The following is a 57,671-nucleotide window of genomic DNA, read 5'->3' as shown; positions in this document are numbered from 1 at the left end:
TAAAGCTATCGGTGCAACGCAACAGGACATCCTTTTGCAATTTATGATTGAAGCTGTGATATTATCAGTAACTGGTGGTTTAATCGGCATTATTTTAGGTGGTGGTAGCATCATTTTAGTGGGAATATTTAGCCCTTTTCAATCTACAATTTCCCCAGCAGCAGTTCTTTTAACTGCGAGTGTTTCTGGTGCTATTGGTTTATTCTTCGGTGTCGTTCCGGCACGTCGTGCGGCTCAACTTGATCCCATGGTAGCACTAAGAACGGCGTAAAAATAATTAAAATTACAGATTTAGTATCGGTTTAACCATGAATTATCGGGGCAACCACGGGGGGTTTGCCCCTACATAAAATCGCCATTTTGTGGATTACAGAATCGGTGTTCTAGTCATCGCATTTTTAATTAAAATTCACACAAACAGCAATCTCTATGCTACAATGACAGTCTACATGAGGATAAATCTTTATGGCTAATACTCTGACTTTTAATAATACGAATGTTCCCCAAGCTGCACCAGAATCAGCAATTATTTGTTTAGAGGATATTTTTAAAGTTTATGGAATTGGAGATATAGAAGTTAAAGCACTTAATCAAGTGAATTTGGTGATAGAAAAAGGTGAATATTGTTCGATAATGGGTCCTTCTGGTTCGGGGAAATCCACAGCCATGAATATTATCGGTTGTTTAGATCGTCCTAGTCAGGGAAGTTATTATTTAGATAATTTGAATGTCGCGCAAATGAGTGATACAGAATTGGCGCATATTCGTAATAAAAAATTAGGGTTTGTCTTTCAACAATTCCATTTATTAAACCAATTAACAGCCTTAGAAAATGTCATGTTACCAATGGTATATGCTGGTGTTAAACCTGGGGAAAGAAAAGAACGAGCCACAGAAGCATTAATCAAGGTCGGTTTAGAAAAACGCCTCAATAATAAACCTACCCAATTATCAGGAGGACAACAACAAAGAGTAGCGATCGCTCGCGCCATTGTCAACCGTCCCGTTGTTCTCCTGGCTGACGAACCCACCGGCGCACTTGATTCTCATACAACTCAAGAAGTATTAGATTTATTTAGTGAACTTAATAGCAGTGGGATTACTGTTGTTATCGTCACCCATGAATCAGAAGTTGCGCGTCAAACTAAGCGCATTGTTTGGTTTCGTGATGGTGAAGTTGTTCATTCTCATCTTACTCCCAATGAATTACATCAGGTTGTTATATCTTAAATTTTGGTATTGTTGAATTGAGATATGAAATTCTAGAATTGAACCTTTTTTTAAAACTCTGACCTTTGCGTAAGACTAAAATTCATCTGCTTAATCAACAATACTGTTTTACCTTCTACCATTTTTTTGTCCCTGGATTATATTTTGGATAGGTCTAATATGATGAGGAAGGTTCTAATTGCGGTTAAATATTGCAAGATGGAAAGTTATCCCCTGGATTATGGGAACGACTTGGTTATGTTTCCTATCCAGTTCCCTAGCGATCAGGCCCTACCAAAGTCGCGCCTTCACTAAGGAGGGAACATTTACCCCCCAAATTGAGGGAGCTGCTGTTGATAAAAATGGAAATTTATATGCTGTGAGCTTTGGACAAAAGGAAACGATTGGTCGGGTTACTCCAGATGGGGTTAGCAGCTTATTTGTTAATATGCCCAAGGGTAGTACCGCTAATGGTATTCGGTTTAACCGTCGAGATGAGATGTTTGTCGCTGACTATACAGGACACAAGGTGCTGAAAATCACTCCAGAGGGAAAGATCAGTGTGTTTGCTGATGAACCCAAAATGAATCAACCAAATGATTTGGCTATTATGGACAATGATATTCTCTTTGCCAGTGATCCCAATTGGAAAGAGGGTACGGGTCAGTTGTGGCGTATCAATAAAGATGGTAAAACTGAACTCTTGGAAAAAAATATGGGAACGACCAACGGCATTGAAGTGTCACCAGATCAAACCAGACTTTACGTTAATGAAACTAAGCAACTTAGAGTTTGGGTATATGACTTAAATTCAAAAGGTGAAGTAAGTCACAAAAGACTACTACATCAATTTTCAGATGGTGGTTTAGATGGAATGCGTAGCGACATCATGGGAAACCTGTATATCACCCGCTGGGGCAAAGGAGAAGTTGTCAAAATGTCTCCCGAAGGAAAAATCCTCAAAACCATCCGACTCATTGGTCAACAACCAACCAATATTGACTTTGGAGGCCAGGATGGACGCACTGGCTTTGTGACTATAGCCGATAAAGGCAATATAGAGACCTTTCAAGTGGAACATCCGGGCAGGTCTTGGAAAATGCGGCATCGTGCTAAAAATGCTAATTGAAAAAATCCTTGATTCGTAGGTTGGGTTGAAGCACGTTCACAAAGTGTGGCGAAGCCATGACCCGACAAATGCGTATTTGTTGCGCTGTCGCTTAAACCAACCTACAAAAAATGGCGAAGGTATTGAGAAAAAGGAATAGCTTTCTCAGAATTTTAAGGAAGTGGGTTCAAGCCAGTCTAATCTTTACGTGGTTAATCTTTTCAATATCTGCAACCCCTAAACCCAGTGCCGCAGCAATCATTATATGCTGCGGCTGGCGCATATCAAATCCTTCTTCCTCCGAGGTTGTTCCTCCCGTAATACCTGTTTGCTTGGCTGGAGATTGGACTCCCATTCTCCCGGTTTTGGCCACAGGAGGTAGATTCATTGCAGCACGCTTGGCATCAATGATTTGCCACTCAATGCGATCCATGGCTACTGGATCTGTAGCAAAGAGCAGGGAGCGATAAGGCCAAGTATAGGGCGAATCCTTTTTACCAAAAGGACCCTTTTGATACACTCCTACCAATCCATCCATAATGTTAAGCACAGTCTTTTCTCGAATGGGCTGGAGGGAACAGATAGTAGGAATGAAAATATTACAGGCGTTAGTTTCCGGTTTTGCATGACTGCGGGCGACATTATTAACTAGTCCATGAGAGAGGTTCTTCAAAGCACCAGTGATACCAGCGGAACCATGATCTTTGAGTACGGGAATATTAATTAATTTGTTAATTTGCTTGGAGACTATATTACAAAGATGCGATCGCCGGGTACGATCATCTTTGGGGTCGTGAAGTTTGGGATCAATAAGTTCCATATAGGCGTAAACTTCTGGATCGTATCCCTTAATATCAAGTTGAACATCGTCATACTTTTCTACTGCACCTCCACCCCGCACACCATCCGGGAGATGTTTTTGGTAGCCAGCTTTAGCCCACATATCGCCATAGCGATCAAAAATAATTATATCTTGTGGTTTAACACCAGCAGACTTCAATCCATTAACGACTTCATAAATTAAGACATGATTAGAGATAGCCAGCGGTGCGCCCACTGGGTTAACCTTAATTCCTACTACATCCCCACGCTCAAACATGGAACGCCAGGAACTGACATTATCTGCTGCACCTGTTAACTCCATCATGCCACGGGCAACCATCTGGCGAACTGGTTCACGACGAAATTCACCATTAACTACAGATTCAATATGCCCGACTTCCACAACCCGTCCGGGGAAGGAACCTGGGATACCTAATCGTGAAATTACTGGTGTAGCTGTTGCCAGAGAAAATTTGTGGAATATTCCCATCACACTACCCGCCCCTACTGAGAGTGTTCCTAATAAAAGCTGACGGCGGTTAATGTTTAAGAAGTTATCAGAAAAGTTACTCATACCTTAAAAACCAGATATCTGATTGGGGTGAAACTAGCGAAGATTAGCAATAAAGGGTTTCTACCTTGAAAAACGTAGTTTTTTGAAATTACAACATTTCCCTGACTGAGATACACCATTAGCGGGCAAGATGCCCGCACCACAAGAGTTTTATCATTAATATCTGTACCTCATAACACCGGAAATTGATCTTCTTGTTAAAGCTCAGAACTCAGGCCAAAACCTAACTATTGACGCACTCATTCACAAAAATCACGAAAAATTGGGTTTGAGATTGTCAAATAATCAGGCTTGATTCTTACACAATTAGCAAGAGATTACTATCTATCCAAAGGTAGTTGCCAACAGTTTGAAATGACGGGATTTTATTTGTTAGTACAGACTATGGTTAATTTCTACGGTGTTTAAGTCCTAAGCCCTAATTACTATGAAACAATTGAAAAATTTTCAATACAAAAAAATACTCAATGCTGCTCTTTTATCCCTATTAGTTATATTATTTATACTTTTTTCATCCCTGACAGCATTTGCACGTAGCCAACTATTTTATACTATTTTTTACATAAGTACACCAATAATCATTGATGGCAAATTAGATGAGCCAGGATGGACGGCTGCGCCGGATGTAGGGAAATTCAAATTTCCCTGGTGGAATTCGGGGAAGCAAGAACAAACAGTCAGTAAATTGCTGTGGGATAATGATAATTTATATGTATCTTTTATTGTTGAAGATGCACATATTTGGGCAGAACAAACTCAGCGTGATAGTGCAGTTTATGAGGACGATTGTGTAGAAGTGTTTACAGCACCGAATGTAGATAAACCCCAGGTCTATTTTAATATTGAAATGAACGTGCGGGGGGCATTTCTAGATCAATTTCATCCTCAAGGTCCAGTACGGCCATTCACCTCCGCATGGAATGGTGAAGGCATAAAAATTGCTACCTCAATTGTCGGGACGCTAAATGACGACAGTGATACAGATAAATATTGGATTTTAGAAGCGGCGATTCCCTTCAGCAATTTTGCTAAGGTAGCCAAGAATACACCACCCAAATCAGGAGAAATTTGGCATCTCAACCTGAACCGCTTAGGTGGTAAAACAAATCCACAGCATAGCCAATGGTCTTCGGGCCAAACTCCAGACCCCCAATTTCATGTTCCCGAAGATTTTGGCCGTGTGGTATTTTTAAGAATGGAGAGTCCATTTTGGCAAAGATAAAATAAATTTTGGCAAAATAGGTAAAGATTGTAGAGCCGAGAATCCCTACCCATTGAACGTCTATGACCAATATTTTGTGTTCCTCAAAATGAATACTAGACCCGAATCTATCCCCAACTGGGAAGAAGAACTAGACAGTGCCATTTTTACCTTTGACGATATTCAAGCGGAACTTAATTACAAACAAGCCAAAACCGCATTACGAAACTTAGTGAATAATCTGGATCTTTCTCCTGGGGAAAAATTAGGTTTAGAAGCTGAAATTCACGATTTGGAAACTATGCTAGATAAATTAGAAAGCATGGTAGTCCAAATTGCTGCTTTTGGGATGGTAGGACGTGGTAAATCTTCTCTTCTTAATGCTTTAGTTGGTGAAGAGGTCTTTGTTACTGGTCCTTTACATGGTGTGACTCGTGATGCTCAAATGGTAAATTGGAGTATTAGTGAAGAAGTTTTGGGAACTTTGAAAGCTACATTACCTAGCAACGGCCAATCTCAAGTGGAATTAATTGATACTCCCGGATTAGATGAAGTAGACGGTGAAACTCGCGCCGCTTTGGCTGAACAAATCGCTAAACAAGCTGATTTAATTCTGTTTGTGATTGCAGGAGATATGACTAAAATTGAACAACTAGCTTTATCTCAATTACGAGAAGTAGGTAAACCGATAATCTTGGTCTTTAATAAAGTTGATCAATATCCTGAAACTGACAGAATTACAATTTACGAAAAAATTCGAGATGATAGGGTACGAGAATTACTTTCACCAGCAGAAATTGTCATGGCTTCCGCTGCTCCATTGGTAAGAATTGCAGTACAAAATTCCGATGGTACTAGGAGTGTAAAATTACAAAAAGGTAAGTCGCAAGTTGAAGAACTAAAATTAAAAATTTTGGAAGTTCTCCACCGTGAAGGTAAGGCTTTAGTGGCTTTAAATACTATGCTGTATGCTGATCATGTCAATGAGCAATTGGTACAGCGTAAACTGATCATTAGGGAAGAAAATGCTAATCAGTTAATTTGGAAAGCAGTAATTACTAAAGCATTGGCGATCGCCCTCAATCCTGTTACAGTAGTTGATATATTAAGTGCTGTCATTATAGATATTTCCTTAATTTTAGGTCTATCTAAACTTTATGGTATCCCTATGACAGAAACTGGTGCTGTCAAATTACTCCAAAAAATCGCTGTGAGTATGGGTGGTATTGGTGCTAGTGAACTATTCGCAAATCTTGGTTTAAGTGGTTTAAAAACTTTGTTAGGAATCTCAACAACAGCAACCGCAGGAATGACAATTGGACCCTATTTATCCATAGCTATTACTCAAGCAGGAGTAGCTGGTGTCTCTTCTTATGGTATCGGACAAGTTACTAAAGCCTATTTAGCAAATGGTGCAAATTGGGGACCAGATGGACCAAAGGCAGTAGTTAATCAAATTCTCTCAACTTTAAATGAAACTTCGATTTTAAACCGTATTAAAGATGAATTATTGATCAAAGTTAAACTGAGAAAAAAAATCTCAAATTAATCTCAAATTAATCTCAAATTAATCTCAAATTTATGAATATATCTTATGAGTAAAAAATATCCTGATTTTCGTTTAAGATGGTCAAATTACATGACATTAAATCATTATGTTCAGGGAAGAAGCTAAGTGGTTAGCAAATATAATCTATTCTCTCAATCCTAACAGTGTATTCCCTATGCTGAATATTGGTAGTTCTAACAAAAAATTTAGAGAAGAAGAACAACCCTGGATTGATGAGTTATTATTCAAACCTGCCAGAACAAAAGGCTACTCAGTAATTCATACGGACATAAAAAATGATATAGGTGTTGATCTCGTCGGAGACTTATGCAGCCTTGATTTTTTAAAGAAACTTTCAGAAATGAATATTCAATCTGTTATCTGCTCCAACCTATTGGAACACATCAATAACAGAGAAGAAATAAGTAAAATTATTAGCTCTATTGTCCCTAAAAATGGCTATCTTTTCGTGACAGTTCCCTATAAATATCCTTATCACTGCGATCCTATTGATACAATGTTTCGACCCAGTATCCAGGAATTAAGTAGCCTGTTTCCCGATTTCAAAATTGTCAATGGGGAAATTCTCCCAGGGGGTTATTTAGTAAAATCAACTACTACTACTCCCATATTGTATACACTAGCGATGTTGATTCGACTTATGTTACCCATTTACCAACCATTGCGTTGGTTTGATTCTCTAAAATATGCTTTATGGCTATTCAAAGATATTTCTGTTAGCTGTGTTGTCTTAAAAAAAGTTAATTAGGGCTTGCTGATAGCTTGTGTGGTGTCTCTCGTTCCCAGTCTCCAGACTGGGAATGCAGTCCTAAAGGTTCTACCTCCGAATAATGAACCATGAAGAAACTTTCAGTGGTCAGTAGCATCAGTATAAACAAGTCGGTTCTAAATGTGTAATTTATTTCGTAGGATGACTGAAAATCCCAAACATTGCGCCTTTGCGTCTGGGCGCGAAAAATAATTCATAACTTTTGATACCAGAGATACTCAACTTGTGCAAGAAATGGGAAATCTGTTCTTAATAATGAATTTAAGGCAAAGGTGGAGTCGTTAGGTGCTAACCTAAGAGATGATATCGCTTGATCTGGGGTCTTAAAGAACCCACTTGTGAAAAACAGCTTCAATCATTTAGGCGCAGCATGGTCACCACCGCAGAAAAAACAAACATTGGGTACATTACCCAAATCATTGGTCCGGTTGTAGACGTTAAGTTCCCCGGCGGTAAATTACCCCAAATCTACAACGCTTTAACTATCACTGGCACAAACGAAGCTGGACAACAACTGAAATTAACCGTTGAAGTACAGCAACTCCTGGGCGATAACCAAGTCCGGGCTGTAGCTATGAGTACCACAGATGGTTTAGTTCGTGGTTTAGAAGTTATTGATACTGGCGCTCCTATCACTGTACCCGTTGGTAAAGCCACCTTGGGACGGATTTTCAACGTTTTGGGCGAACCTGTAGACAATCAAGGTCCGGTAAACGCTGAAGCATCTCTAGCTATTCACCGGGACGCTCCTAAATTCACAGAGTTGGAAACCACTCCTTCTGTGTTTGAAACCGGTATTAAGGTTGTGGATTTGCTAACACCCTACAGACGCGGCGGTAAAATCGGTCTGTTCGGCGGTGCTGGTGTGGGTAAAACCGTGATCATGATGGAATTGATCAACAATATCGCTACCCAACATGGTGGTGTATCGGTATTTGCTGGTGTGGGTGAACGCACTCGTGAAGGTAATGACCTTTACAACGAAATGATGGAATCTGGAGTTATCAATAAGGATAATCTCAATGAATCCAAAATCGCTCTAGTTTATGGTCAAATGAATGAGCCACCCGGAGCAAGAATGCGGGTTGGTTTATCTGGCTTGACAATGGCTGAGTATTTCCGTGATGTGAACAAGCAAGACGTATTGTTGTTTGTTGATAATATCTTCCGCTTTGTCCAAGCTGGTTCTGAAGTATCGGCGCTCTTGGGTCGGATGCCCTCCGCTGTAGGATATCAGCCTACTTTGGGTACAGATGTGGGTGCTTTGCAAGAACGGATTACCTCTACTACAGAAGGTTCTATTACTTCTATTCAAGCTGTATATGTACCTGCCGATGACTTGACCGATCCTGCTCCGGCAACTACCTTTGCTCACTTAGACGGAACAACTGTATTATCTCGCAGTTTGGCTTCTAAAGGTATCTATCCTGCGGTTGATCCTCTGGGTTCTACTTCTACTATGTTGCAACCTGGCATCGTTGGTAGCGATCATTATGATACTGCACGGGCTGTACAATCTACTCTGCAACGTTACAAAGAATTACAAGACATTATCGCCATTCTTGGTTTAGATGAATTGTCTGAAGAAGACCGTCTCATTGTCGCACGGGCGCGGAAAGTTGAACGGTTCTTGTCTCAGCCTTTCTTTGTCGCTGAGGTATTTACTGGTTCTCCTGGTAAGTATGTGAAGTTGGAAGACACCATTAAAGGATTTAAACAAATTCTTTCTGGTGAGTTGGATGCTTTACCTGAGCAAGCTTTCTACTTGGTAGGTGATATCAACGAAGCTAAAGCTAAAGCAGAAAAGCTCAAAGGCTAATGGCTAATGGGTAATGGGTAATGGGTAAGAAGTTCCTCCCAATTACCAATTACCAATTACCAATTACCAACCATAAGTAGAAACTAAAGAATATGACTCTGACCGTTCGTGTAATTTCCCCAGATAAAATCGTTTGGGATGCTGAAGCTGATGAAGTAGTTTTACCTAGCACTACTGGTCAGTTAGGTGTCCTGAGTGGACACGCCCCCATGTTAACAGCTTTAGATATTGGTGTTATGCGTGTTCGGGCTAATAAAAATGCCAATTGGCAAGCGATCGCTCTTTTAGGTGGGTTTGCTGAAGTTGATGAAGATGAAGTGACAATTCTAGTCAACGGTGCGGAACGTGGTGACTCAATTAAACTTGAAGAAGCCCGCACTGCTTTTAATGATGCACAAACACGCCTAAATCAAGTTACACAAGAAGATCTTCAAGGAAAAATCCAGGCTACAAAAGAACTTAAACGCGCTCGCGCTCGTTTTCAAGCTGCTGGTGGTTTGGTGTAAATTTAATTACAACTGCTGGATTTTCAGGGTGGGCTGTTTGTCCACCCTATTTTATTGGTATTTTATTTTAATTTCATTAGCTTTACAGCAGTTCCCGATCTTATGAAGTACAGATATTAATAATAAAACTCTTGTGGTGCGGGCATCTTGCCCGCACAAAGTGTACCTCACTCAAAGCTACTTGCTTTATCTTTTAGATACAGCAGTTATCCGTTTATGAAGTACAGATATTAACAATAAAACTCTTGTGGTGCGGGCATCTTGCCCGCACAAAGTGTACCTCACTCAAAGCTACTTGCTTTATCTTTTAGATACAGCAGTTATCCGTTTATGAAGTACAGATATTAATAATAAAACTCTTGTGGTGCGGGCATCTTGCCCGCACAAAGTGTACCTCACTCAAGCCGAACTTGCTTTATCTTTTAGATACAGCAGTTATCCGTTTATGAAGTACAGATATTAATAATAAAACTCTTGTGGTGCGGGCATCTTGCCCGCACAAGGTGTACCTCACTCAAAGCTACTTGCTGTAAGATTTGTGGTGTTTATCCTGCTATAATTTTTATCTCTTCTGCTGTTAGTTCGTAAAGTTGATAAACTAACTGATCTATTTCTGCTTCTAATGCAGTTGTATCTGCTTTTGCATCTGATTTTTTAGCGGAGAGGATTTGATTAACTATTTTTTCTAATAACAATTCTTCAGTTTCCGTAGGTTCTTTAATGGGTAACATTTCAATTTTATACTTTTTCCATCTATTTGTACCCATTCCTGTAGTAGTTGAAATCTGGTTAAAATACCATTCTGATAGTTTTGAATTTAAAATTGCTAACAAATATTTAAGTTTCTCACCAGTCATTAAAAATGTAGTAGCTTCAGCATAATAGTTAGAGTCATCAAAAGCAAATTTGGGTTGATCAGAAATTTCACCCCAAACAATTTTAGGTTTATGAAAATCTTCTAAATAAGCGCAATTTCTAAGATTTGTCCAATGCTTACCCTGATCTTGTCGTTGTTTTATTTCAGGAAGAAAAGAAAGCAGATAATTATAGATAAATGGATAATTTTCTTTAACTTTAATTCTCTCAATATTATTTTTTGCAACTCCATTATGTGTATTAATTAGATAAAATCCAGAAAATTCATAACTATATTTTTTTAAGTCTCTACCTCTTAAAATTGGCTGAATTATTTCAGCAGAATTAGAGCTTTCAGCAATTAATTGATTTTTAGTTTCTTCATTGATAATAAAAGCTGCATTTAGTCCAGTAAGCAAACCTCTATTAATATTAATATCAAATTCTTTTAAAAGTTTAGAGGATTGCTCTATTTTTTGTTTCAAACTTACGGTTTCTTCATTACCGATAATCCATTCTGATGTATTAGGTATTATAAATTGAAAACAATTTTTATCGAAATACTCATCTAATGAAGAACCGACAAGATAATTATTATTGAGACTAGCAACATCAAAAAATTCATTAACTTGATCTTTTTTCAAGATGATAATATTTGATTCTACAGTAGCTTCCTCAAAAATTTGCATATCTTCGATATTTAATAAAGTCTGAGGTTGCAGATTTTCAATTAAATATTTTTTCAGTAAATCACCATAAATAGTTTTTAACCAAGAATTAGAAGTAATGTAAGTTAAAAATCCTTCTTTTCTTAATAAACAACTTCCTTTCTCGTAAAACAAGCAATAAATATCTGCACCCTTTGTATAAGTTTGATAATTATTTTCAAAATAAGCCGTTTGATTTTTTTCTTTAATTTTAGATAGTGAAATATAAGGAGGATTTCCAATTACGACATCAAAACCGATAAAATCACCTTCATCATTCAAAACTTCAGGAAATTCAAACCGCCATTCAAAAGCATTTTGATAAAATTTACCGCTTTTTTTATCTTCAATTTCAGCATTGAGTTGATTAATTTCTTGTTCTAACTTTTCTTGCTTTTTTTGACGACTTTTTGCTTCTGCTTTACTTTCTACAAATAATGACTTTTGATCTCGTAAATGACGAAGTTCTGCAATTTTTTGATTTCGTTTCTCTATGTTCGGATCATTGCTACTAATTTCTGTGCTTATATTACCCTTAATATCATTAATTAATCGTTCCATTTCCTGTTTTTGATCTTTATTATCAGGGTGGAGATAGGTTTTTATAGCATTTCTATAACTTTCAATATTCCAATCACTTTTTTTCAAAATCGTCCGTAAATCCCAATTTAAAGGAAAACGACTAATTAAAGAATTACCAGTTTTAATATTAATATCAATATTTGGTAAAGTTTGTAGTTCTCCTAAATTCCCCTCTCCTTGTAGGAGAGGGGTTAGGGGTGAGGTCTTATAATAAGCATTCTTTAAAAGTTCAATCCACAAACGTAACCGACAAATTTTTACTGAGTTAGGATTTATATCTACACCAAATAAACAATTTTCAATAATTGTCTGTTTTTCATAAAAAAGTGTTTCTTGTATGCGTCTACTTTCTGGATTTTTAGGATTATATGTGAAAAATTTTCCGTCATCATCTGTAATAATTAACTCATCATTTTCGATTTCTAGATGATAATCTCTTAAAGTTCTACCTTGTTTATCAAGTAAAATTTTTAACTCACTTTTAATAGTAATAATTTCATTTAAAGCTGAAACTAAAAAATGTCCAGAACCGACTGCTGGATCACAAATTTTTAAACTATTAATAATCTGATTAGCTTCTTTTTTATCTGTAATTCTATCATATAATTCATCCATATTTTTACAGTTCCAACCTTTAATTTCCCTGAACTTCTGTAAAACTGCTCTGCGGATAGTTTCCCGACACATATACATAGTAATAAAGCCAGGAGTGAAGAAAGAACCATCTTTATAACCGTTAATTTTTTCAAAAATCAACCCTAAAACAGACGCATTAATCAACGTTTTACTTTCTTCTTGGATTTCTTCTGTACCTTCACTACTAAAATCGTAAGCATCAAGAAATTCAAAAATATATTCTAGTGCTTTTAATTTTCCTGTACGTTTATGATCATGATTATCTTTAAGAACTGTATGATTAAAAATAGAAAGTTTCTCATCATTGACTAAATTACTAATAACTATTGTTTGATGTTCAATTTCTGATACTTCAAATAAAGAACTATTCAAATAAGGAATATTAGCAACAAGATTTTTTATATGTTCTTCTCTTTCCTCTGGTTTATGAGATAAAACACCAAAAAATAAACGGTTGAGATTACTAAAATCTTGAATTTTTGCTAAATTGAGAAATGCAAAAGACTTATTACCTTGATGATAGTTGATTAATTGAGATTCTAATAATTTTAAAAAGAGAATGCGATTAATCCAAGTAATAGCTAATTCTAAACTAATATTAAAAAGTCTGTCTTCGCTGTTTTCTCCAAATTGTTCTGAATTTTCTAATCTATCAATCTTGCGTAATTCTTGCAATCGAGTCATAGTATTTTCAATTAATGAACCCTGTTCCCTTTCATGAATTGATTTACGCTGAATTAATTTTTTACTACCTTCTTTAATTTCCGTTAAACCAAGAATGTGTAGTAATTCACTATAAAAGTTTTTATTTAAACTATTACTATCATTAGTAGTAGGTAGCTTCAATAAATGCTGTGGTGAAAACAGCTTAAATAAAGGAATCAGTTTCTGATCATTTTCCGGATTTTGATTAATTAAATACTGTTGATAATCCCTAATATCAAAATGTGTAAAAACTAATTGATTTTGAATTTCATCTATTGCGGGTTGAGCAATTTCTTGATAAAAAAAATCAGTACGAGAATTAGATAGACGTTTTTCTTCAAAATCATTAAATTGCTTGACTAATTGTGTATTCTGAGCAAACAAATTTTCAAAAATTGTCGCATCAAAAACAAACCATTCATAAACATTAGTAGCAATTAAATATTTAATTTCTGGATTTTTATTTGTAATCCGTTCTCGTAAAAAGTATAAAACTAATTGTTGTAATGCTTTAGTATTTAAATTATCAACCTTGAGCATTTCATTGTTATTTACCTTTTTAGCTTCTAAAATCACACCAACACTGCTTTTAGTATCTTTGCCATTATAAATTACTAGGTCATTATTTGCTTTAATATTGATTAAGTAATCAGCACCATAATAGGTATTTTTCAAAAAATCAGTAAGAATATTTTTATGAAATTCCTCTCTTTCATTTTCATCAATTTGATTAATTAGTGTAATCAGATTCCTTTTAAATATCTCAAACTCATTTCTAATTGGTTTAATTCTCAGAAATCCTTTGTTTAATGCTTGTCTAGGTTGAATTTTATTGTTAATCATATTGAATTACCAAAAATTATCAAATAAATAATAATTTTATCATTAATAAATATTTCTTTTCCTATTGTAGCGATGATAGAGTTCCATTATCCCAAAGAGTGCCATTTAAGGTAGTTACGTTAACCCAGACGAAGTTATTAGCCATAATAGATACACCTTTTAGAATTTGTGATTTTGAAAAGAGTTAAAGTAATGTTAGAGTCTGGCGTTAACCCCGTTTTTATTCTACCACTAACTTCCCAAAATACTTACATAAATAAAATAAGTTTTGTAAAAAGCAGCTTATAAGCGCTTCTTAAACGGATGAATCAATCTGGTAAAAAATTTAGATAGGATTTAAGGAAACAGGCTGATTCATAGTGAAGTCACAAATTAGATAATTATTTCCCCAATGAGGTACACATATATGAAAAGCTTTGCATTTTCCGTGGGTAAGAGTAAGTACAATAAAATCGTGACATTGGCTACATCTGCGATCGCTGCCCTATCTTTAATAGGTGGTGTTAATGCTGCCCATGCCACTTCCAGAGAAACACCAGCAGCAAAAGAAATAACCTCTGTATCAATATCAACCAAAACTAGTCAAACTCAGCCCGTAATTACCCAGTCTGTAACTCGCCAAATTCCTTATCAAGCCATGGGAATTGAACCTTTAATCATTGTTCCTGTGATCATTATTGGTGGTTGTATTTTCTTCGGTGGACTGGTAGTTATCGGTGAGCGCGAGGTGGGCATTGTTGTGAGAAAATTTACCTTTTCTGGTAAAGTATTACCCCCTAATAGATTAATCGCTTTAAATGGTGAAGCCGGTTTACAAGCAGATACCCTGGCCCCTGGTTGGCACTGGGGTTATTGGCCTTGGCAGTATGCTGTCAAAAAAGAGCCGGTAATCATTGTCCCCCAAGGAGAAATCGCTCTGGTTGTCGCCGCTGATGGGGCTTCTAACCCTCCAGAGCGGATTTTGGGCAAAATTGTCGAATGTGATAATTTTCAAGATGCTCGCAAATTTTTGACGAAAGGTGGCGAAAAAGGACGACAAATTGCTTTTATTACCGCTGGTACTTACCGGATTAACACTGCTCTGTTTAAAGTTATTACGACTGCAAATGCCACTACCCATGGTATGCGTCCAGAACAATTGCGTATTTATGAAGTAGCAGCAGACAAAGTTGGTATTGTCACCACGTTAGATGGTTCACCAATTCCAGCAGGTGAAATTGCTGGACGTTTGATTGGTGGCCATGATAACTTTCAAAATGGTCAAAAATTTATTGATGCTGGGGGACAACGGGGTTTACAAGAACAGGTATTATTATCGGGTTCGTGGAATCTCAACCCTTGGTTGGTAAATATCGAACAAGTACGGATGACGGAAATTCCCATTGGTTATGTCGGTGTGGTGATTTCTTTTGTTGGTGAAGATCAGGAAGATGTCAGTGGTGCGGCTTTTACTCACGGAAACTTGGTCAATCAAGGACATAAGGGGGTTTGGGTTGAACCATTGTATCCAGGAAAACACCCGCTCAATACTAAGGTGATGAAAGTTGAGTTAGTACCGACGACGAATATTGTTTTAAACTTTACTGACAGAATCACTGGACAGCACGGATATGATACTAATTTGAAGGCGTTAAAACTGCTGTCATTTGATGGTTTTAGCTTTGATTTAGAGATATTTCAAATTATCCACATTGGGGCTTCAGACGCGCCAAAAGTGATTTCTCGCTTAGGTTCGATGCAAAATGTCATTGACCAAGTTTTGCGTCCCATTGTGGGCAATTATTTCCGTAATTCCGCTCAAGAATATACCATTTTGGATTTCTTGATTGCCCGTAGCGAGCGCCAAATAGAAGCTTCTGAATACGTTAAATCTGCTTTGCGTGCCTATGATGTGCAAGCTGTGGATTCTTTAATTGGTTTAATTACGCCCCCGAAAGAATTAATGCACACTTTGACAGAACGGAAAATCGCGGAGGAACAACGTAAAACTTACGAAGTGCAGCAAATGGCCGAAACCCAACGACAAATGTTGGTCAGGGAAACAGCATTAGCTGATATTCAGCAAGATTTGGTACAATCAGAACAAGGTGTGACAATTGCCCAATTGCAAGCTAACGCCCAAATTCAGCAAGCAACCGGTGAAGCGGAAGCCATTAAACTGAAAGCTGTCGCGGAGGCTGAAGGTATTCGCGCCACAGGTAACGCTAAAGCGGAAACCTACCTCGCCGGTGTGGAAGCTTTAGGAAAACAAGGTTATACGGCGATGCAATTAATGCAAATTATAGGCGATCGCAATGTCCGTATTATACCTGACATTACGGTAAGTAGCAGCAATGGTAATGGTAATAGTAACAGTTTAGTAGATGGTTTACTCTCAATGATTCTCTGGAATCAAACAGGACAAACACAAGCAGAAACAAAGGTATCTAAACCACCATCTCTTCCCAATCCCATTATTATTAAACCTGAACCAGCGAGTCACAACATTCAGATATAGGTTTAATTTGACTTACTGCGATAAAGCTCACCTTAACTCCTCTCCAGGACGGAGAGGGGTATTTTACTTAAACTGTACTGGATTGAATTTGTCTAATTATAGCAGGCAAGATGCCCGCACCACAAGATTTAGTATAATTATAAGCAATTATAGCGGGCAAGATGCCCGCACCACAAGATTTAGTATAATTATAAGCAATCATAGCAGGTAAGATGCCCACAGCACAATATTTAGTATAATTATAAGCAATCATAGCAGGTAAGATGCCCACAGCACAATATTTAGTATAATTATAAGCAATCATAGCAGGTAAGATGCCCATAGCACAAGATTTAGTATAATTATAAGCAATTAAAGCAGGTAAGATGCCCACAGCACAATATTTAGTATAATTATAAGCAATCATAGCAGGTAATATGCCCACAGCACAATATTTAGTATAATTATAAGCAATTAAAGCAGGTAAGATGCCCACAGCACAATATTTAGCCATATTAATTCGCTATGTCATCATTTCTGTGTGAGTTCTATTTTTGATTTTTGTACCCAAGCACGAAAGGAACGAATCATAGAAATTTCGCCGATTTCCAGACTTTGAGCTAAAAAGCGGGGAATTTCTGTGGTTAGGGGTAAATTGGCAAAGGTGGGAGAAACGTCACAGGGAATATAAACACCATTACTGAGTTGATAAATCTGCATTACTGGATGATCATAACGCCAAACTTCGGGAACACCTAAGGCCAAATAAATCGGTAATCTATCCAGGGAAGCGCTGGTATAATCAACTTCTATAATTAAATCTGGTGGAGGATCTTGAGTCAAATCTAGAGTTTGTTTATTTCGCATTATCGGTTCATTTTGGATGTAAAAACTAGAATCTGGTTCTACACCTTTGGCTAAATCTTGACGTTTACAGGTCACTGAACCGGTACTTTTAATATTAAGATTAAGTTCCTCTGCTAAATTATCAATGAGCTTTTCTATCAGTCTTTTATTATGTTCATGAGGCATTAAAGGAGTCATAATTTCTAGTGTTCCCTGGTTGTAGGCTAGACGGGTAGCGCGATGATTGCCCATTTCTGTTAAAATGGTTTCAAAAGTGTGCCAAGAAATATTAGCGAGTATAGCGCGGTGGGAGTGAGCGGGTGCTATGGTTAGCATGAGACTTCACCTCGTATTTTTTATTAGGATATCATTCAAATACCCGATTTTTTGAATAAGTCGGATATCTGATGATTATAGATTATCTTCTAATAAGATAGTATTGAGTAAATTTAATTCACTAGATATCATAAAATAGCGATCGCTAAAAGTAGTTTCCAATTGATCAAAAACTCTTCTATCTGCTACAGCTACCCAAGGAATATCATCATATTCGGCTATTACGGGCATTACTAAACCTTGTGGTGTTAAAGTTTTTCCTAGAGATTTCTGCCATAATTCTGGATCTTCTAGTCTCTGTTTTGGAGTATCTAGTTCTTGTTTGTTCCAAAAATGGGGATAGTCTAAAGGAATACTCACAATAATATTTTCTGTTTGTAAATTTTGCAATGTTGAATATTCTTGAGTTAATGCCTCTTGTTCTTGCTGTAAAATTATATATAGTTCTCGTGCTGGACGTTTAAGTTTAGGAGGAAACTCAGATTTTTCATTACAAATAACCCAGAGTTTGCTTAAAAGTTCATCAATTTTTTTGCCAGTATTTTTACGCCATCCTTCAAAATTGAATTTTTCCTCTATTTTTCTTTTTCCCCAATCTTCTATCCAGAAATCACCAATACAAGTTAAATTTTCAGGAATGATTAAATCTGTATTCTCTAAAGATGGTAATAACTGACTAGAATTTTTAGAAACCACTTGGACAAATGCTTCTAAAGTGTGATACTCAATATAAGATCTAGTATTTCTATCTGGTGCGCGACCAGTTAGTTTAAAATTAGCAAATATTTCTTCTATTAACTGCTGAGTTTTTTTCACTGTACCTTTACGATCATCTGAGTGATCATCATAAATAAAAACTCGTGCCTCTTGTAAAAAACTCTGCACATCATCAGACATTAAATGTAATAATTCTTCATCTCCAATAGAACCAACGGGAACAAATGCAATCTTTTGTCTTTTCAATCCAGCATCACCTTTAATGCGGGTGTGAATGGTAGAACGTAACATCATTAATAAGGTTAATAAATCACTAGATTGACGTAACCAACGTCTAGTAAAATCTCTTTTTTTATCCTCAATATTATCTTCAATATCATCTTCAATAATACAATCATTAATCAGCATTACCAAATGTCTATTTTTATTATCTCCAGAAACTTGTAATCCTGTTTCTGAATCTGTGTACATTCCTCTACCACGATAAATAAGTTGTGCAACTTCCATTAAAGCAGATTCAATATTAAATCGGGGAATTGTGGCAATTATCCAGTCAGTTTTCGGAAAGGAAACACCTCTAGCACCAGAAGAAGTCATTAAGAAAACTCGTTTTTTATCCCGTGTATTTTCTTTGACTAATTCTAATCGTTCATGAGGAAGTATACTGTGATCTAAAATTGCTACATCTTCTTTTTTACAAAGAGCATCTTTTCCTTCTGTTAACCTACTTCTTAATTGTCTGAGAAATGCTTTATCTTGAGCAAAGAAAATTAATTGTTCTGCTCCTTCTTTTAACCCTTTTGCAATTTCTTTATAAGCATTATTTAAATTTTCTGTATCTAATTTTTCTCGAATTGCTTGACGAATAGTTTGTTTTCTACCATCTTTTGTTAATCCAGGTGTAACTTTTGCTAATTGCATACTATATTCAACCGTAAGTTGAGAAGCTGGATAACTATTAGTCATAATATGTACAGTTGGATATTTTCTAAGTCCAACTTTCACATTAGTTCCTGTCATTCTAAAAGGTTCATTACCTCTACTTTTACTTAATAAAACTTTATCAGGAGCTTTAATTTTATGACTTAGATAATTATTTAAAATTACTTCATTACTCAAAGAAGCATCAGCCATAATTAAGATAACTTTAAAGGGTGATTTTTTCTCTTCAAAATGTTCAATAAATTGTTTATGTAACCATTGTTCTAACTTATGCACAAATAACGCTCCTGCACCATCACCTGTTACCTCATCAACCATGGCAATAATAGTAGGAATACGCTGGGAAAATTCCGAACGTTCTCTTATTCCCGGTTTGCTATCAGCTTTATTTTTAAATAACTCTTCTAGGGCATTAATTGTGGTTTTCTCATCAAGAGAACGATAACCTTGAGTAGCAGCAGTCATGACTAACTGATTGATTTTGGGGTTAAGTTCTAGTAATTTTCTAGCGGAAGTTGCAAGGGTTTTTAAAACTCCTGGACGACGGATTGATTCTATTTTATAATCTCGTTCGTTGAGGGCATTTTTAGCTTTAGTAGCAGATACAATTTTAGCAGCGATTTCATGTTCTTCTGTAGGTGTAATAAAGATGGTTTTACCATCAGGAAGATTAAGATTTTCAACCCCATCAAAAACTACAGCACTATCAATAAAACGTTGTGAATTATACTTTTCTTTGTACCATTTAGGAGCTAAATTAATCAAATTTGCATTTGTTGTTAGAGTCGAAATACCACTATAATTTCCGTTTTTTCTAGCTAGTTTATCAGTCACATCTCGATTAATGACAACTCGTGGACTGATATATAAAAACATAAAACCTTCAGATTGTTTTTCAAGAAACTTCACCACCGCAGTAGTTTTACCAATTCCGGGATTTCCTTCTAAAGCAATAACATTAATTTTTCCGGTTTGAGCAGAATTTAAACTGGCTATAACTGCTGATTCATGAACTTTTCTTAATTGAATTTTTTCAGTTTGTGGAAGTTCTTTTATCAAATGATCTTGAGGATTACCATCAAAAAATTTATGTAACGCTTCTGTTTCTTCAACTGCTAAAATTATATTTTCTCTGGAAACTTCTTGATTAGAATTATAAAATCCCTCTATATTTTCCTGGAATCTATAGCTAATATTTGTTTCTAAATTAGGTTCAGGAATAAGTTGCTTTGCTTGTTTACTAAAATCACCAGGAAGTGATTGGACTAATCTCTTAAATACTGTGATAATTTCTTCATTAAGTTTATTAGGTGTATCATTTTCTAGTTTTATGGTATTACGATATGCTTTACCTAAAGATTTCATTAATTCAATTCTAGTATCAGGTTGATCATTAAAATTAGCAGCGATACTTTCACATCCATTTGATGTTATAGCTATTGCGCGAGCAATACAAGCACCTTCTAATCTTCCTTTAGTTTTTAATGAGTGAATTAACTGTTCAGTATACGAGGATGCTTGACAAAGTTTGTACAAAGGTTTGTCAGAACCACTAAAAGGTAATAAATGATTTTTAATTTTTTCAGAAATAGAAAATTCCTCACCTTCTACCTCCGCGCAAACCCTAGAAAAAACTCCCCTAGAATCAATATAACGAGCATAACGACTCACTTCTTCTCTGTGAGCATTTTCATGGCTAAAATCGGCTAATTCATTGGGTGCATTATAAGAAAATTCAAAACAGAAAATAAAATGATCACGTTTTTTAGTAGTTGAATTTTCATCAGGTGATAACCATAACAAAAAATCTGCTCTTGCTGGTTTTCCCTTTTTAACTAATCCTAAATCTGGATTTCCGGTTAAGTTAAAAGCCTGTTTAAATTCTTTAGCCGTTTTTTCCGGTTCTATATCAGGTTTTTGTATTTCTCCTGGAAAGACTAACGGACACCAAATAGCTTCTAATTTTAATTTAGAAACTGGAGTTTTCTTGAGACATTCCCGCGTAGTTGTCCAACCTAAACCATAACCTAAAACTAACAAATGACGTACCATACTTTCTACCCATTCCTGGTAATTTTGATCTGTTAATTTCAGAGTTTTGATTAATTGATTTTTAATATCAGCATTTTTAAATTTTTGCCAATCTTCAACAATAGGATGATTATTAATAAGTAATTTTTCATGAATCAATTTTTGTAAAACACCGCGTTTTACAGCAATTTCAAATACTTGTCCCCACAAAGATGCTTGATCTAAAAATGATATTTGCATTTGTTTAAGTTCCTTGATTAATAACAAATATGATACAATAAGTCGGGTATATGGATTATTTTCTGCGGTGAAGAACTTGGGAAACATGAGTTAGTAAAGCTGGATAACTCAGATATACTTTACCACCGCGACGACTATGTAAAATTCGCACATCTCCCGCAGCTTCCACGGTTTTAGGAGATATCCAAGGAAAGGGATCTAAAATCGGGAGAAATTGTCCGTTTTGTACTCCTTTTTCTGCTTCAATAAAATGCAAACCACGCAACACAGAAATTAAACAAGGATGAATATTAGATGTATTTGGTTCAGGAACAGTTAAATTTTGACGTGCGCGTTCACTCCAATTGAAATCACTCACACGCTGATCTGACATTAGGAAATATACACAGAAACCCGATTGTGGCCGCTGATTTTCTTGAGCTTGTGGCCGCTGTTTTTCTTGAATTGAATATAGCGTTGCAAAAGTATAAACTGGAATTAGTTGACGAGTTGATATTTTTTCTACGGAACTCAAGAAATTAGTATAATCTCCAGCTTGTAAAATCTCAAATCCAGCTTGATTTTTTTCCCGTTTATAAAGTCTCGTTGCGGGAAAAACATCACGTAATAAGGTGTAAATAGTTAAATCAGGAAAAGTCTGAGAAATATCTTCTAAAAACTCTTTTGGTGTTAATCCAGCATTGTAATCTGCAACACGGTTAAATCTTCGGCTACCATAAGCATGAGAAAGTAAAATAATATGCTCACATCCTTGATTTTCAAGATAACGAATTTCTTCTTGAACTAATCTTTGTTTTCGGAGGTTTTCAGGAGTATCAACAATATCAGATTGTGTCCTTTCTGCTTTGATTTGATAACCGGAAAATGGCCGATTTACCGCAGTAGCAATATAACTTTGAGTCAGAAAAAGATAACTCTTTTCATCTGTATTTAATGAACTAGACTCATCACAGGGACGAGTTGAGTAGGAAATTAAACCAATTTTCAGAACTGTTGGCGGTTTTGGTGTACTGGTAACGATAGGGAATGCACTCAATAAAGCATTAAAAATATTCTTTTTTACATATTGGGTATTTTTGTTTTCTTTATCTAGGTTTTTAAGAACAATTCCCTGCATTCTAATATTAGTATCTTCTGCTAATATCGCTTCTAAAGTTTGCGCGGCTGCATAAACATAAGAATCACCATCTTTATCATCACTTTCCTTTCCTTGCTCTTGCAACCTCAACATTAAAGTTGTAAAATCATCATTGACTTCTTGTTTTAATTTGTTAATAATATGCCATAAACAACAATAAACTAATACTTCAAAAGCAGCGACAACCGCAGCATGATATTGTTTATTCTCTTCACCTCTTTTCCCTTTTTCTTGTCGAGTTAAATTATTCACATCATACTCTAAAAAAATTACTGCTGGTAATGACCATCCCTGTGCTTTTGGCGTATCTTCTGAAGGTTTGTACGTCCATTTATCGTTTTCTTTGGAAAAAGAAAAAGGACACCAAATAATCTGTAAAAGATGTTCTGATAAAATCCTTTGTACTTGAATTGAATATGGATTACCTTTGGTGATTAAATTATGTTCAGAAAGTTGAGTATTGACCTCGACAGAAAATAAAAGTCCTGGTGTTTCTGGAGTATCGCAAACTTCAATATGTTTAAACCATTCCACCGTTTCTCTTCCAGGATTTTCTGAACCAACAAGTAAATTTTCAGATGCTCCTGCTGTTAACCGTGACCATTCAAAAATACCACTTTTTACACAGATAAATTGTTGAGAAGATTCACTTTGAACTTGAGAAATTATTTTTTCACTTTTGGTATTAATAACCTCAATTAAATTTGAAGCAATCGTTTTCATTGTGTTAGCACAGTCTCGCAACTTAACTATAAGTTCTTTAACAGCATTCTTACCACCATTTTTTAGATGTTCGAGAAGTTGCTGTACTGAACTTGAGAAATTTTTCACAGTTACAGATTCTATTATTTGAGAGGGAACAACAACTGCTAAAAATATCAACTGAGATAAAGAGCGGGTAACTGTTTTTGGATCAAAAAATGAATCTTCATTATCTAGTTCTAATTCTTTCTCAATTTTATCAAGTCTTGCTTCAAAAGCAGATTTACCTGCTGTTGGGTTTTGTCCATTAATCCGAAAATGATAACTAACTTCTCGCACAACTCCAAAGCTAGTTTTTTCTTGATTTATTGTCTTTTCTTCAAAGATTTGAGCTTCAGATTCTGGCCAAACCGGTAGACAGAAATAGAAATTTGCTGTTTGCAAAGATTCTGATAATTTAAACTGACCACCTGTACCAAAATCAGCGGATAAATCAACCTCAAAAATATCTTCTTTTGCAGCATCAAAAAAAGTCTTAACCCGCTGAACATATTTTCTAATTAGTTCGTATTTAGTCGGACTAAATTTGGAAATTGCTTCCATAATCCGCAAGGTAATTAACAATCTTACCCGCGCTAATGCTTCATCATCTAAGAATGTTAAAAACCGATTTAACTGACTTCCTAATCTAGTGTTTTCTGCTTTCAAAGCATCAAGAGATGTTTCAATTTCATCTGCTTCTAATTCCTGATTTTCTAAATATTCTTGAACTGCACTTGACATCCGTGTAAAGTAATTATCAGCATCTATTGTTTCTGATGCAGAAATTACTTTAGCTATCGGTTTATTTTCAGGATTATTCTGAGTATCTTGATTAGGAAATGCTATAGGAACAAGAGTCGCATTATGAGCTTTATTTTGGAAAGAAGCACCAGTTTTTTGTGCTAATTCCTGAATCCGTTCCCCTGGTTCATTTAACAACAAAGCCGATAATTGAGTTTCTGGTGGTAATGCTGCATCAATAGCTAGAATTAATTGATCTAAAGCTTTAGGTAATCTGTCTCTATTATCTTCTTTTAAAGTACCACCAATTCGCATCCTCAAACCATAACCAGAAGTTAGTAAATCTTGAACAAAACCCGCACCTTTATTAGGATCAAAAGCCGCTTTGAAATCCTTATTTCCAAAGAATCTTCTCATAACTGCTGACGTACATATTCTGAGACGATTTTTGTCAGCATCAAAAGCAAATGCTGGTCTATAGTCAGGGTGTAGTTTATCAGTAGTTCCACTATTGTTTTTGGGTGGAATTGCTTTAGTCAGCAACTCTACAAGGGTAACTAAATCAATAGAAGGTTTTGGTGAACGCGCCTCAATTTTAGCGCCACCATTGTTTTCTGGAGACATAATTTGTTTGTTCCTTTACACCAGTTTTTTAACTGCTTCACTTGTTCAAGTTGTATATTTTGAACAATTTGAACAAATGGAATCTTTCCTCTAAGCTACCTAATTATACACTACTTGTCAATAACAAGGATATAAAAATAAACAATCATATTACCTGTTACCTATTGCCAATTACCTATTATCGGTTATGGCATACAATATTGGAATTGACTAATATTCAGCCCCGTCAAGTTAAAAACAGTATCTTATGCCAGCATTTTTATTAGAGGTCGGTACAGAAGAATTACCCGCCGGTTTTTTGAGTGATGCTATTGTACAATGGAAATCGCGCATTCCCCACAGCCTAGCAACTCATAATCTCCCCGACGCTGTGGTTGAAGTCTATGGAACACCGCGACGGTTAGCGGTTCTCATTACCGGTTTACCCTCCCAACAAGCAGACAGAGAAGAGGAAATCAAAGGACCACCCGCACAAGCAGCCTTTAAAGATGGACAACCCACTAAAGCTGCCATTGGTTTTGCCAGTAAGCAAGGTGTAGATATTTCTGCTTTAGAAATTCGTCCCACGGAAAAAGGGGATTTCGTCTTTGTGAATAAGCAAATTCCCGGTCGTCCCATTGCGGATATTTTAACCGAACTTGTGCCTGAATGGGTCTGGAACTTGGAGGGCAAGCGGTTAATGCGGTGGGGACATGGTGACGGACGATTTTCCCGACCAATTCGGTGGTTAGTGACATTATTAGATGGGGATATCTTACCATTACAATTAGAAAATGGGGCAAAAATTGTCAAAAGCAATCGCATTTCTCGCACCCATAGAGTATTACACCCCGAACCCGTCAGCATTTCCCACGCTACAGAATATGTCAAAACATTGGCTTCTGGTTATGTAAATGTCCCTCCAGAAAACCGAGCGGAAATTATCACAAATCAAGTTAAAGCAGCAGCGGAAAAATTAGGCGGATATACCCCAATTTACCCGGAATTATTAGCGGAAGTTGTCAATTTAGTGGAATATCCCACAGCAGTTATTGGACAATTTGAGGAGGAATTTCTCAAGTTACCAAAAGAAGTAATTACCGAGGTTATGGTCAGTCACCAGCGGTATTTTCCCGTTTTCAAAAATGCAGAATGTCAGCAATTATTGCCCAATTTTATCACCATTAGTAACGGAGATCCCGCCAAATCTGATATTATTGCTGTGGGGAATGCGAGGGTAATTCGCGCAAGGTTAGCAGACGGCAGATTTTTCTATGAAGCTGATGTATCTAAACCTTTAGAAAGCTTTTTACCTCAATTAGAAAAAGTTACATTCCAAGAAGATTTAGGTTCTGTTCGTGCTAAGGTCGAAAGAATAGTTAAAAATGCAGAAAAAATTAGTAATCAACTACAATTAAATCCAATTCAAAGCCAAAATATACAAAGGGCTGCATTACTCTGTAAAGCCGATTTAGTGACGCAAATGGTCTATGAATTTCCAGAATTACAGGGAATTATGGGCGAAAAATACGCCTTAGCTAGTGGTGAAGACCCAGAAGTGGCAAAAGCGATTTTTGAGCATTATTTACCCAGAAATGCTGATGATATTTTCCCCCAAACTCTTACTGGTCAAATTGTCGGTTTAGCTGATAGATTAGATACATTAACTAGTATCTTTGGTTTAGGTTTAATTCCTACAGGTTCTTCCGATCCTTTTGCATTACGTCGCGCTGCTAATGCCATAATTAATATTACCTGGTTGGCAAATTTACCAATTAATTTATCAGCCTTATTAGCAGAAATTACCGCAGATTTTGCAGCAGCTTTTAACAAAGATGCTAAATCCTTAATTAACACATTACGCGAATTTTTCCTACAACGGATTCGCACCTTATTACAAGATGAAAAACAGATCGATTATGATTTGGTAAATGCGGTTTTAGGAGAAAATGATCCTGAATATACAGAACGTGCATTAGTAGATTTATTAGATGTCCGCGATCGCGCCATCTATTTACAAAAAATCCGTCAAGATGGTACATTAGATAAAATCTACGAAACCGTCAACCGTTCTACCCGGTTAGCAGCCCAGGGAAATTTAGACTTGGAAACCCTAGCACCACAAACCTTAATTAACCCCGAACTATTCCAGAAAAAATCTGAATCTGCATTTTACAACGCCTTGGTTGAACTAGTTCCCCAAACCCAAGCAGCACAACAAAACCGTGATTATCAACTGTTAGTATCCGCACTGACAAAAATCGCCCCCACCGTTAGTACATTTTTTGATGGTGAAGATAGCGTTTTAGTCATGGACGCAAATCCCGATATTAAGCGAAATCGCTTAAATTTGCTGGGATTATTGCGAAATCATGGTCGCATTTTAGCAGATTTTGGTGCAATAGTGAAAAATTTGTAGTCAAAAGCAACAAAAAGTTGTGTAATTGCTGCCAATTAACGCTACTATAGTAGAGCTTAACCAGGGATGATACACGGTCAATGCCAGAAGCGTTAATTATTGGATTAGGAAAGTCCGGTGTTGCTGCGGCAAGATTGTTGAAACAGGAAGGCTGGGAGGTAGAACTTTATGACAGTAGCACCTCCCCAACCCTTCTCAAACAACAACAGGAACTCGCCAGCGAACACATTACCGTTAAATTAAAAACCACACCAGAATTTACCAATTCTGATTTATCCAAATTAATCATTGTCAGTCCCGGAGTTCCTTGGGATATTCCTATTTTAGCCCAAGCGCGAGAACTGGGAATGGAAACTATCGGCGAAATGGAACTAGCTTGGCGACATTTACAAGATATCCCCTGGGTAGGAATTACTGGTACAAATGGTAAAACCACTACCACAGCCTTAATTGCGGCTATTTTCCAAACGGCAGGATTAAACGCTCCCGCCTGTGGTAATATCGGCTATGCTGCTTGTGAGGTAGCAATCCAAAGTCTCAAATCTCAAATCCACAATCGCCCTGATTGGATAATTGGCGAAATTAGCAGTTATCAAATCGAATCTTCTGTAACTTTAGCACCTCGCATTGGCATTTGGACAACTTTCACACCAGATCATTTAGCCCGTCACAAAACATTAGAAAATTACTATCATATCAAGGCCAAATTATTACACAATTCCCAGTTACAAATATTTAATGGTGATGATCTTTACTTGCGTCAATTAGGATTAAATCATTGGCCTCAGGCCTATTGGACAAGCGTTAAAGGTCGAGAATTTCTGATTGGTGAAAAAGGCTTTTATATAGAAAATGGCTGGGTAATGGAAAAAATCACGGCTACACCCCAAGCCATTGTCGAGGTATCTGCATTGCGAATGGTAGGGGAACATAACCAGCAAAATCTGCTCATGTCCGTCGCCGCTGCTAGATTAGCCGGTATAGATATTACCGCTATTTCCCAGGCTGTCCGTGAATTTCCTGGTGTTCCCCATCGCTTAGAACATATCTGTAATTGGCAAGGAGTTGATTTTATTAACGATAGTAAAGCCACTAATTACGACGCAGCGGCGGTAGGTTTAGCATCTGTGCAAAGCCCCGCTATTTTAATCGCTGGTGGAGAAGCTAAAGCGGGAGATGATACCGCTTGGTTAGGGCAAATTCAAGCTAAAGCCGCCGCTGTCTTACTCATAGGTAACGCAGCACCGGCATTTTCTAAACGTCTGCAAGAGGTGGGATATAGTAATTATCACATAGTCGAAACTATGGAAAACGCCGTATCCTTATCTGGGGAACTAGCGAAAAAACATCAAGCTTCAGTAGTATTACTATCTCCTGCTTGCGCTAGTTTTGATCAATATCCTAATTTTGAAATGCGGGGTGAAGACTTTCGCCAATTGTGTCAGAAATATCTGCTAAATGTTGCTGAATAAGGGTGTATTTTTTTTCACGCAGAGGCGCACAGACGCGGAGAGTCAGGGAGGTTTGTCGGAATATTTTTGAAATTTCTCTCTTGGGAAGGATTATTAATATATGAATAACCTATAGGATGGATAATATATTTTACCCTGAGTGAAGTTGGGCTTGGTTTACCCTCCAAGCCTTTTTATTTTTTCCCTGTATTTCATAGTTTTTGTTCTGGTCAACTGGGATATTTTTTCTATTTTTCGCAAAAGTAACATTACTAAATCTAATTGAGGATCTGATATCATGATTACGCAGCGGTAATTCATCAATTACCGCTACTTTCATTAAGACAGAATTACTGGGGTTGGGGTGGCTTTATTGATGTTATTTTTAGCTATTTCTAAGTATATCAAAAGGGCGTTGATATCCGCTGGGTTAACACCACCAATTCTCGCAGCTTGTCCAATAGTTAAGGGTTGGACTTTATTCAACTTTTCTCTCGCTTCCTTTGATAAAGTATCAATGGTTGAGTAGTCCAAATTACTAGGTAGTTGGCGATTTGCTTGACGGGCAACTTGGTCAATTTGGTTTTGCTGTCTTGCTAAATAACCAGCATACTTGATATCAATTTCCGCTCCTTCTTTTTCCGCTTGTTTGAGGTTGGGGTTATGGAGTCCGTAACGCTCCAAGTCAATGTAATGGATACCCGAACGACGCAGCAAGTCAGCAAGGGTAATAGAACCTTTAATTGCCTGTTGGGTATCATGAGCGATCGCTTGTCCTACTGCCTCATTTTCCTTTATTCTAGTACAATGCAGCCGTTCTTTCTCCGCCGTAATTTGTGCTTGTTTTTCACTAAACAAATTCCAGCGCCTATCATCAATTAAACCAATTTCCCGTCCCAAGGGTGTCATGCGGAGATCAGCATTATCAGAACGTAGTAATAACCGATACTCTGAACGACTTGTAAGCATACGATAAGGTTCTCGTAAATCCTTCGTACACAGGTCATCAATTAAAGTGCCAATATAACTTTGTTCACGGGGAAAAATAATCATTTCTTCACCCCGTACAAACCGCGCTGCATTGATTCCTGCTACTATCCCTTGAGCAGCAGCCTCTTCATAACCTGTAGTCCCATTTACCTGTCCGGCACAAAATAATCCAGGCACTTTCTTAGTCATCAAGGTAGGAAAACACTGGGTTGCAGGTAAATAATCATACTCTACTGCATAGGCAGGACGTAACATCACACAATTTTCTAAACCTGTCAAACTCCGCAACATCAAAATTTGCAAAGTTTCTGGTAAACCGGTAGAAAAACCCTGAATGTATAATTCAGGAATATCTCTTCCTTCCGGTTCAATAAAGATTTGGTGACTTTCTTTATCTACAAAGCGGACAATTTTATCTTCAATACTCGGACAATAGCGGGGACCGGTTGCTTCCACCCAACCACCATACACAGGGGACAGATGTAAATTTTCCTGAATTAAACGATGAGTTTCTTTAGTGGTTCGAGTCATGTGACAAGGCATTTGTTCCCGTTCTACCCAGACTTCAGGGTCAAAACTGAACCACCGTACAGCGTCGTCTCCGGGTTGAACTTCCATTTTAGTGTAATCAACAGAACGTTTATCAACCCGTGCTGGTGTCCCGGTTTTCAGTCTACCGGTTTCAAATCCTAAGCGGTTCAAAGTTTGTGTTAACCCTTCCGCTGCAAACTCTCCCGCGCGGCCTGCGGCCATGGATTTATTTCCCACCCAAATTTTCCCACCTAAAAACGTCCCCGTGGTGAGAATTACCGCTTTACAGTGAAAAGATACGCCAAAATAAGTTTCTAAACCAATAACTTGATTATGATCATTTAAGATTAAATCTGTCACCATCCCTTCTCTAATTGTCAAATTCTCTTGATTTTCGACAATTCCCTTCATTATCGCCGCATATTCTCTTTTATCAGTTTGCGCTCGTAATGCCCAGACCGCAGGACCTCGTGAGGAATTGAGGATACGTTTTTGTAAGTATGTCCGGTCTGCCATTTTGCCAATTTCTCCCCCTAAAGCGTCTATTTCATGGGTTAATTGGGATTTAGCAGGTCCACCGACTGCGGGGTTACAGGGTTGCCAAGCGATTTTATCTAAGTTTAGGGTCAATAGCAGAGTTCGACAACCGAGGCGAGCAGTAGCCAGCGCTGCTTCACAACCTGCGTGACCTGCACCGACGACAATTACATCATAAGCGTCTGGAAATTCAGTGAAATTGTGCATGGTCTTAGTTACAAAATTAAGTTAGTTAGGAATTATGATATAAATTCCCTATTATACATTATTTTTAATTTGTTGGTGATTGGCGATCTGCTTACAGCAGTGCTTGGCGATCGCACTATACTTAAAATTAGGTCTATTCTTAATCCGATACCAGCAAATACCAGTACCGCTTTTAAATTCTCTGTTTTCATATATTAATTGTCTACTATTTAATAATTACTCATCTGTAAAATAATCGGAATCTATCTTTTTAATTTCGTAAATAGAGACTGTGGAAACACCCACATGATTATCAATCATCAACTGAGCTAATTCTTCTCCATCTATTAACACAATTTTACTATCTATAATAGATACATATTCTCTCGCTTCTTGGGAAAATCTGGAAGTAGTGATAAAAACACCTTTTCTTGCTCTTTGTCCATGTAAAGCCCCGACAAACTTTTGAATTTCTGGTCTACCAACAACAGTATTATCCCATCTTTTAGCTTGAACATAAACAATATCTAAGCCTAATTTATCTTCTTTAATTATACCATCAATTCCCCCATCTCCACTTTTACCGATCGCTCTCCCCGCATCACGTCTTGAGCCACCATAACCCATTTTTACGAGTAAATCTACCACTAATCTTTCAAAAAAATCAGGTGAACAACTTTTCACACGGTTAAGTAACTCTAATTCTAATTCTTTTCTAATTTTCTGATATCCAAACTCTATGGATTCCTGGGGTGTAGTTTCCGATATTTCTATAATTTCTGGTTCTGATTTATCATGATCTTTTTTAGAAGTTCTAAATTCAATATACTCTGGAAACTGTCCTAAAAATTTCACATTAATTGCTGCAATATTTTGATTTAAAATATCCTTTCCCCTTGTGGTAATTTGAAAAAATCCTCTTTTAAGAGATTCTACTAAACCGGCTTTTTTTAAATGTGTTCTAGCCCAACCTACTCTATTATCAAAAACCGCTTGTTGTCCACTAGATAATAATTCCTTTCTTTCGTCATCACTTAAATTAAAAACATCAGCTAAAAATGTAATAGCGTCTCTTAAAGAATGTTCTTTACCATCACTTGCATATTGCAATAAAGGAAGCATAATAGCTTGAAAGTCAGGAATAGTCATTTTTCACAAGTCAAAAAATCAAGATATTCACTTTTATACCATACTCTTGTGTTTTTTGGCAATATTTTTACATCACCGCATCAAATAGATATTATATTATCATATATAATATGAATACAAAAGATAAAAAACTGACAACATAATTAATAAATAACTCTATGACTAAATCACATCGTCCTCCAATTCTTAAACCTGATGAAACATACACATTTCGTAAGTATTTTGAGTTAAGGTTTGCACCTGCGGATATTTTACAAGAATTAGGAGTCAATTTAACTAGAGGAACAATTGATTGGCCGGTAAGTAATAATCAAATATCTCGATTAATTGATCTCAAAGAACGATTAGAAGAGGCAATGCAAAGAGTTAGTTTAACAAGCGAAGCTGCAAGAAGAGAAGTTTTAATTGCACCAATTCTCTTAGAAGTTGCACATATTACCGAATCTAAAATTAATATTGAATATCCCATTGAAATAAATCAATTTTTGCGGGGTGACTTAGATTATTACCTGCAATCTCAACATCAGGTTTTAGTTGTGGAAGCAAAACACGCAGATTTAACACGAGGATTTACTCAACTTGCAGTGGAATTAATTGCTTTAGATCAATGGGTTGAAGGAGATGAACCAATATTATATGGTGCTGTAACAACTGGAGATATTTGGCAGTTTGGCAGTTTTCAACGCGAAAATAAACTAATAACCCAGGATTTAATGTTATATCGAGTTCCTACCGATTTAGAAATGTTGATGCAAATTTTAGTAGGGATTTTAACCTAAAACTTCAGATCCCTGACTTCTTAAAGAAGTTGGGGATCTTTATCTTATTCATTTCGCACAGGATCTAGTGAAGAGTTGAGGATGCGTTTTTGTAAGTATGTCCGGTCTGCCATTTTGCCAATTTCCCCCCTAAAGCGTCTATTTCATGGGTTAATTGGGATTTGGCTGGTCCACCGACTGCGGGGTTACAGGGTTGCCAAGGGATTTTATCTAAGTTTAGGGTCAATAGCAGAGTTCGACAACGGAGGCGAGCAGTAGCCAGCGCTGCTTCACAACCTGCGTCACCTGCACGGACGACAATTATATCATAACAATTACATCATAAGCGTCTGGAAATCCAGTGAAATTGTGCATGGTCTTAGTTACAAAATTAAGTCAGTTAGGAATTATGATATAAATTGTCTATTATACATTATTTTTAATTTGTCGGTGGTTGGCGATCTGCTTACAGCAGCGCTTGGCGATCGCACTATACTTAAAATTAGGTCTATTCTTAATCCGTTTCTACCAGAAGAGGGATAAAATCCAAAATCTAAAATCTAAAATCTAAATTTATGAAACCCCCCCAATCTAATCAATTTGATTACGTAAAAATTGGTATAGCTTCACCAGAACGCATTCGTAAACGGGGTGAACGGACTTTACCTAATGGACAAATAGTTGGTGAGGTAACGCAGCCAAAAACTATTAATTACCGGACTCTGAAGCCGGAAATGGATGGTTTGTTTTGTGAGCGCATTTTTGGACCGGTTAAAGACTGGGAATGTCACTGTGGTAAGTATAAGCGTGCTGTGTTTAGAGGTATATTTTGTAAGGACTGTGGTGTAGAATTTACTGAATCCAGCGTCCGTCGTCACAGGATGGGCTTTATTAAGTTAGCTGCTCCGGTGGCTCATGTTTGGTATCTCAAGGGGATTCCTAGTTATATTGCTATTCTCTTGGATATGCCTGTACGGGATGTGGAGCAAATTGTTTATTTCCATTCTTACTGTGTGTTACGACCGGGTAATGCAGATACTTTGACTTATAAACAACTTCTAAGCGAAGATCAGCGGCTAGAAATTGAGGATGCTATTTATAGTGAGGATTCTCAATTAGAAGGTGTAGAAGTGGGTATTGGTGCGGAAGCACTGTTACGGCTTTTATCGGATATTAATTTGGAGCAGGAGGTGAAGGCTCTACGGGAAGAAATTGCTAATGCTGAAGGACAAAAACGCGCTAAGTTAATTAAACGTTTGCGGGTGATTGATAATTTCATTGCTACGGGTTCTAAGCCGGAGTGGATGGTTTTACAGGTGATTCTGGTGATTCCTCCGGATTTACGCCCTATGGTGCGATTAAATAAGGGTAAATTTGTTACTAGTAATTTAAATGATTTATATCTGCGGGTAATTAATTGTAATAATCGCTTGTCTAAGATTCAAGAGATATTAGCACCAGAAATTATTGTCCGTAATGAAAAACGGATGCTACAAGAAGCTGTTGATGCTTTGATTAATCATGGTCGTCGTGGGAGAACAGTGGTGGGTGCTAGTAACCGTCCTCTGAAGTCTTTGTCGGATATTATTGAGGGAAAATAGGGATGGTTTAAACAAAACCTGTTGGGTAAATGGGTGGACTATTCTGGGCGTTCTGTGATTGTGGTTAGACCTAAGTTAAAAAATCTATGTGCGTTTTGATGGAGAAGTTGATTCGGGAGAAGCTGATTCTAAACCTTTGGAGGTTATAGAGCAGAAGGATGAGTGTTCAAAACCTTGTAGGGGCGAACGGCAGGAAAGCCCCTACAAAGCCGTCGGTGGTCGGTGGTCAAGACTAACAACGGACAATGGTTACTGAGCGAAGTCGAAGTACGGACAAAGGACAACTAAGGACACTTGATCTTACACCTTGGGTTTAAAAGTCGAAGCAACGTGCAACTCTTTCAATTGTTTTGCGTCTACATTTCCAGGAGCATCTGTTAATAAACAACGAGCTTGTTGAGTCTTGGGAAAAGCAATCACATCACGAATTGATTCTTCTCCAGATAACAACATTACCAAACGGTCTACACCGTAAGCAATACCACCATGGGGAGGAGTTCCATATTCAAAAGCTTCTAATAAAAAGCCAAATTTACTTTGTGCTTCTTCTGTTGATAAACCAATAGCTGAAAACACTTGTTCTTGAACTTCTCGCTGATAAATTCGCAAACTTCCACCACCAACTTCAAACCCATTTAAAACTAAATCATAAGCTTGAGCGCGGGCGGTTTTTAAATCACTGATATCCTCAGGATGAGGGGCTGTAAATGGGTGGTGTAATGCTTCTAAACGTTTTTCATCTGCGTTCCATTCAAACATGGGAAATTCGGTAATCCAGAGCAAGTTAATTTTGTCTTTGGCAATTAACTTAAATTCCCTTGCCACAAATTGACGAATTCTATCTAAGGTTTTATTCACAGTGGTTGTATCAGCAGCCGCAAATAATAACAAATGTCCGGCTTTTGCACCCGTTCTTGTTAATATTTCCTGCTTTTGTTCCGGTGTCAAATTATCTTTAATTGCGCCAATGGTGTCAAGTTCACCATTTTCTCGCACGCGAATATAAGCTAAACCTTTCGCACCTGCTTCTGCGGCTTCCCGGAAAATATCGCCACCTGGTTTAATGCGAACATTAGAAATGGCATCGTTACCGTTAGGAATCGGGAGTATTTTAACGATACCACCGTTAGAAATGGCTTCTCGAAAAACTTTGAAACCAGAATCTTTTAAAACGTCAGAAACATCAACTAATTCTAAACCGTAGCGGGTATCTGGTTTATCACTTCCGTAACGGTTCATAGCTTCCGCGTAAGGAAGACGAGGAAAAGGACGAGGTAAATCAATGCCTTTCACGGTTTTGAAAATATGACAAACTAACTTTTCGTTAAGTTCGATAATTTCATCTTCAGACATGAAACTCATTTCCATGTCTAGTTGGGTAAACTCCGGTTGTCTGTCAGCCCGTAGATCTTCATCTCGAAAACATCGCGCCACTTGATAGTATCTATCCATTCCCGATACCATCAATAATTGTTTGAAAAGTTGGGGAGATTGGGGTAAAGCGAACCATTCACCTTCATTCACGCGACTGGGAAGAATATAATCTCGCGCCCCTTCGGGGGTAGAACGGGTGAGAACTGGGGTTTCAACTTCAATAAAACCCTCTAGGTCTTCCAGGTAGCGCCGCATGGCTTTGATGACCTGATGACGCAATTGCATATTTTGCGCCATACGTTCCCGTCGTAAGTCCAAATAACGATATTTTAATCGTAAATCTTCCCGCACTGTTTCCGTGTCTGCGGTGGAAACTTGGAAAGGTAATTGTTTACGGACGGCGTTAAGTAGTTCTATTTTATCCGCATAGATTTCCACTTCGCCAGTAGGAAGTCGGGGATTTAGGGATTCTGGAGGACGTTGGGTAACTCTACCGGTGATAGCTACAACATATTCATTTCTGAGTGCGTTAGCTTGTTCATAGGAGTCTGGGGTGCGCTGGGGGTCGCTGACGATTTGGACAATACCAGAGCGATCGCGCAAATCTAAGAATATCACACCACCGTGATCGCGGCGACGGTCTACCCATCCGTAAAAGGTAACAGTTTCACCAATATGTTCTTTTCGGAGTTCGCCGCAATAGTGAGTTCGCATAGTTGTTAGTTCTTTGGTTCCGGGCTAGGTTGTTTAAATGTCAAGGCTTCCCCATTATCTAGCATTAACATTCATTGTAGTCATTTTCGGTGAAGAAAAATCAGCAAAAATAAGAAAGTGATGATTTTCGATACTGATTCACAAAATATTATGTATGTTTTTTTACTATATTTGTACTTAATTAATCTATCATGTAGTTGACAACATTAACTACAAAAAGTTAATATTTACTCAGTTGATATCATGCTTAACCTACTCGTATCACACTATTCTTATGACCGAAAAATTACAAGATCTTAACTGGGATAAATTTACCCCTGAGCAAAAACGTTTATACGAAAAATGGATTCAATCATTAGAAGCGGCCATACAAGCCCATATTGAGTTGATGAAATCTTTTGAGAGTGAAGATAGTTCCTCAGAATCATCAAAGAAAGAGATAGTTGCGACACCACACAATACTAATTTTGCAAGAACTAAAGAGACACTAATTTCACTAAGAATAGATGGAATAGATGATATTTATGGAATAGATGATATTTATTGTGAGGTGAAAAAGAGTATATGTAAGGCTAATTGTTTATTTAATTCTCAAAAACAAAAATGTTTAGAAGACTGTGAAAGAAATGGTTGTAGCTAAATATAAACATAAAATCAATATCATAAGTATATTGCTTACATAAGGCAATGGTGAAAAATTATTCTGGATTGAATCTTCGCGGAAAGTCTTTTCAAGGTCAAGACTTAACAAATGCTAATTTTAATGGTAGTGACATTAGAGGGGCAAACTTTACAAAAGCTATATTAAAAGGGGCAAACTTTAGTGAGACAACCTCCGGTCTACAATTACTTCCTATAGTTTGTACGATTGCGCTCTCTTTATTAATTATTGCCCTTGGCTCAATTATTACGGGAATAGGTGCTATTGTTCTTGTTGGACTTTGGGATTTAGAAAAGGATCTAAAAATTAAAATCACTACATACATAGTAATCTTAATTTCATTATTAGCTTTTGCTATTATTACCGTAGCTAAAAATTTTTTACATGGTTTATTTGTAGCGATATTAGTATTAACTCCTAGCTTATTCCTAAGTTTTATAGTAAGTAAAGCTAACACAACAATTATTGGACAATTTTTTTTTGGAATTGCAATATTATGTTTAATTGGAATTGGTTGGATAATAATAGCTTTAGCTAATATTATGATGATAAATATCATTAGTTATTTGCCCATAGTGATATTTATAGGTTTAATCATCAATTTAATTTCAGCGGGATCTTTATTAATAAAAGTTCCAAATATAACAAAATCAACTTTAATTGGGTTAACTATTGTTATTGTTTCCATATTAGGAAATAATATTGGTTGGCAAGCATCAAAAGGTAGTGAAAAATTTAGTTGGATTAAAAAAGTTGCTATATCTATAAATTCTATCTATGGTACAACCTTTTTTAGTGCTGATTTAACTGATGCTGATTTTACTGGTGCAACCCTGAAAAACACCGATTTCAGAAAAGCAAACCTAACGCGCACTCGTTTTTATGAAGTCAAAAAACTTGATTTTGCTAGACCGGGTAATACTATATTAAGTAACCCTACTGTTCTCAATTTGCTTATTACTTTAAATGGCAGAAATAAATCTTATATTGGTGCAAATCTGAAAGGTGCAAACCTAATAGGTGCAGACTTGAAAGAGGCTAATTTAAAAAATGCTGATATTATAGAAGCTACTTTTCAAGGTGCTGTTTTAGAATGGGCAAATCTGACTCTTACTCAAGCCGTCGGTACTAATTTCACCAAAGCTCAAATGACTGGTGCTTGTGTGGAAGCTTGGAATATTGAAAGTACAACCATATTAGATCATGTAGATTGTCGCTTTGTCTATCTTTTAGAATATCCTAAACCGGGAACAGATGACCGGGAACGCCGTCCGAGTAGTGGAGAATTTCAACCAGGAGAATTTACCAAATTATTTGAAGAAGTTTTAAATACTGTTGATTTAATTTTCCAAAATGGTATTGACTGGCAAGCTTTTGTTACTGCTTTCAAAAAAGTGCAAGTTGAAAATGGAGATACAGAATTAGTTATCCAGAGTATTGAAAATAAAGGTGATGGGGTTGTTGTTGTTAAAGTTGCTGTTCCTGAGAATGCGAATAAAGAAAAGATTCACAGCCATTTTACTCAAAATTATCAATTAGCATTAGCAGAAATAGAAAAATATAAAGAACTTTTACAAGCTTCTAATAATCAGAATGCAAATCTATGGTTAACTATTAATAAGTTAGTAGAAGCAGAAAAATCTATAAATGTTCAAGTTGAAAACAAAGTGGATAATAAAAATATGACTAACAGTAATGATTCCAGTCGTAATGTCGAAGTAGAAATGAATATTCAGAAAGTGGACGGGGGAGTAGCGGGTAAGGTTATGGGAGATCTGGTTATTACTCCCAAACAAAACCTAGCGGACTCAGCTAGTGAGATTCAACAACTACTCCAAATCCTCAATCAATCCTATCCTCCTGATATACCTACAGATACTCAAGCAGAAATCGAGGTAGCGGTTAAGGGTATCAATAAAAATCCACAACTAAAGGAACGGGTAATAGGTGCATTAAAAGCGGGTGGTATTGAAGCAATTAAAGAACTTGCTGATAATATTTATGTAAATGTTCTCATTGCTGCTTATGATGGATGGAAAAATCCCCAATCATAAACTTTTACCAATAATTTCTGGTTTTTTAGGTTTAGGTTAGAAACCCATTTTTTAGCCTAAAAGATTGATTATATAGCGGCTATACAAACAAACTCCTTCCAAGAGGAATTTAACCCACCTGCGTGGGTTTTGTCTGTGTAGACGCGGTTTCTAACCGCTTTGTTCGGAAAATATCGTTAAAATGGCAGGTAGAACCTCCCGGAAAGTATTCCCTGTCGGAGACTGGAAGGGATAAATAGAGAGAGGTATAAATCATGACTGCTATAACTTTACAAATACCAAAATCACTAAAATTCACAGATGATAAATTTGTGGAAATGATTGCTGCTAATAAAGATCTACGTTTAGAATTATCCTCACAAGGAGAATTAAGTATCATGTCACCAACAGGAGGAGAAACGGGAGATAGAAACCTAGAATTAGGTGGACAAGTTTGGTTTTGGAATCGCCAAAATGGGTTAGGAAAAGCTTTTGATTCTTCCACAGGTTTTAAATTACCTAATGGTGCTACCCGTTCTCCTGATGTGTCTTGGATTAAGATAGAAACATGGAATGCACTCACACCAGAACAAAGAAAAAGGTTTCTGCCTTTATGTCCTGATTTTGTGATGGAATTAGTTTCTGAAAGCGATGATTTAGCCGATACTCAAGCCAAAATGCGGGAATATATCGCCAATGGTTTACGGTTAGGTTGGTTAATTAATCCTAAAAACAAACAAGTAGAAATTTATCGCCCCAATCAAGAAATAGAAGTTTTAGAATCTCCTACAAGTTTATCTGGAGAAGATGTATTACCAGGATTTATTTTAGATTTGCAGCCGATTTTTTAATCAGGAAAAACAGGGAATACAGAGATTTTTATTTGTTGCCAAAATGTTGAGTTGATTTTGCTCAGAAATAGGATATTGACTAAATAGGGTGCGTTATCCTGAAGCTAACACACCCTACTAATAATCTCTAGAGACTAATAAGTAATAACTTGTCGTTCTAATTGCAGTAAAGCTTCGACACGGGCTTCAGTTGCTGGGTGACTAGAGAATAAATTTCCCAAAAACTGCCCAGAAATAGGATGAATAATTAATAATGGTTCAAAAGCTGGATTAGCATTCAAAGGCATTTGTTTAGCTGTAGATTCTAACCTTTGCAAAGCCCTAGCTAATGCGCGAGGATTACCTGTTAATTTTGCAGCCCCAGCATCAGCAGAAAATTCTCTGGTGCGGGAAATTGCTAACTGAATCACCGTAGCGGCCAGAGGGGCAAATATGACTGTAGCTAATACACCCAGAGCATTTCCACCTCTTTCGTTGTCCCGTGAACCACCACCAAACCACATACTATAACTCAGCATTTGCGCCAGGAAGGAAACAGCCCCAGCGACGGTAGCAGCCACCGCTTGCGTTAAGGTATCACGATTGATAATATGGGTTAGTTCGTGGGCAATTACCCCTTCTAATTCATCTTCTGGTAAAATATCTAAAATACCTGCGGTAACGGCCACAGCCGCGTGTTCGGGATCTCTTCCCGTCGCAAAAGCGTTGGCTGTTGGACTAGGAACAATGTACAATCCCGGCATGGGAATATTAGCACGGTTAGATAATTTTTCAACGATGCGATATAGTCCTGGCGCTTCCGCCGCGCTGACGGGTTGGGCATTATATACTGCTAAAGCAATCTTATCTGATTGATACCAAGAGAAGAGGTTAGTCGCTGCTGCTAACCCAATTCCTATAACTAAGCCCCCTGTACCACCAATTACCCAGTAACTAATTGCTATCAATAAGCCACTGAGGGTAGCGAGTAAAATAGCAGTTTTTAGTTGATTTCCCATTTTGATAACTCTCCTACTTATGCTGTGTTAGTTTCTTGTTAATTTTTGGAACTTTGCCTGGACAACAGCATCTTTTTAGCCACTCCTTGATTGTATCAAGTTCAATTTTCAGGTACAGTGATGAAAACCTGTCACGAGGGTACGGTTTTCCGTTGGTTGCCGATTTACAGCAGTTTTCGGCGATTTAAACCAGACTTTGATTACCTTCTTCCTTTGCGCCTTCCCTACTTTGCGCCTACCCTTCGGGATCTCTAAGAGAGATTGCGCGAAACAAAAACCGTGGTTCATTTACCTGAAATTCGCTGTAATAAAAGACTAATAAAGACTAATAAAGACTAATAACAATTATTAATAATGTTGCAACAGGTAGAAATTCGTATTCCCATTGCCATTAGTCTGGGAGCAATAGCTGGGGCTTTAAGTCGCTATTATTTAACTTTGTGGTTGACAAATCGCTTGGGTTTTGGTTTCCCCTATGGAACTTTTTTGATTAATATTAGCGGTTGTTTAATCATGGGGTTTTTCGCCAGTTTAGCTATGGAAAAAACAGCGCTGATTTCCCCAGAAATTAAGTTAATTGTCGCCACAGGATTTTTAGGTGCATATACTACTTTTTCTACTTTTGGTTTAGATACGGTTGGTTTGTTGCAACGTGGTAATTGGTTGGCTGCTACTGGTTATTTTTTTGGTAGTACAATCTTGGGAATTATCAGTGTTCAATTAGGGATGATTATTGCGAGAATTTTTAATTGAAAGTTTTTAATTGAAAGTTCTGATTTTACACCAATGATCCCCCGGATTACAGCAAGTTCAGATTGAGTAAGGTACACCTTATGCGGGCAAGATGCCCGCACCACAAGAGTTTTATAATTAATATCTGTACCTTGTGAATACCGGGAACTGCTGTAATTTACCGGAGGGATCACGTTTATATAGGTAAATGAATGATTTTTTTCTCACCCAGGGGCGCACAGGCGCAAAGAGAAATTATTGATTTGAATTGATTTGAATTGATTTGAATTGATTTGAAGTCTAGCCCACAGCATTAGGTAATGGTTTTTTGGGTGTCGCTAGTTGTAGGATGATATCTAGCAACCAAGGGGCAAGACGTTGACATAATACGGCTAAATGAGATTGCCATCCGACTAGGATTTCTGGTGTATCTTTTTCTATTCCAATCACTAGGGCTTGGGCGACTTGTTCGGGTGTCATGGGAATCACGCCGCGAAATGATTTTAAGTCGCGCACCATGTCTGTTTCGGTGAGGGAAGGGAGTAAAGCAATCACACGGATATTGTGTTGGGCCAGTTCTTGACGTAAGGCCTGGGTAAATCCAACAATGGCAAATTTAGTGGCGGAATATGTGGCCATTGTCGGTGCGGCAACTTTCCCCATTAAACTGGAGACGTTGACAATGATCCCCTTTTTTTGACTAACCATACGTTTGGCGATTAAGCTGGTTAGGGTATACATTCCCAATAAATTAACGGAGAGTTCTTGTTGCAGTTGGGGAAGTTTTGATTGCAAAAATGAGTTTTGATGGGCGACACCAGCACAATTTACGAGTAGATGAATCGGTCCATAACTGCGCCAAAGTTGGGCTACGGCTATATTAACATAAATTGATTGAGTTAAGTCTAAGGCCATGATTGTAGTTTCTACACCCAAAGCTTCGATTTGGGCGGCTACTTCGGCTAACTTTTGCCGATCGCGTGCTACTAATATTAACCTTTTCATGCCTTGTTTGGCTAATTCTAAGGCGATCGCTCGACCAATGCCACGGGAAGCTCCGGTAATTAGTGCAACTTTTCCTTGAATCTTCATCGTTTTTCAACTCCAAATTTTTCATGTCTCGTCTTCATGTATTGCGTTTTTGGCAATCAACAGGTAGGACGATTGATGAACGGTAAACAAAAATCAAACCTAAAGTGACAGGAATTAGGTCATTGCAAATATTTTGATTCTCCGCTGTTGAACGGGAATTTTTACTAATGACTAATGGCCAATCACCAATGACCAAGTAAAAGACTTTTGGCAGGATAGATAAAGCTCATTGATTTTACCTCTCTAAATGATCCGAGCATTCACCAGCGCTGTCGTACTCACACACATTAGCAACAAAATCAAGTTATTGCAATATTTTTTAATCAGGATTTCTGATTAATCGTTTTCCCATAGTATATATATCTGGATTTTAATTTATATAAGTTTTTATTAATAGTGAGCAATTAATATCTTGATCCCCTTACAATTCCTCAATTTCTGTGACAATGAATACATTTTTTAGCTTATTCAAGACAACATATTCTGCTGAATTTGTCGTGTATTGGTGACAATTTTCAGTAAAAAGGCACTAATTTATAAAAATAAGACGATAATTATTAAATCTTGTGGGGTGGGCATCTTGCCCGATAATTATTAAATCTTGTGGGGTGGGCATCTTGCCCGATAATTATTAAATCTTGTGGGGTGGGCATCTTGCCCGATAATTATTAAATCTTGTGGGGTGGGCATCTTGCCCGCCAGATTTATACAAATTAAATACACAACAGCTGATAATCTCAAATTGTTTGCCTAAGTCCCGCTAATAATTCGTTTTCGCAATTCATCAGCTATTAATATCAACGGTGGACAAAACAATAAAATTAGCAAATATGATGGTTTTAAAGCTGCGGTAGAGAAGATTTTTTGCAGAGTAGGAGAATAAATAATAGAGAGAATTAGAAACCATTCCACCGCAATTCCTGCCCAAATCAAGCGGTTAGTAAAAAACCCCAAACGCAAAATCGAAAACCGTTCTGAACGACAGGCAAAAACGTTACCATCTTGACAAGCCACAATTACGGCTAAAGTCATTGTTGTTGCTTGATGATAAATGGCCATTGTAGCGGCATTAGCCGAGTGCGATAAAATACTGGTACTAAGTGCCTGTAATTGGGTCATATTATAACCATTTGTCCACCAAACAAAGAAAAATCCCCCCATACCTGCCAAACCTTCCAGCAGTCCTAAAAAGCAGTAAGCACGTAACAATAAAGGTAAATCTAAGAGTGGTTGGGATTTTTTGCGGGGTGGTAACTCCATTGAACCAGCTTCCGGTTTTTCTGCCCCTAATGCCAGTGCGGGCAGCATATCTGTACCTAAGTCAATGGCTAATATCTGCAAAATTACCAGGGCTGGGGGTATTTTCAAAAACACCATTGCCAGGAAAGGCAAAAACTCCGCCATATTGGAAGCGAGAATATAAGTCATGAATTTGCGGATGTTTTGATACACTGACCGACCTTGTTCAACGGCGGCGACAATGGTGGCAAAATTATCATCTATGAGAACAATATCCGCAGCTTCACGGGCAACATCAGTACCGCTAATTCCCATAGCAATGCCGATATTAGCAGCGCGTAAAGCGGGGGCATCGTTGACACCATCACCAGTAACAGCGACGACATGACCAAGGGTTTTATATGCTTCCACTAATCTGAGTTTCTGTTCTGGCATTACCCTGGCAAATACTAACCCGGTTTTGTGTTTGTGGAGGATTTGGCGCAATTGGGTATCAGAAAGATGTCCCAATTGTTCACCAGTGATGATTCTGGGTTTACCGTTGGCTAAACCAATACGTTGTGCAATTGCTGCCGCTGTTAAGCCATAATCACCTGTAATCATCGTCACTTGAATCCCGGCACGATGACAAAGAGCGATCGCATTGGCAACTTCTGGCCGCGCTGGATCAATCATCGCCACCAATCCCAAAAAAGTCAAATCCTGTTCTAACAAATTATCATCTAAGTGATTTAATTCCGCCCCACCTTGCCTAGTAGCCACCCCCAAGACACGATAACCTTGACTTGCTAATTGATCATTAGCCGCGACAACTTCCTCCCGCTGGGTTGGGGTCAATTCCAGCCTTTCCCCTGAATGCCATAAATACCGCGAATGTTGCAACACATCTAAAGTTGATCCCTTCGTAAAAATCAAATACTGGGAATTTTCCCTATCATCTAACTGCAAATTCCCCTGTAATAAAACCGTCATCATTCGTCGGTGGGAATCAAAAGGAATTTCCCGAACCCTTGGGGCTTGGTGTTGCAACTCCTCCAACTTCAACCCCGCCTTAATAGCAGCCACCAATAACGCCCCTTCCGTAGGATCACCCAATACTTGCCATTGATGAGAATTAGGGGGATGATTTAACCGCGCATTAGAACAGAGTGCCGCACCAGCCAACATTAACCGCACCTGAGACATATCCCTCAAACCCTCATTTCTCCGCGTCCTCTGTGCCTCTGTGGTTCGTAAATCCTCCGTAATAATTTCCACTTCTCCCTTGGGTTCATAACCCACCCCAGTCACATTAATCTGAGTATTGGGAATCCACAATTGGCGGACAGTCATTTCATTTTTAGTCAAAGTCCCAGTTTTATCGGTGCAAATAACAGTTGTTGCACTCAGGGTTTCCACCGCTGACAAACGCCGCACCAAAGCATTTTTAGCGGCCATGCGTTTGACACCAATAGCTAAGGCTAGACTGACAGTAGGTAATAAACCTTCGGGGACAAATGCCACAATAATACCAATGGCAAAAATGAAACTTTCTTTGAGTTGCATTCCTACCAGCAACTTAGTTAATAAAAATATCACCACCCCCATACTCAAAGCAATGATGGTAATGATGTGAACTACTCTGGAAATTTGCACTTCTAAAGTGCTGGCTTCCCGCTTCACATGGGCTGTAAGATGGGCGACTTGACCAAATTCCGTATGTGTGCCTGTGGCATAGACTACTGCCAGTCCCCGACCGGCGGCCACGGTAGAACCGGCAAATACTAAGTTACTAGCTTCTGAAGCATGGATATTGGCGGCGGTGACGGGTTCGCTAATGCGGGGAACGGGCAAAGATTCTCCTGTGAGTACGGAAACATCTACATATAAAGATTGACTTTGAATAATTCTGGCATCAGCGGATATCTTATCACCTTCTTCTAACTGCATGACATCGCCGCTAACTAATTCACGGGCAGCAATTACAGATAATTTTCCATCTCGAAAAACTTTGGCTTGGGAAGGTAAGATTTTTTTCAGGGCTGATAAGGCTTTTTCCGCTTGATATTCCTGCCAAAAACTAAAGATAGCATTAATCCAAATTACTGCCCAAATTGCCCAACCTAATTCTGGTGTTTGGGAAATAAAAGCTAATATTCCCGCTACCCACAACAGCAAGGCCATAAAATGGGTTAATTGGTCGGTAAAACGGAGAATTAAAGGGCGTGTTTGGGGTTCGGGTAGTTCGTTATAACCAGATTGTTTTAATCTTAAATTTGCTTCCGCCTCGCTGATACCTTGGGGCGTGGTTATGAGGGTCTTGTAAACATCTGTAGGTGTCAGCGTCCAAATATGAAAGTTGGAATCCATACTTTTGGTATCAATCGGGCTTTGGCTTTGATTCTGATTTTGACATTTTAGATGCTGAGTCTATACCTGTTCATCTGTCTGAGGTGTGGGGTGGGTTTTTGAGGGTGGTGAGAAGGATTTAAAATTAATAGATAGTAACAGATGCAAAATCCTAACTCAACTTGTTAGTTTACTTTAACTTACACCTATTTGATAGGTTATCAAACCTACATCAAGGTCAACAACTACTGTTCCTCCGTGATTTTTTTCCACCTGTCGCCAGACATCATAGCCCATTAAAATGGCCTTCTCCCAATCTCCTAGCGAACATTGAGAAACTTCTAAATGAGATGTCATATTTTTAATAGTCTTCAATAGTTGATAATCTAAAGTTGAAACACCTTCTAATAAACCATGATCTTTAGCATAGCTAAATACAAGTGCTGATATACCTTCTTCAATAGCTACTGCACGACCTCCATCTTCAACTTCGTCAATAAGAGGATACTGCGAGTAACTACAGACCACCCTAAAACTGCTGCATAGGCAAAATGAAAAATGTCATGAAAGCGGTAGCCATCACTTTTATAAGAATTATCAGTAAGGTCATTTCCTATCTGTTCTTTGTTAATAAATGCCTTCATTTTGACTGAATTATCTTGGCTGACTTCCGTAATTTCTACTTCAAATTGTCGTGGTAAACTTTCATGTTCTGGAAATTCATTATCAAAGATGTAACTTGTATTTTTATTATCTGTTTCTGTTGAATCTCTCCATCCCCAACGGTCATTGCACTTTCTTAAATTATCTTCTGCAATTTCTTGTAAATTGAGGTTAAACTTACTGGCTATATTGGAAATATACCAAAGCATATCTCCCAATTCTTCCGCAATTCCTTCTTTAAATAATTTGTGTGCATCTCCATCGCGTAAATGTTTTTTATATTCTGTCATCAATGAACCAACCTCACCAACTAAACCTAGTAAGGGTATGATTAATTCACTACCTTCAACAGCAGGAATCTGATCGGTATTCAGTGCTTCTGTTTGATATTCAGCAAAATTCATAATGCAATTCCTTAAATATTTGATAATTTATTTTTTGGAAGCCCCGTTTTTAATAAAAATCTTTCTTTCGTCAAGAGATCGATCACGTTGTAGCGGGTGGCGTGGATGTCCATTTTTTGTTAAATCATCACCATTACCTTTACTATCAACAAGATAATAAAGTGTTTTACAAGAAATGAGATTTAGCACTTCTTCCACACGATATTTCTTCGCACTGGAATTATCAAGCCCCGCTCCCCACGCCACAATAATTGACTCAGCACGTTTTGTGGCTGATAGAATATAAAGGTTATTGTTGTGTCCCACAATGTCATCTCCTTTTTTAAGTGCTTCATTGAGTTCTTTGGGTTCTGTTGCAATATAAGCGAATAAATTAACTACTTCAAGAGAACCATAATTCCATGACCTAGCCAAGTCAATACATTTCTTGATAGTGGGATCATTTTCCTCTTCCCCTGCACCAGCCGTACTTGGGTTAAGCATTACAAAGGTAACTTGCGGCAAATTTTCATCCCATATACGCCGTAGTAAATAGCGATATTTTCTCTTTTTTGGATCTTTATAGTCGAACTTAGCATATCCTGGTTTTCTTTTCTTATTCATGTTTTACCCTGAATTACTGTTGATTTATAAATAGTATAAGATATCAAAACAGACACAACTGTTGAGATTTTTCTGTATCTGGATTTTGAAAAATGCTTGATTTTTTTATCGGAGTTTTTTGCCCATTTTTGTTATGTTGTTTTGATATACAATTCGGAATTTCAGATGTAGTTTTTACTAAAGAATCTAACTCTAAAGATAATTGCTGACCATTATCCTGCAAATTAGGAATTTCTAATGGTGGTAATCTCTGTGCTAAAGTTTCTTGAACTTGATCATTAATACACCATTTAGGTGGATAAAAATAATCAATTGGTTGAGGAGTTGCTGTGAATTTGGCTTTGATCTTTTTGCGATTACTTTTTAAATCAGGAAAAGCGGCTCGACAGTATTTATCAGTTTCACAAAAAAGATTTTGACAGTCTATAGCTTTGAGTGGACGACCCCAGAGAGATTTAAAATTTAAACCCAAACGTTGAAATTGATTTTCTTGATTTTCTGTCATCCAATAAATGATATCAGCATAACTTTTTCCTTTAGTATCAATAAAACATTTATCAATACCCCGTTCTGCACCTGGTCCTGCTATAGTAAAACTATTCTCATCAAAGTTGATAACTTCACTATAATTAATATCTGTTGCTAATTGGTAAGCCATAAACTTACCTAACAATGGATATGATTCAAGAATATGAAAAATCTCTTCTAAACTTTTAGCTTTCACTATGCGATTAATTACCCTGTCCTTGACAACCATTTTATCAATTAATGCTAAATGATTCTGGTGCTTTTTATCATAACCAAACTCCTTACTGGCACAAGACATATAAGCACTGGTATAAATCACATATCCAATATTCATAGCTTCTTGTAATATGTTTGAATATCCCTCTAAATCAAAATTAGACAGTGTAATATAATCCCCTATTTTGCTTTCTAAATATTCCCAAGTTTCTATTTTATTGAAAATTTTAAACAGCAGTATCCTAAATAACACTTCTTCTTCATTTTGACTCTTATTCTCATCATAAATTACATTCTTGATCAGATATTGAGAAACCCGATCACTGACTCGATAAGCATTACAAAATTTATAAGTATTAAGAATAGGATCGCTTGTCCAAGGTGGTCGTACATTTTTAAGTTTGTTGAAAAAAACTTCTTGACGCATAGCAGCAAATCGCCAATAGGTATCAAAAATTTCTTGTCTTACTTGCATAAACTATTTTCCTTGCTTCTCGTCATCAATATCAATCCTTCATCAATTATGGAATAATACAGTGAAGTTAAACCCAAAATTAATATTATCAAACTTTTGATCGGGTTGCGCTTTCGCTTAACCCAATACCATATTAGGATTACTAAAAGATTGATTAATTAAACTAATTGCTGCTCTTTTTAAAAGAAGTCCTTGTTTAGAAAAAGCATTTAACAATTCAGTAAATACCATTTCACTTGTGACTATACGTATATTAGGCAATAAAGATGCAGTCACATTTCTAGCTTTAAGATGCAATTCATCATGAGGATTTAGTAGAGCAATCCAATAACCTGTATCAGCAAATACTTTTTTCATTCTTCACTCTTGGGTGAACCATATAAATAGTAATCTAAATTTTTTGACATATCAGGTGGTAGCTTTTCCCATTCTGTTTGAGGAATTTGGCTAGTAATATCATCAATGAAATTTCAAAAAGATGGAGATGATAAGTTATTGCTAACATCTCCAGTTTGACTTTCGGAAGTTCTTTGCTTAAACCTGTTTTTAATGAAGAGTAAGAAATTTAAGACTTCTTCAATTACAAAATCCGGTGATTGAGTAATTTCTTTGATTAGTTCTTCTTTTGTTGTCATGATTTCACCTCATTTATTTCTTGACTTGACTTATATCATCTCTGTTATTTTACTCTAGCTTACACCTATTTAATAGGTTATCAAGCCCTGTATATTGATATTTATTCAATCCTGTAAATCCTTAAATCCTGGATATCCTGATTCAGACAATTAGGGTAGGCAATTTTGCCCACCCCAGATTGCTTTGGGTCTTTGTGCCTTTGCGTGAGACTATTTCAAATTAATTCCCTTCCCGCAACTTATCCAACACACTGCGATCCTCCAAAGTCGAAGTATCTCCCGACACCTCTTGACCTGCTGCTAAATTCCGCAATAACCGACGCATGATTTTACCAGATCGCGTTTTTGGCAAAGCATCAGTAAAGCGAATTTCACCGGGACGAGCGATCGCCCCAATCTCACTTACAACGTGCTTTTTCAGTTCCTTACTTAACTCCTCACTGGCTTGATAAGTTCCCTCTAAAGTGACAAAAGCTACAACTTCCTCACCTTTCAATTCATCCGGTTTACCCACTACAGCAGCCTCAGCCACCGCCGGATGAGACACTAGGGCTGATTCTACTTCCATTGTTCCCAAGCGGTGTCCAGAGACGTTCAGGACATCATCTACGCGCCCCATGACCCAGAAATAGCCATCTTCATCCTTCCTCGCACCATCGCCAGCAAAGTACGTATATTTACCATCTGTGGGCGGAATATGTTCCCAATAAGTCCGCCGGAAACGCTCAGGATCACCGTACACAGTCCGCATCATTCCCGGCCAAGGATGACGAATGGCTAAATAACCACCTTCATTATCAGGAACGGAATTACCTTCTAAATCCACTACATCCGCAATAATACCGGGAAAAGGTAGGGTGGCTGAACCGGGTTTTGTAGGAATTGCTCCAGGTAAGGGTGTAATCATAATCCCACCGGTTTCCGTTTGCCACCAGGTATCAACTATTGGGCAACGTTCACCACCGATAATTTTTTGATACCATATCCAAGCTTCGGGGTTAATCGGTTCACCGACAGTTCCCAGTAATCTCAGAGAAGAAAGATTACGTTTATTAGGATGATGTTCACCCATTTTAATAAAGGCACGAATGGCTGTTGGTGCAGTATAAAAAATGGTCACGCCGTATTTTTCAATCACATCCCAGAAGCAACCGGGATTAGAAGCACGGGGCGCACCTTCATACATGACAGTGGTTGCACCGTTGGAGAGGGGTCCATAAACTATATAGCTATGTCCTGTAATCCAACCGACATCGGCAGTACACCAATATACATCTGTGTCCTGAAGATCAAAAATCCATTTGGTAGTAATATGACTGTATAAGTTATAACCTCCTGTGGTGTGAACTACCCCTTTCGGTTTTCCTGTACTACCGGAAGTGTAGAGAACAAATAGCATATCTTCACTATCCATTGGTTCTGCGGGACAATCCGCAGAAACGCCTTTTTGTAAATCGTGCCACCAATGGTCACGACCTGCTGCCATTTGTATTGTTTGATTTGTGCGTTTGACAACTAGCACATCTGTAATACTGGGGACTGCATTGTTTTCTAAAGCCTTGTCTACCTGTTCTTTGAGGGGGACAATTGCATCCTTGCGCCAACCACCATCCGCTGTGATTACTATCTTTGCTTCCGCATCATTTAAGCGATCGCGTAATGCTTCAGCACTAAAACCACCGAAAACAACGCTATGGGGTGCGCCAATTCTGGCACAGGCTAACATAGCTATGGCGGCTTCGGGAATCATTGGCATATAAATACCAATGCGATCGCCTTTTTTCGCGCCTAATTGTTTTAGTACATTAGCGAATTGACAAACTTCTCGATGTAATTGGGAGTATGTCAGGGTGCGAGAATCTCCCGGTTCTCCTTCCCAAATCAACGCAGCCTTATTTTTCCGCCAGGTAGTGAGATGTCTGTCAAGACAGTTATAAGAAATATTAATCTTACCGTTGACAAACCACTTGACAAAAGGCGGTTGCCAATCTAGTACAGTGTCCCATTTTTGAAACCAGTGTAACTCATTTTCTGCCAATTCTGCCCAAAATTGCTGAGGATCGGCTTTTGCTTGGTCGTAAAGACGCTGATAGTCTGCTAAACTTTTGATATGGGCATTTTGCGAAAAATCACTGTCAGGCGGAAATAGCCGCTTTTCCTGTAAAATGGATTCTATAGTTGGTTGAGACATGATGGATAAAAACGATATTGTGGCTAAAACTATTCTTAACTAAGTTGTACTAAATAATGTTGAGATTTTCATAAAGCTGCACTGAATGTAAAGATTATTTACTGATATGCCCATCTCATCCTACTTTGGTAGGAAAATTAAACAACGCTGAATTTATCAGTGCTGTAGTAAAATAAAATAATGATGATGTTTTTAACAATCTTATTTACCGATCAAGTTCGATATAAGCATGAGAGCAACTAAGTTAGTGTTTTACCATAGGATACAGTTTGCAAGCCAAAGAAATTAAGGATAAATTAAACCTACTGATTGAACAAGCCTCTGAAATAGATCCAAGTCTCATGACAAAATTAATAGAGATCAACCGTTGGATTAAACATATCAAGCTTGGTTCTCTGATGTCCAAACCAATTGTCGTGGCTTTTTTATTAGAAGTGATTACAGACTCTAGAGTTTGGTTAGCAATTAAATCTCTACCCTCCGCAGAAGAGCAAAAACTACAGTTTGAGCAAATGACCGCCAATGAAAGATATTGGTACGGTTATCTATTTCCTAAATGGATAAACGCCACAGACACCAAATTTTATATTTGGAAGAAAAAAATGATGGCGGGGGAATTTAATCAAGCTGATAGTGATATCATTAAATATATAGCTCAAGATATTGTCCATCGTGAAGGGAATTTTTGGCGGCGTTATATAGCTGACCTTTCTATGGCCACAGACCTCATTGTCAGTAATCATCAAAATAAACCACTCTGTATTCAAGTCACAAGTGTTAGTGAAGAATTTCATGCTCAAAAATATCAAAAGTGGCAAAATGCACTGCAATTGTGGGAAATAGAAAGAGGATTATTCTTGAGTTATAATCCGCAAGAAAATGATTTCATTCAACAATTAGTCAATGTTGCACTGTATAACAGTGATCATCTGGCCGAAGGAAAGTATATGAATTTTTCCTGATTCCTAAATATTAAAATCGAAATCTGTGTCCTAGCCAACATCATTAATCTGCTGAAAATGCCATTTATGGTTAATCAACAACAAACTAATAGTAACGCTCAACTCGAAAATCTGACTGAAGCGTTAGCAGTAGCCCGGAATATGCAGCAAGATTGGTTAAATTATGGATTAAATTTTGTTCATATTTATGTAGAAGATGTAGAAAGTGATTGGTTAGAAACTTGGGGAGATGATCAAATATCTAGTCCGTTATTTGATGCTATTAAAGAATTTTTGGTTAGTGATGATGATGTAGCTATAAAAATTAGAAAGTATTTAGGAGATATATCATTGTTTGATTTAGCAGTAGATTTAGAAGAATGTTTGAGAATTTCTAGAGATAATGATAAAATATCTGCTGTGAAAGATGTATTAGCAGGTGATTTTGATATTGATGATCTGGAATTATTATATCTAGCTGATAATTTTGTCAATAAAGTGTCATCAAAGTGTCACACAAAATTATAATCAAAATTATAATATTCAGTTCCTAGTCAGGGCTAAAGCCCTGATTTTTAGGAATCAAGTGATAACTACGAGCTAGGGTAAGTTATGAAGCTGAAATAAAGATCAGATAGTATTGTTGGCTGGGGCGGGCTAGAAGCCCACCCCACAATCAATATATCACCACAATCAATATATCATTAGTCTCTAAAAGAGAGAGATTAACATAAAAATAAAGCGATCGCTTACCATAATTCAGGAAAAAATCGCTTTATTATTTATATCATCAAATTCAGTCTATTGACCAGTGATCACCAAATTTGAAGTCAGAGTAATATCTAAATCCTGTTCAGGTTTAAGCACAAAAACCTCAGCTTTTTGTTTTCGCAATAATACACTAGCTAAAGCCCCCGCTGCTGCGCCACCCACAGGTTCTAAAACTTCAATTTTCTTGTTACCTGTTACCAAAGAAATCAGACTAGCAGCACCCGCACCAATAGCCGCATCAGTTAATATTTGTCCAGTGCTTGATCCTTTGGTAATTGTTTCTGTTTGGGTGATGGTTTTAGAGTTAGCAAAAATCTGTAATCTTTGTCCAGAAGGAAATACCAATTCTCTAGCTACAAAACGCACACCTTGCTGGTTATTGATAGAAGATCGAGTATTTAATCTTACTGGTTGTAATTCACCGATAACTTGAGTATTAGCAGGAATTAAAATATTTCTGTTACTATCAGTAATATTGTCAGCTATTTTCAAAGTTAAGGCTAATGTTTCACCGGGTTTGACAATAACTTTCTCCTTTTCGTAGGTGACAGGTAAAGTTACATTGGAGGGAATACTAATTGTCCGTGATTGATTGAGATTAAATCCTTGAGCAAAAACAGGACTAAAAGATAAAAATGGGGTAGCTGCACCTGTTGTAATGGCTATGGCCATGAGTGCGGCTGTGCTAGATTGCCAACGGATAGAATTACTCATGATAGGACTGCCAATAATATATGATATGTATGGTGACGCGGATTAACTAAGATAGTTTCTTAGCCGCATCCCTGTTTACTGACCTTTACATAGTTTGATTTCTTTACGCCGACTTACTTAATTTAAACTTATACATAAAATTACCTATTACCCATTACCTATACCCTGATTAAAAATGGCTATGATCTAAATGCCATTTTTGACTTTGCTAATTTTGAAGACATCGCTGATTGTAGGGCAGTAATTTGGTAAATTAAAACTGCTAGGATTAATGGCATTAGCATAGTTAAAATGACGATAATTCATACAAAATCTATCCCAAGCTGCCATTTGAATGCGAAATAAGACAATAATTAAATTAGCTAAACCCAAAGACAAAGGAATGCGGAAATAAATCTTTTTATTCAAATAAGCACAAACTTCTTCTATAGCTTGATTAACAGTTAGGGAAGATTGCCCCAAAACAAATCGGCGTGGATCTCCGGGTTGTAGTGGATAATCGATTAAATATTGGATAATTGTGGCAATATCTCGGCCATGAATGAAGTGAAAACTAGCATCTGCTTGTAAGAAACGAATGATATTAATATAGTTAGTAACTTCGGGAATACCAGAGGTGAGATGAGAATAGGGTTTTTTATCATCACCACCTAAAACTAAAGTAGGAAAAACTGTGGTAATTTTGGGAAAAATTGCTAACTTTTCAATTTGGTGTAAACAGTCATATTTAGAACGGATATAATCTGTACCAATTTCTCCAGCTTCTTTGAGTGGTTTGTTTTCGTGATTTAAAACACTGGCTGTGGAGAAATAAATTACTTGTTGACATTTTTCTGGATTTAGCAGGTTCATTAATTCTAGAGTTTTGAAGACATTAATATCAAAAATGCCCTCACCACCCCAGGAAGTGGCTGTTAATACAGCGATATCAATGGTTTTGAGTAAATTAGAGAATTTACCAATTTCTCGCATATCACCCTGAAGAATGGTGATACCTGGACGAACTGTAGTATCTACTTGTAGTTTATTGGGGTTTCTAACTAGGAGATACAATTCGTGATTGGTGTTTTGAATTAAGGCTTCGCTGATATAGTGACCGATACAGCCACTTGCACCTGTAACTAAAATACGTTTTTTGGGCATGAATTTGGATGTTGGGGTTTTTGGGTATGCTTGAGTTCAGTGCGTAATTGTAGCATGATTTGAGGAGATAGATCACCGATTTCTTAAAGAAATCGGTGATATGGGTGTTAGTTAAGTTATATATTTTTTTAAATGAACCCCTCCAGACGCAGAGAAATGAGTTTTTGAGAGATTTTGCGTAAATCTTGATTAATTAGGGTAAAATTACAATAAAGCCTTGGTGGTGAGTCTATGCGTCAATGTCTTAATCCTGACTGTCTTTTTCCTAACCCTGATAATTTTCAATATTGTCAAAAGTGCGGTAATAAGTTACTTTTGCGTGAAAGGTATATACCTAAATCAATTTTAGGTCAGGGTGGTTTTGGTAGAACATTTTTAGCTATTGATGAGGATAAACCATCAAAACCTTATTGTGTAATTAAACAATTTTTACCCCAAGCACAGGGAACAGATAGTATTGAAAAAGCATCCCAGTTATTTTCACAGGAAGCACAACGTTTAGAGGAGTTAGGTAAGCATCCTCAAATACCTGAGTTAATGGCTTATTTTACATCCGATAATCGTCAATATTTAGTACAGGAATTTGTGAAAGGTGAAACTCTACAAACTGAGTTAGATAAAAATGGCGTTTTTTCTGAACAGCAAATTAGAGGATTATTAAGAGAACTGTTACAGATATTGGAGTTTGTTCATAGTCAACAGGTAATTCACCGAGATATTAAACCAGAAAATATTATTCGCAGTAGTGACAATCAGTTATTTTTAGTAGATTTTGGTGCGGCGAAAATAGTCAAGTCACAGCAACGCACAGCTACAGGGACAATGATTGGATCTGCTGAATATTGCGCTCCTGAACAGTCAATGGGTAAACCATTATTTATTAGTGATTTATATAGTTTAGGGGTAACTTGTTTGCATTTATTAACAGGAATGAGTCCGTTTGATTTATATAGTCCAATGGAAGGAGAATGGGTATGGAGAGATTATTTGAATGGAAATGTGGTAAGTGATGAATTAGGAAAGATTTTGGAAAAATTAGCAAGTCCTATTGCGAAATATCGTTATCAATCTGTAAAAAAAGTGATGCAGGAGTTATATTTTGTAGATCAAAAACCTAATTCTCAACCACCTTTTGACAAACCTGAAATATCTGTTATCAAAGTACCCAGTCAGTATCAAAAACTAGAGAAATTGTTAGCAGATGGTAAATGGAAAAAAGCAGATGACGAAACAAGACGGATAATATTGACACTTGCTAACCGGGGAATACCAGGTTATTTAACCATAGACAATGTTCTTGATATTCCCAGTGAAGACATTAGCATTATAGACAATTTATGGGTAAAGAATAGTAATCGACGCTTTGGTTTTTCTGTACAAAAGCAGATTTATGAAAGTGTGGGAGGAACAACAACTTACAACCACCAAATCTGGAATAAATTTATAGATAAGGTAGGATGGAGAAAAGGAGAAAATTTACTCTCTGATAATGAAATTACCTTTGACATAAAAGCACCAAAAGCGCATCTTCCCTTTTTTCCCGTAGGTTCGATATGGTGGTGGAAAGTAGTTATTAGTTTGTATTCTCAAGATGATTACTGGAAAGCGGTTATAATATTTCTGATCTTGCGTTCATAATAGTAAACTGTAAAATCTGAAGATTATAGAAAAAAAACTAATTCTGAATCAGGATAACCAGGATTAAAGGATGTACAGGATATTACCGTTAACTTACTAAAAATAACATCGTCTAAGATTCACGACTTCTATGTTTATTAAACTGAATAAATGATAAAGATTAAGAAAAGAAGTCGGGGATCTCAATATCCTAGTCACAGATCCACAATTTGAAAACAAGGTAAAATCAAAGAATAATCAACCAAAAGTGAACAATGGAACCCACATTCCGCACCCCAAACTGTCACAGAGGTAAATTACGTAGAGAAAAAATTAAAGAGAGCATCAAAACAAACATATAAAGTGAAAAAAGGCATTTGAGAAACAGTAAATCACCAAAAACGTC

General features: G+C 37.2%; 38 protein-coding genes and 3 pseudogenes (1 of these 41 running past the window's edge). 20 read left to right on the top strand and 21 right to left on the bottom strand.

Annotated features, from left to right (window positions below; all coding sequences use genetic code 11):
• From FFO06_RS11935 to FFO06_RS11925, 3 genes are all read left to right on the top strand, one after another.
• Positions 1–271: the 3' end of an ABC transporter permease gene (locus tag FFO06_RS11935; RefSeq protein WP_137908238.1), read on the top strand. The gene continues 947 nt to the left of window position 1, outside the view; the window shows 271 of its 1,218 coding nt (coding positions 948–1,218); its start codon lies off the left edge, out of view; its stop codon occupies positions 269–271.
• A 194-nt stretch (positions 272–465) separates the two neighbouring features.
• Positions 466–1,230 carry an ABC transporter ATP-binding protein gene (locus FFO06_RS11930; RefSeq protein ID WP_028085333.1) on the top strand — a complete coding sequence of 255 codons (765 nt, stop codon included), beginning with the start codon at positions 466–468 and terminating at the stop codon, positions 1,228–1,230.
• Between the two features lie 178 nt (positions 1,231–1,408).
• Positions 1,409–2,338, top strand: coding sequence for an SMP-30/gluconolactonase/LRE family protein (locus FFO06_RS11925; protein ID WP_199290969.1), 930 nt, complete (start codon positions 1,409–1,411; stop codon positions 2,336–2,338).
• Positions 2,339–2,504: 166 nt separating this feature from the next.
• Here the strand turns inward: FFO06_RS11925 and FFO06_RS11920 are convergent, their stop codons facing one another.
• Complete coding sequence (locus FFO06_RS11920; protein ID WP_137908237.1) at positions 2,505–3,713, bottom strand: DUF362 domain-containing protein; 1,209 nt, start codon at positions 3,711–3,713, stop codon at positions 2,505–2,507.
• Positions 3,714–4,140: 427 nt separating this feature from the next.
• Between FFO06_RS11920 and FFO06_RS11915 the strand changes: the two genes are divergently transcribed.
• The 5 genes from FFO06_RS11915 (at position 4,141) to atpC (ending at position 9,578) form a co-directional block, all read left to right on the top strand.
• Positions 4,141–4,935, top strand: a complete 795-nt coding sequence (locus FFO06_RS11915; protein ID WP_137908236.1) for a carbohydrate-binding family 9-like protein — start codon at positions 4,141–4,143, stop codon at positions 4,933–4,935.
• 88 nt (positions 4,936–5,023) lie between these two features.
• Positions 5,024–6,463, top strand: a complete 1,440-nt coding sequence (locus FFO06_RS11910) for a GTP-binding protein (protein WP_137908235.1) — start codon at positions 5,024–5,026, stop codon at positions 6,461–6,463.
• Positions 6,464–6,569: 106 nt separating this feature from the next.
• Positions 6,570–7,232 (top strand): methyltransferase type 11, encoded by a 663-nt coding sequence (locus FFO06_RS11905; protein ID WP_137908234.1) that lies wholly within the window; start codon positions 6,570–6,572, stop codon positions 7,230–7,232.
• A gap of 391 nt (positions 7,233–7,623) precedes the next feature.
• Positions 7,624–9,072 carry a F0F1 ATP synthase subunit beta gene (gene atpD, locus FFO06_RS11900; protein WP_137908233.1) on the top strand — a complete coding sequence of 483 codons (1,449 nt, stop codon included), beginning with the start codon at positions 7,624–7,626 and terminating at the stop codon, positions 9,070–9,072.
• Positions 9,073–9,164: 92 nt separating this feature from the next.
• On the top strand, positions 9,165–9,578 hold the full coding sequence (atpC, locus tag FFO06_RS11895) for an ATP synthase F1 subunit epsilon (protein ID WP_137908232.1): 414 nt from the start codon (positions 9,165–9,167) through the stop codon (positions 9,576–9,578).
• A 545-nt stretch (positions 9,579–10,123) separates the two neighbouring features.
• On the opposite strand, the gene FFO06_RS11890 is transcribed toward atpC, so the two are convergent.
• Positions 10,124–13,906 carry a DUF7149 domain-containing protein gene (locus tag FFO06_RS11890; RefSeq protein WP_137908231.1) on the bottom strand — a complete coding sequence of 1,261 codons (3,783 nt, stop codon included), beginning with the start codon at positions 13,904–13,906 and terminating at the stop codon, positions 10,124–10,126.
• A gap of 406 nt (positions 13,907–14,312) precedes the next feature.
• Between FFO06_RS11890 and FFO06_RS11885 the strand changes: the two genes are divergently transcribed.
• The gene (locus tag FFO06_RS11885) at positions 14,313–16,403 is read left to right on the top strand and encodes an SPFH domain-containing protein (RefSeq protein ID WP_137908230.1); all 2,091 of its coding nucleotides are present in this window, start codon (positions 14,313–14,315) and stop codon (positions 16,401–16,403) included.
• A 67-nt stretch (positions 16,404–16,470) separates the two neighbouring features.
• Here FFO06_RS11885 and FFO06_RS11880 read toward each other — a convergent pair whose 3' ends face one another.
• The 4 genes from FFO06_RS11880 to FFO06_RS11865 all read right to left on the bottom strand — a co-directional run bounded on the left by FFO06_RS11880 (position 16,471) and on the right by FFO06_RS11865 (position 24,741).
• Entirely contained in the window at positions 16,471–16,896 is a 426-nt protein-coding gene (locus FFO06_RS11880) for a hypothetical protein (RefSeq protein WP_137908229.1), read from the bottom strand.
• 17 nt (positions 16,897–16,913) lie between these two features.
• On the bottom strand, positions 16,914–17,564 hold the full coding sequence (locus FFO06_RS11875; protein WP_137908228.1) for a Uma2 family endonuclease: 651 nt from the start codon (positions 17,562–17,564) through the stop codon (positions 16,914–16,916).
• A gap of 75 nt (positions 17,565–17,639) precedes the next feature.
• Complete coding sequence (locus tag FFO06_RS11870) at positions 17,640–21,494, bottom strand: helicase-related protein (protein ID WP_137908227.1); 3,855 nt, start codon at positions 21,492–21,494, stop codon at positions 17,640–17,642.
• 55 nt (positions 21,495–21,549) lie between these two features.
• Positions 21,550–24,741: a hypothetical protein gene (locus FFO06_RS11865; protein ID WP_137908226.1), complete on the bottom strand. Its 3,192-nt coding sequence runs from the start codon at positions 24,739–24,741 to the stop codon at positions 21,550–21,552.
• Between the two features lie 247 nt (positions 24,742–24,988).
• Between FFO06_RS11865 and glyS the strand changes: the two genes are divergently transcribed.
• The gene (glyS, locus tag FFO06_RS11860; RefSeq protein ID WP_137908225.1) at positions 24,989–27,139 is read left to right on the top strand and encodes a glycine--tRNA ligase subunit beta; all 2,151 of its coding nucleotides are present in this window, start codon (positions 24,989–24,991) and stop codon (positions 27,137–27,139) included.
• 80 nt (positions 27,140–27,219) lie between these two features.
• Complete coding sequence (gene murD / locus FFO06_RS11855; protein WP_137908224.1) at positions 27,220–28,611, top strand: UDP-N-acetylmuramoyl-L-alanine--D-glutamate ligase; 1,392 nt, start codon at positions 27,220–27,222, stop codon at positions 28,609–28,611.
• A gap of 318 nt (positions 28,612–28,929) precedes the next feature.
• Here murD and mnmG read toward each other — a convergent pair whose 3' ends face one another.
• Together mnmG and FFO06_RS11845 are read right to left on the bottom strand one after the other, a co-directional pair.
• Positions 28,930–30,855 (bottom strand): tRNA uridine-5-carboxymethylaminomethyl(34) synthesis enzyme MnmG, encoded by a 1,926-nt coding sequence (mnmG, locus tag FFO06_RS11850; RefSeq protein ID WP_137908223.1) that lies wholly within the window; start codon positions 30,853–30,855, stop codon positions 28,930–28,932.
• A 216-nt stretch (positions 30,856–31,071) separates the two neighbouring features.
• Positions 31,072–31,983, bottom strand: a complete 912-nt coding sequence (locus FFO06_RS11845) for a restriction endonuclease (protein WP_137908222.1) — start codon at positions 31,981–31,983, stop codon at positions 31,072–31,074.
• 158 nt (positions 31,984–32,141) lie between these two features.
• Here FFO06_RS11845 and FFO06_RS11840 point away from each other — a divergent pair, with 158 nt between their 5' ends.
• A complete protein-coding gene (locus tag FFO06_RS11840; RefSeq protein WP_137908221.1) occupies positions 32,142–32,762 on the top strand; it encodes a hypothetical protein in 621 nt (206 codons plus the stop codon).
• Between the two features lie 59 nt (positions 32,763–32,821).
• Here the strand turns inward: FFO06_RS11840 and FFO06_RS11835 are convergent.
• A pseudogene (locus tag FFO06_RS11835) lies at positions 32,822–33,066 on the bottom strand (FAD-dependent oxidoreductase); the annotation flags it as partial.
• A gap of 250 nt (positions 33,067–33,316) precedes the next feature.
• Here FFO06_RS11835 and rpoC1 point away from each other — a divergent pair.
• Positions 33,317–34,423, top strand: a pseudogene (gene rpoC1 / locus FFO06_RS11830) (DNA-directed RNA polymerase subunit gamma); the annotation flags it as partial.
• A 219-nt stretch (positions 34,424–34,642) separates the two neighbouring features.
• Here the strand turns inward: rpoC1 and aspS are convergent.
• Positions 34,643–36,430, bottom strand: coding sequence for an aspartate--tRNA ligase (aspS, locus tag FFO06_RS11825; protein ID WP_137908220.1), 1,788 nt, complete (start codon positions 36,428–36,430; stop codon positions 34,643–34,645).
• Positions 36,431–36,704: 274 nt separating this feature from the next.
• On the opposite strand from aspS, the gene FFO06_RS11820 reads away from it, so the two are divergent.
• From FFO06_RS11820 to FFO06_RS11810, 3 genes are all read left to right on the top strand, one after another.
• Positions 36,705–37,070: a hypothetical protein gene (locus FFO06_RS11820; RefSeq protein WP_137908219.1), complete on the top strand. Its 366-nt coding sequence runs from the start codon at positions 36,705–36,707 to the stop codon at positions 37,068–37,070.
• A 47-nt stretch (positions 37,071–37,117) separates the two neighbouring features.
• Positions 37,118–39,145: a pentapeptide repeat-containing protein gene (locus FFO06_RS11815; RefSeq protein WP_137908218.1), complete on the top strand. Its 2,028-nt coding sequence runs from the start codon at positions 37,118–37,120 to the stop codon at positions 39,143–39,145.
• A gap of 254 nt (positions 39,146–39,399) precedes the next feature.
• On the top strand, positions 39,400–39,975 hold the full coding sequence (locus FFO06_RS11810; protein ID WP_137908217.1) for a Uma2 family endonuclease: 576 nt from the start codon (positions 39,400–39,402) through the stop codon (positions 39,973–39,975).
• A 134-nt stretch (positions 39,976–40,109) separates the two neighbouring features.
• On the opposite strand, the gene FFO06_RS11805 is transcribed toward FFO06_RS11810, so the two are convergent.
• Positions 40,110–40,973, bottom strand: a complete 864-nt coding sequence (locus FFO06_RS11805) for a zinc metalloprotease HtpX (RefSeq protein WP_137908216.1) — start codon at positions 40,971–40,973, stop codon at positions 40,110–40,112.
• Between the two features lie 354 nt (positions 40,974–41,327).
• On the opposite strand from FFO06_RS11805, the gene crcB reads away from it, so the two are divergent.
• Positions 41,328–41,726: a fluoride efflux transporter CrcB gene (gene crcB, locus FFO06_RS11800; protein WP_137908215.1), complete on the top strand. Its 399-nt coding sequence runs from the start codon at positions 41,328–41,330 to the stop codon at positions 41,724–41,726.
• Positions 41,727–42,005: 279 nt separating this feature from the next.
• On the opposite strand, the gene FFO06_RS11795 is transcribed toward crcB, so the two are convergent.
• From FFO06_RS11795 to acs, 8 genes and pseudogenes are all read right to left on the bottom strand, one after another.
• Positions 42,006–42,797, bottom strand: coding sequence for an SDR family NAD(P)-dependent oxidoreductase (locus FFO06_RS11795; RefSeq protein ID WP_028091452.1), 792 nt, complete (start codon positions 42,795–42,797; stop codon positions 42,006–42,008).
• A gap of 750 nt (positions 42,798–43,547) precedes the next feature.
• Positions 43,548–46,385: a cation-translocating P-type ATPase gene (locus FFO06_RS11790; protein WP_137908214.1), complete on the bottom strand. Its 2,838-nt coding sequence runs from the start codon at positions 46,383–46,385 to the stop codon at positions 43,548–43,550.
• 174 nt (positions 46,386–46,559) lie between these two features.
• Positions 46,560–47,236, bottom strand: a pseudogene (locus FFO06_RS11785) (MazG C-terminal domain-containing protein).
• Positions 47,237–47,458: 222 nt separating this feature from the next.
• Positions 47,459–48,034, bottom strand: a complete 576-nt coding sequence (locus FFO06_RS11780) for a DUF1643 domain-containing protein (protein ID WP_137908213.1) — start codon at positions 48,032–48,034, stop codon at positions 47,459–47,461.
• Between the two features lie 43 nt (positions 48,035–48,077).
• Positions 48,078–49,253 carry a nucleotide kinase domain-containing protein gene (locus tag FFO06_RS11775; protein WP_137908212.1) on the bottom strand — a complete coding sequence of 392 codons (1,176 nt, stop codon included), beginning with the start codon at positions 49,251–49,253 and terminating at the stop codon, positions 48,078–48,080.
• A 117-nt stretch (positions 49,254–49,370) separates the two neighbouring features.
• Complete coding sequence (locus FFO06_RS11770) at positions 49,371–49,610, bottom strand: PIN domain-containing protein (protein WP_199290891.1); 240 nt, start codon at positions 49,608–49,610, stop codon at positions 49,371–49,373.
• 113 nt (positions 49,611–49,723) lie between these two features.
• Positions 49,724–49,888, bottom strand: a complete 165-nt coding sequence (locus tag FFO06_RS21975) for a DUF2281 domain-containing protein (protein ID WP_236097133.1) — start codon at positions 49,886–49,888, stop codon at positions 49,724–49,726.
• Positions 49,889–50,108: 220 nt separating this feature from the next.
• Positions 50,109–52,079 (bottom strand): acetate--CoA ligase, encoded by a 1,971-nt coding sequence (gene acs / locus FFO06_RS11760; protein WP_137908211.1) that lies wholly within the window; start codon positions 52,077–52,079, stop codon positions 50,109–50,111.
• Positions 52,080–52,348: 269 nt separating this feature from the next.
• On the opposite strand from acs, the gene FFO06_RS11755 reads away from it, so the two are divergent.
• Together FFO06_RS11755 and FFO06_RS11750 are read left to right on the top strand one after the other, a co-directional pair.
• On the top strand, positions 52,349–53,041 hold the full coding sequence (locus tag FFO06_RS11755) for a hypothetical protein (protein ID WP_137908210.1): 693 nt from the start codon (positions 52,349–52,351) through the stop codon (positions 53,039–53,041).
• A gap of 66 nt (positions 53,042–53,107) precedes the next feature.
• Complete coding sequence (locus tag FFO06_RS11750; RefSeq protein WP_137908209.1) at positions 53,108–53,548, top strand: hypothetical protein; 441 nt, start codon at positions 53,108–53,110, stop codon at positions 53,546–53,548.
• 273 nt (positions 53,549–53,821) lie between these two features.
• Here the strand turns inward: FFO06_RS11750 and FFO06_RS11745 are convergent, their stop codons facing one another.
• Both FFO06_RS11745 and FFO06_RS11740 read right to left on the bottom strand, forming a co-directional pair.
• Positions 53,822–54,505, bottom strand: coding sequence for a conjugal transfer protein TrbI (locus tag FFO06_RS11745; protein ID WP_137908208.1), 684 nt, complete (start codon positions 54,503–54,505; stop codon positions 53,822–53,824).
• A 186-nt stretch (positions 54,506–54,691) separates the two neighbouring features.
• Positions 54,692–55,648 carry an NAD-dependent epimerase/dehydratase family protein gene (locus tag FFO06_RS11740; RefSeq protein ID WP_137908207.1) on the bottom strand — a complete coding sequence of 319 codons (957 nt, stop codon included), beginning with the start codon at positions 55,646–55,648 and terminating at the stop codon, positions 54,692–54,694.
• A 231-nt stretch (positions 55,649–55,879) separates the two neighbouring features.
• Here FFO06_RS11740 and FFO06_RS11735 point away from each other — a divergent pair, with 231 nt between their 5' ends.
• Complete coding sequence (locus FFO06_RS11735; protein WP_137908206.1) at positions 55,880–57,286, top strand: serine/threonine-protein kinase; 1,407 nt, start codon at positions 55,880–55,882, stop codon at positions 57,284–57,286.
• Positions 57,287–57,671 lie beyond the last annotated feature (385 nt).

It is taken from the genome of Dolichospermum planctonicum (assembly GCF_005402965.1).
In the GTDB taxonomy this organism is placed as follows: Bacteria; Cyanobacteriota; Cyanobacteriia; order Cyanobacteriales; family Nostocaceae; genus Dolichospermum; species Dolichospermum planctonicum.
This window is presented reverse-complemented; position numbering and strand designations above follow the sequence as displayed.

Excerpts from the sequence above, each read along its gene's own strand:
- atpC (WP_137908232.1), top strand. The coding sequence starts at position 9,165 with ATGACTCTGACCGTTCGTGTAATTTCCCCAGATAAAATCGTTTGGGAT.
- FFO06_RS11875 (WP_137908228.1), bottom strand. The coding sequence starts at position 17,564 with ATGCTAACCATAGCACCCGCTCACTCCCACCGCGCTATACTCGCTAAT.
- FFO06_RS11865 (WP_137908226.1), bottom strand. The coding sequence starts at position 24,741 with ATGTCTCCAGAAAACAATGGTGGCGCTAAAATTGAGGCGCGTTCACCA.
- FFO06_RS11750 (WP_137908209.1), top strand. The coding sequence starts at position 53,108 with ATGGTTAATCAACAACAAACTAATAGTAACGCTCAACTCGAAAATCTG.
- FFO06_RS11745 (WP_137908208.1), bottom strand. The coding sequence starts at position 54,505 with ATGAGTAATTCTATCCGTTGGCAATCTAGCACAGCCGCACTCATGGCC.
- FFO06_RS11880 (WP_137908229.1), bottom strand. The coding sequence starts at position 16,896 with ATGGCTAAATATTGTGCTGTGGGCATCTTACCTGCTTTAATTGCTTAT.
- FFO06_RS11790 (WP_137908214.1), bottom strand. The coding sequence starts at position 46,385 with ATGGATTCCAACTTTCATATTTGGACGCTGACACCTACAGATGTTTAC.
- FFO06_RS11810 (WP_137908217.1), top strand. The coding sequence starts at position 39,400 with ATGACTGCTATAACTTTACAAATACCAAAATCACTAAAATTCACAGAT.
- FFO06_RS11920 (WP_137908237.1), bottom strand. The coding sequence starts at position 3,713 with ATGAGTAACTTTTCTGATAACTTCTTAAACATTAACCGCCGTCAGCTT.
- atpD (WP_137908233.1), top strand. The coding sequence starts at position 7,624 with ATGGTCACCACCGCAGAAAAAACAAACATTGGGTACATTACCCAAATC.
- FFO06_RS11815 (WP_137908218.1), top strand. The coding sequence starts at position 37,118 with ATGGTGAAAAATTATTCTGGATTGAATCTTCGCGGAAAGTCTTTTCAA.
- FFO06_RS11905 (WP_137908234.1), top strand. The coding sequence starts at position 6,570 with ATGTTCAGGGAAGAAGCTAAGTGGTTAGCAAATATAATCTATTCTCTC.
- glyS (WP_137908225.1), top strand. The coding sequence starts at position 24,989 with ATGCCAGCATTTTTATTAGAGGTCGGTACAGAAGAATTACCCGCCGGT.
- FFO06_RS11840 (WP_137908221.1), top strand. The coding sequence starts at position 32,142 with ATGACTAAATCACATCGTCCTCCAATTCTTAAACCTGATGAAACATAC.
- FFO06_RS11780 (WP_137908213.1), bottom strand. The coding sequence starts at position 48,034 with ATGAATAAGAAAAGAAAACCAGGATATGCTAAGTTCGACTATAAAGAT.
- FFO06_RS11775 (WP_137908212.1), bottom strand. The coding sequence starts at position 49,253 with ATGCAAGTAAGACAAGAAATTTTTGATACCTATTGGCGATTTGCTGCT.
- FFO06_RS11805 (WP_137908216.1), bottom strand. The coding sequence starts at position 40,973 with ATGGGAAATCAACTAAAAACTGCTATTTTACTCGCTACCCTCAGTGGC.
- mnmG (WP_137908223.1), bottom strand. The coding sequence starts at position 30,855 with ATGCACAATTTCACTGAATTTCCAGACGCTTATGATGTAATTGTCGTC.
- FFO06_RS21975 (WP_236097133.1), bottom strand. The coding sequence starts at position 49,888 with ATGACAACAAAAGAAGAACTAATCAAAGAAATTACTCAATCACCGGAT.
- FFO06_RS11820 (WP_137908219.1), top strand. The coding sequence starts at position 36,705 with ATGACCGAAAAATTACAAGATCTTAACTGGGATAAATTTACCCCTGAG.
- crcB (WP_137908215.1), top strand. The coding sequence starts at position 41,328 with ATGTTGCAACAGGTAGAAATTCGTATTCCCATTGCCATTAGTCTGGGA.
- murD (WP_137908224.1), top strand. The coding sequence starts at position 27,220 with ATGCCAGAAGCGTTAATTATTGGATTAGGAAAGTCCGGTGTTGCTGCG.
- aspS (WP_137908220.1), bottom strand. The coding sequence starts at position 36,430 with ATGCGAACTCACTATTGCGGCGAACTCCGAAAAGAACATATTGGTGAA.
- FFO06_RS11795 (WP_028091452.1), bottom strand. The coding sequence starts at position 42,797 with ATGAAGATTCAAGGAAAAGTTGCACTAATTACCGGAGCTTCCCGTGGC.
- FFO06_RS11910 (WP_137908235.1), top strand. The coding sequence starts at position 5,024 with ATGAATACTAGACCCGAATCTATCCCCAACTGGGAAGAAGAACTAGAC.
- FFO06_RS11915 (WP_137908236.1), top strand. The coding sequence starts at position 4,141 with ATGAAACAATTGAAAAATTTTCAATACAAAAAAATACTCAATGCTGCT.
- acs (WP_137908211.1), bottom strand. The coding sequence starts at position 52,079 with ATGTCTCAACCAACTATAGAATCCATTTTACAGGAAAAGCGGCTATTT.
- FFO06_RS11770 (WP_199290891.1), bottom strand. The coding sequence starts at position 49,610 with ATGAAAAAAGTATTTGCTGATACAGGTTATTGGATTGCTCTACTAAAT.
- FFO06_RS11740 (WP_137908207.1), bottom strand. The coding sequence starts at position 55,648 with ATGCCCAAAAAACGTATTTTAGTTACAGGTGCAAGTGGCTGTATCGGT.
- FFO06_RS11735 (WP_137908206.1), top strand. The coding sequence starts at position 55,880 with ATGCGTCAATGTCTTAATCCTGACTGTCTTTTTCCTAACCCTGATAAT.
- FFO06_RS11930 (WP_028085333.1), top strand. The coding sequence starts at position 466 with ATGGCTAATACTCTGACTTTTAATAATACGAATGTTCCCCAAGCTGCA.
- FFO06_RS11845 (WP_137908222.1), bottom strand. The coding sequence starts at position 31,983 with ATGACTATTCCTGACTTTCAAGCTATTATGCTTCCTTTATTGCAATAT.
- FFO06_RS11890 (WP_137908231.1), bottom strand. The coding sequence starts at position 13,906 with ATGATTAACAATAAAATTCAACCTAGACAAGCATTAAACAAAGGATTT.
- FFO06_RS11870 (WP_137908227.1), bottom strand. The coding sequence starts at position 21,494 with ATGCAAATATCATTTTTAGATCAAGCATCTTTGTGGGGACAAGTATTT.
- FFO06_RS11885 (WP_137908230.1), top strand. The coding sequence starts at position 14,313 with ATGAAAAGCTTTGCATTTTCCGTGGGTAAGAGTAAGTACAATAAAATC.